46 protein-coding genes and 1 tRNA gene are annotated in these 54,078 nt (G+C 42.1%); 23 read left to right on the top strand and 24 right to left on the bottom strand.

Annotated elements, in window-relative coordinates; genetic code table 11:
• Positions 1–112: 112 nt before the first annotated feature.
• Positions 113–188: transfer RNA gene (locus tag KPL72_RS18895), tRNA-Glu, on the bottom strand.
• Positions 189–319: 131 nt separating this feature from the next.
• On the opposite strand from KPL72_RS18895, the gene KPL72_RS18890 reads away from it, so the two are divergent.
• The 3 genes from KPL72_RS18890 (at position 320) to htpX (ending at position 3,249) form a co-directional block, all read left to right on the top strand.
• Entirely contained in the window at positions 320–889 is a 570-nt protein-coding gene (locus KPL72_RS18890; RefSeq protein ID WP_212915288.1) for a YajG family lipoprotein, read from the top strand.
• 196 nt (positions 890–1,085) lie between these two features.
• Positions 1,086–2,303 (top strand): pyridoxal phosphate-dependent aminotransferase, encoded by a 1,218-nt coding sequence (locus tag KPL72_RS18885; RefSeq protein WP_283248192.1) that lies wholly within the window; start codon positions 1,086–1,088, stop codon positions 2,301–2,303.
• Between the two features lie 67 nt (positions 2,304–2,370).
• Positions 2,371–3,249, top strand: a complete 879-nt coding sequence (gene htpX / locus KPL72_RS18880) for a protease HtpX (protein WP_219704054.1) — start codon at positions 2,371–2,373, stop codon at positions 3,247–3,249.
• 70 nt (positions 3,250–3,319) lie between these two features.
• Here the strand turns inward: htpX and KPL72_RS18875 are convergent, their stop codons facing one another.
• The 4 genes from KPL72_RS18875 to gcvT form a co-directional block, all read right to left on the bottom strand.
• Positions 3,320–4,042, bottom strand: coding sequence for a flagellar brake protein (locus KPL72_RS18875; RefSeq protein ID WP_219704053.1), 723 nt, complete (start codon positions 4,040–4,042; stop codon positions 3,320–3,322).
• Between the two features lie 16 nt (positions 4,043–4,058).
• Positions 4,059–5,201, bottom strand: a complete 1,143-nt coding sequence (locus KPL72_RS18870) for a 4-phosphoerythronate dehydrogenase (protein WP_212915292.1) — start codon at positions 5,199–5,201, stop codon at positions 4,059–4,061.
• On the bottom strand, positions 5,182–5,721 hold the full coding sequence (locus tag KPL72_RS18865; RefSeq protein WP_219704052.1) for an elongation factor P hydroxylase: 540 nt from the start codon (positions 5,719–5,721) through the stop codon (positions 5,182–5,184). Before KPL72_RS18865 ends, KPL72_RS18870 begins: the two co-directional genes overlap by 20 nt.
• A 141-nt stretch (positions 5,722–5,862) precedes the next feature.
• Positions 5,863–6,963: a glycine cleavage system aminomethyltransferase GcvT gene (gcvT, locus tag KPL72_RS18860; RefSeq protein WP_219704051.1), complete on the bottom strand. Its 1,101-nt coding sequence runs from the start codon at positions 6,961–6,963 to the stop codon at positions 5,863–5,865.
• Positions 6,964–7,334: 371 nt separating this feature from the next.
• Here gcvT and glyA point away from each other — a divergent pair, with 371 nt between their 5' ends.
• From glyA to gcvP, 3 genes are all read left to right on the top strand, one after another.
• Positions 7,335–8,612: a serine hydroxymethyltransferase gene (glyA, locus tag KPL72_RS18855; RefSeq protein WP_212915295.1), complete on the top strand. Its 1,278-nt coding sequence runs from the start codon at positions 7,335–7,337 to the stop codon at positions 8,610–8,612.
• Positions 8,613–8,669: 57 nt separating this feature from the next.
• Positions 8,670–9,053: a glycine cleavage system protein GcvH gene (gene gcvH, locus KPL72_RS18850; RefSeq protein WP_072841665.1), complete on the top strand. Its 384-nt coding sequence runs from the start codon at positions 8,670–8,672 to the stop codon at positions 9,051–9,053.
• A gap of 78 nt (positions 9,054–9,131) precedes the next feature.
• On the top strand, positions 9,132–11,996 hold the full coding sequence (gene gcvP / locus KPL72_RS18845; protein WP_219704050.1) for an aminomethyl-transferring glycine dehydrogenase: 2,865 nt from the start codon (positions 9,132–9,134) through the stop codon (positions 11,994–11,996).
• A 205-nt stretch (positions 11,997–12,201) separates the two neighbouring features.
• Here the strand turns inward: gcvP and KPL72_RS18840 are convergent, their stop codons facing one another.
• The 3 genes from KPL72_RS18840 to KPL72_RS18830 all read right to left on the bottom strand — a co-directional run bounded on the left by KPL72_RS18840 (position 12,202) and on the right by KPL72_RS18830 (position 14,280).
• Complete coding sequence (locus tag KPL72_RS18840; RefSeq protein ID WP_219704049.1) at positions 12,202–12,957, bottom strand: CLCA_X family protein; 756 nt, start codon at positions 12,955–12,957, stop codon at positions 12,202–12,204.
• Positions 12,958–13,004: 47 nt separating this feature from the next.
• Entirely contained in the window at positions 13,005–13,472 is a 468-nt protein-coding gene (locus tag KPL72_RS18835; protein ID WP_219704048.1) for a hypothetical protein, read from the bottom strand.
• A 211-nt stretch (positions 13,473–13,683) separates the two neighbouring features.
• Positions 13,684–14,280, bottom strand: a complete 597-nt coding sequence (locus KPL72_RS18830) for a DJ-1/PfpI family protein (RefSeq protein WP_219704047.1) — start codon at positions 14,278–14,280, stop codon at positions 13,684–13,686.
• Between the two features lie 344 nt (positions 14,281–14,624).
• Here KPL72_RS18830 and KPL72_RS18825 point away from each other — a divergent pair, with 344 nt between their 5' ends.
• Positions 14,625–16,520, top strand: a complete 1,896-nt coding sequence (locus tag KPL72_RS18825) for a PhoX family protein (RefSeq protein ID WP_219704046.1) — start codon at positions 14,625–14,627, stop codon at positions 16,518–16,520.
• A gap of 161 nt (positions 16,521–16,681) precedes the next feature.
• Here KPL72_RS18825 and KPL72_RS18820 read toward each other — a convergent pair whose 3' ends face one another.
• On the bottom strand, positions 16,682–17,302 hold the full coding sequence (locus KPL72_RS18820) for a LysE family translocator (protein ID WP_212915302.1): 621 nt from the start codon (positions 17,300–17,302) through the stop codon (positions 16,682–16,684).
• Between the two features lie 73 nt (positions 17,303–17,375).
• On the opposite strand from KPL72_RS18820, the gene KPL72_RS18815 reads away from it, so the two are divergent.
• Complete coding sequence (locus tag KPL72_RS18815) at positions 17,376–18,230, top strand: AraC family transcriptional regulator (protein ID WP_219704045.1); 855 nt, start codon at positions 17,376–17,378, stop codon at positions 18,228–18,230.
• 195 nt (positions 18,231–18,425) lie between these two features.
• On the top strand, positions 18,426–20,324 hold the full coding sequence (locus KPL72_RS18810) for a HAMP domain-containing methyl-accepting chemotaxis protein (protein ID WP_219704044.1): 1,899 nt from the start codon (positions 18,426–18,428) through the stop codon (positions 20,322–20,324).
• A gap of 90 nt (positions 20,325–20,414) precedes the next feature.
• Here the strand turns inward: KPL72_RS18810 and KPL72_RS18805 are convergent, their stop codons facing one another.
• Both KPL72_RS18805 and rluC read right to left on the bottom strand, forming a co-directional pair.
• Positions 20,415–21,881 carry an anion permease gene (locus tag KPL72_RS18805; RefSeq protein ID WP_219704043.1) on the bottom strand — a complete coding sequence of 489 codons (1,467 nt, stop codon included), beginning with the start codon at positions 21,879–21,881 and terminating at the stop codon, positions 20,415–20,417.
• 186 nt (positions 21,882–22,067) lie between these two features.
• Positions 22,068–23,039: a 23S rRNA pseudouridine(955/2504/2580) synthase RluC gene (rluC, locus tag KPL72_RS18800; RefSeq protein WP_219704042.1), complete on the bottom strand. Its 972-nt coding sequence runs from the start codon at positions 23,037–23,039 to the stop codon at positions 22,068–22,070.
• A gap of 472 nt (positions 23,040–23,511) precedes the next feature.
• Between rluC and rne the strand changes: the two genes are divergently transcribed.
• Positions 23,512–26,715, top strand: a complete 3,204-nt coding sequence (rne, locus tag KPL72_RS18795; RefSeq protein ID WP_219704041.1) for a ribonuclease E — start codon at positions 23,512–23,514, stop codon at positions 26,713–26,715.
• Between the two features lie 130 nt (positions 26,716–26,845).
• Positions 26,846–28,498, top strand: coding sequence for a SulP family inorganic anion transporter (locus KPL72_RS18790; RefSeq protein WP_212915308.1), 1,653 nt, complete (start codon positions 26,846–26,848; stop codon positions 28,496–28,498).
• 106 nt (positions 28,499–28,604) lie between these two features.
• Here KPL72_RS18790 and aceF read toward each other — a convergent pair whose 3' ends face one another.
• Together aceF and aceE are read right to left on the bottom strand one after the other, a co-directional pair.
• Entirely contained in the window at positions 28,605–30,521 is a 1,917-nt protein-coding gene (aceF, locus tag KPL72_RS18785; protein WP_219704040.1) for a dihydrolipoyllysine-residue acetyltransferase, read from the bottom strand.
• Between the two features lie 96 nt (positions 30,522–30,617).
• On the bottom strand, positions 30,618–33,284 hold the full coding sequence (gene aceE / locus KPL72_RS18780; protein ID WP_212915310.1) for a pyruvate dehydrogenase (acetyl-transferring), homodimeric type: 2,667 nt from the start codon (positions 33,282–33,284) through the stop codon (positions 30,618–30,620).
• 971 nt (positions 33,285–34,255) lie between these two features.
• Here aceE and nadC point away from each other — a divergent pair.
• From nadC to KPL72_RS18720, 12 genes are all read left to right on the top strand, one after another.
• Positions 34,256–35,104, top strand: coding sequence for a carboxylating nicotinate-nucleotide diphosphorylase (gene nadC / locus KPL72_RS18775; RefSeq protein WP_212915311.1), 849 nt, complete (start codon positions 34,256–34,258; stop codon positions 35,102–35,104).
• Between the two features lie 2 nt (positions 35,105–35,106).
• Complete coding sequence (locus KPL72_RS18770; RefSeq protein WP_219704039.1) at positions 35,107–36,297, top strand: acetate/propionate family kinase; 1,191 nt, start codon at positions 35,107–35,109, stop codon at positions 36,295–36,297.
• A gap of 46 nt (positions 36,298–36,343) precedes the next feature.
• Positions 36,344–38,443, top strand: a complete 2,100-nt coding sequence (gene pta, locus KPL72_RS18765) for a phosphate acetyltransferase (protein WP_219704038.1) — start codon at positions 36,344–36,346, stop codon at positions 38,441–38,443.
• Positions 38,444–38,596: 153 nt separating this feature from the next.
• Positions 38,597–38,971 carry a hypothetical protein gene (locus tag KPL72_RS18760; RefSeq protein ID WP_219704037.1) on the top strand — a complete coding sequence of 125 codons (375 nt, stop codon included), beginning with the start codon at positions 38,597–38,599 and terminating at the stop codon, positions 38,969–38,971.
• Between the two features lie 71 nt (positions 38,972–39,042).
• Positions 39,043–39,495, top strand: a complete 453-nt coding sequence (locus KPL72_RS18755; protein WP_219704036.1) for a pilin — start codon at positions 39,043–39,045, stop codon at positions 39,493–39,495.
• The gene (locus tag KPL72_RS18750) at positions 39,492–40,442 is read left to right on the top strand and encodes a GspE/PulE family protein (RefSeq protein WP_219704035.1); all 951 of its coding nucleotides are present in this window, start codon (positions 39,492–39,494) and stop codon (positions 40,440–40,442) included. The genes KPL72_RS18755 and KPL72_RS18750 overlap by 4 nt, the downstream gene beginning before the upstream one ends.
• Complete coding sequence (locus KPL72_RS18745; RefSeq protein WP_212915317.1) at positions 40,429–41,493, top strand: type II secretion system F family protein; 1,065 nt, start codon at positions 40,429–40,431, stop codon at positions 41,491–41,493. Before KPL72_RS18750 ends, KPL72_RS18745 begins: the two co-directional genes overlap by 14 nt.
• The gene (locus KPL72_RS18740; RefSeq protein ID WP_212915318.1) at positions 41,494–42,285 is read left to right on the top strand and encodes a prepilin peptidase; all 792 of its coding nucleotides are present in this window, start codon (positions 41,494–41,496) and stop codon (positions 42,283–42,285) included.
• Entirely contained in the window at positions 42,282–42,893 is a 612-nt protein-coding gene (gene coaE / locus KPL72_RS18735) for a dephospho-CoA kinase (protein WP_219704034.1), read from the top strand. Before KPL72_RS18740 ends, coaE begins: the two co-directional genes overlap by 4 nt.
• A gap of 27 nt (positions 42,894–42,920) precedes the next feature.
• On the top strand, positions 42,921–43,145 hold the full coding sequence (yacG, locus tag KPL72_RS18730; protein ID WP_212915320.1) for a DNA gyrase inhibitor YacG: 225 nt from the start codon (positions 42,921–42,923) through the stop codon (positions 43,143–43,145).
• A gap of 26 nt (positions 43,146–43,171) precedes the next feature.
• Complete coding sequence (locus KPL72_RS18725) at positions 43,172–44,383, top strand: tetratricopeptide repeat-containing response regulator (RefSeq protein WP_219704033.1); 1,212 nt, start codon at positions 43,172–43,174, stop codon at positions 44,381–44,383.
• Positions 44,384–44,385: 2 nt separating this feature from the next.
• Positions 44,386–45,069, top strand: coding sequence for a sensor histidine kinase (locus KPL72_RS18720; protein WP_219704032.1), 684 nt, complete (start codon positions 44,386–44,388; stop codon positions 45,067–45,069).
• 16 nt (positions 45,070–45,085) lie between these two features.
• Here KPL72_RS18720 and KPL72_RS18715 read toward each other — a convergent pair whose 3' ends face one another.
• The 11 genes from KPL72_RS18715 to KPL72_RS18670 all read right to left on the bottom strand — a co-directional run bounded on the left by KPL72_RS18715 (position 45,086) and on the right by KPL72_RS18670 (position 53,575).
• Positions 45,086–45,709 (bottom strand): GntR family transcriptional regulator, encoded by a 624-nt coding sequence (locus KPL72_RS18715; RefSeq protein WP_219704031.1) that lies wholly within the window; start codon positions 45,707–45,709, stop codon positions 45,086–45,088.
• A 14-nt stretch (positions 45,710–45,723) separates the two neighbouring features.
• Positions 45,724–46,896, bottom strand: coding sequence for a benzoate/H(+) symporter BenE family transporter (locus tag KPL72_RS18710; protein WP_219704030.1), 1,173 nt, complete (start codon positions 46,894–46,896; stop codon positions 45,724–45,726).
• A 71-nt stretch (positions 46,897–46,967) separates the two neighbouring features.
• Positions 46,968–47,681, bottom strand: coding sequence for a ZIP family metal transporter (locus KPL72_RS18705; RefSeq protein WP_219704029.1), 714 nt, complete (start codon positions 47,679–47,681; stop codon positions 46,968–46,970).
• A 123-nt stretch (positions 47,682–47,804) separates the two neighbouring features.
• Complete coding sequence (ehuA, locus tag KPL72_RS18700; RefSeq protein WP_249422345.1) at positions 47,805–48,578, bottom strand: ectoine/hydroxyectoine ABC transporter ATP-binding protein EhuA; 774 nt, start codon at positions 48,576–48,578, stop codon at positions 47,805–47,807.
• Positions 48,575–49,252: an ectoine/hydroxyectoine ABC transporter permease subunit EhuD gene (ehuD, locus tag KPL72_RS18695; protein WP_072841758.1), complete on the bottom strand. Its 678-nt coding sequence runs from the start codon at positions 49,250–49,252 to the stop codon at positions 48,575–48,577. Before ehuD ends, ehuA begins: the two co-directional genes overlap by 4 nt.
• Positions 49,249–49,911, bottom strand: a complete 663-nt coding sequence (gene ehuC / locus KPL72_RS18690; protein ID WP_219704028.1) for an ectoine/hydroxyectoine ABC transporter permease subunit EhuC — start codon at positions 49,909–49,911, stop codon at positions 49,249–49,251. The genes ehuD and ehuC overlap by 4 nt, the downstream gene beginning before the upstream one ends.
• A gap of 18 nt (positions 49,912–49,929) precedes the next feature.
• Entirely contained in the window at positions 49,930–50,778 is an 849-nt protein-coding gene (ehuB, locus tag KPL72_RS18685; protein WP_212915327.1) for an ectoine/hydroxyectoine ABC transporter substrate-binding protein EhuB, read from the bottom strand.
• Between the two features lie 253 nt (positions 50,779–51,031).
• Positions 51,032–51,166 carry a hypothetical protein gene (locus KPL72_RS21405; RefSeq protein ID WP_283248030.1) on the bottom strand — a complete coding sequence of 45 codons (135 nt, stop codon included), beginning with the start codon at positions 51,164–51,166 and terminating at the stop codon, positions 51,032–51,034.
• 114 nt (positions 51,167–51,280) lie between these two features.
• Positions 51,281–52,597 carry an ATP-binding protein gene (locus KPL72_RS18680; protein ID WP_212915328.1) on the bottom strand — a complete coding sequence of 439 codons (1,317 nt, stop codon included), beginning with the start codon at positions 52,595–52,597 and terminating at the stop codon, positions 51,281–51,283.
• Between the two features lie 61 nt (positions 52,598–52,658).
• Complete coding sequence (locus tag KPL72_RS18675; protein ID WP_219704055.1) at positions 52,659–53,324, bottom strand: response regulator; 666 nt, start codon at positions 53,322–53,324, stop codon at positions 52,659–52,661.
• A gap of 14 nt (positions 53,325–53,338) precedes the next feature.
• Positions 53,339–53,575: a hypothetical protein gene (locus KPL72_RS18670; RefSeq protein WP_219704027.1), complete on the bottom strand. Its 237-nt coding sequence runs from the start codon at positions 53,573–53,575 to the stop codon at positions 53,339–53,341.
• Between the last annotated feature and the right edge of the window lie 503 nt (positions 53,576–54,078).

Raw genomic sequence — 54,078 nt, 5'->3', positions numbered from 1 at the left:
CTCGCGACCCCAACCTTGGCAAGGTTGTGCTCTACCACTGAGCTATTCCCGCAAAAAACTTCTCATTCAGCACTAAGTTTATGTAGACTATACAGCCAACCGTGTGAAAGGATGGCGTCCCATAGGGGGTTCGAACCCCTGTTACCGCCGTGAAAGGGCGGTGTCCTAGGCCTCTAGACGAATGGGACAACGTTTTAATCTTGCTGTGTGAGCGGGTGCGTATATTACTGTTACCAATCTTAAAATCAACAGTTTTTTTCATTAATTTAAGCTACTTAGATAAAAAGTCGCTTTAGAAATCAATCTGATCGGAGCTATTATGCTAAACAAACAACTATTTCTAACCTTGTCCCTTTCGACGCTTTTATTAGCTGGCTGCTCTACAACGCACTATATAAGCATCACTCCACAAGAAGACGTTAAGACAGCAGCCCTTTCTAACGAAAGAGTTATTGATGTAACCACCAGTACAAAATTAACCAATGCTGTTGGCTCAATTAAAACCGGCATAAATGAACGAGCTGATATTTTCACAACAAATGATGTAAAGCAGAGTGTTAAAGACAGTGTACTAAGCGGCTTACGCAAAATGGGCTTCACTCCAGATCAAGGTCTAATGCCTGCAGCAGATCTGAAAATCGAAATAACCAAGATGAGCTACACAACAAAAGTAGAAACACTAAAGACTGTTGCCACACTACAATTCGAACTAAGAGCAACATTAGCGACAAAAGGACAAACTTATAAAGCTAACTATGGATCTCAAAAAGTTAGAGAGTACGGCACCATGCCTTATCAACAAGCAGTTCAAGACGATATGAATGCACTTGCAAGCCAAACAGTTAATCGCCTATTAACTGATCCAAACATTATCGCCCTACTCAAATAAAACCATTCAATAAAATAAAAAAGCCTGACTGATTAACTTTCAGTCAGGCTTTTTTATGATAACTAATCACCAGCACCACTTATCTTTATAGATCCAAGCCAATTTTTTACCTATATCTCAAGCCTCCATCTTGAATGCGCTCAAGTAAGGAGTAAAGTTAACATTTCCTCCGCCCAGCTTCAGTAAGGATAAAGTGGTGCAAATTCGCAAATCAAACAAACTCGCTAATATATGTTATGAAATCCGTGGTCCAGTCTTAAAAGAAGCTGTGCGAATGGAAGAAGAAGGTCAACGCATACTCAAACTCAACATAGGCAACCCCGCGCCATTTGGCTTTGAAGCACCTGACGAAATATTAGTTGACGTTATTCGCAACCTACCAACTTCTCAAGGCTACTGTGAATCCAAGGGGCTTTTTTCTGCCCGTAAAGCTGTTATGCAGAAATACCAAGCCATGGGCATTAAATCGGCCGACGTAAATCACGTTTGGATGGGCAACGGCGTTAGTGAACTTATTGTCATGGCCATGCAGGGCCTATTGAATGACGGCGATGAAATATTAATACCAGCGCCCGACTACCCTCTTTGGACAGCGGCAGCGACGCTAGCTGGCGGTTACGTGAGACACTATTTATGTGATGAAGGCTCAGGTTGGCAGCCAGACATCAACGACATCCGCTCTAAGATTTCAAACAAAACAAAAGCCATTGTCATTATTAATCCAAACAACCCAACGGGTGCGGTTTATGAGAAAGGCATTCTTGAAGCCATTATTGAACTGGCAGAAGAACACAATCTGCTAATTTTCTCAGATGAAATTTACGACAAAATTCTATACGACGAAGCTAAGCACATACCGACAGCGACCCTTACAGAAGGACGCGCACCCTGCATTACCTTTGGCGGACTTTCAAAAGTGTATCGAACAGCTGGATTCCGCTCAGGATGGATGGTGATTACTGGCGATCGAAGCGGCATAAGCGACTACATAGAAGGCCTAGACATCCTTAGCTCAATGCGACTATGTGCCAATGTGCCCGCCCAACACGCCGTACAAACCGCATTAGGAGGTTACCAAAGCATAAACGAACTTATCGTGCCTGGTGGTCGTTTCTATGAACAGCGCAAGGTAGCATGGGAAGCTCTCGACTCAATTCCAGGGGTCCACTGCCATAAACCAGAAGGTGCACTGTATTTATTCCCTAGACTTGATCCAAAAATGTACAAAATCAAAAATGATATGGATCTTGTTTTGCAATTCTTACGAGAAGAAAAAGTACTCATAGTTCAAGGTACTGGATTCAACTGGCCGACACCGGACCATGTACGTTTCGTTTTTCTTCCTCATATCGAAGAGCTAACCCCCGCTATGGAAAGATTTGCAGCGTTTTTAGGTAGATTAAGAAAGCGTTAACCTCTCTCTTGAAATAATCCAAGAAAGCCCTACTATGCTCCTTAACAGTTTTTTAAGGAGCATAGTAATGCGTATTATTCTGTTTTTACTGACAAACTTAGCTGTCATGGTGGTAGCAGGTATTGTTTTAAGCCTTTTAGGCGTTAACGGTTACATGACCAGCAATGGCCTAGATTTCACCTCGCTGCTTATTTTCTGTGGTGTGTTTGGCTTTACTGGCAGCTTAATCTCACTACTTCTCTCAAAGTGGATGGCAAAACGCGGATCAGGTGCCGTTGTTATCGAACAACCACGCAACCACAAAGAAGTATGGTTGCTTGATACGGTAAAAGAGCTTTCACAGAAAGCCGGAATCAAAATGCCAGAAGTGGCTATCTTTCCCGCACATGAAGCTAATGCATTTGCAACAGGCTGGAATAAGAACGCCGCTTTAGTCGCCGTTTCCAGCGGCATGCTAGACCGCTTCTCGCCTGATGAAATTAAAGCCGTACTTGGCCATGAAATCGGTCACGTTGCAAATGGCGACATGATTACTTTATCTCTCGTCCAGGGCGTAGTTAACACGTTCGTTATGTTTTTTGCTCGTATCGCCGCTTATGCTGTCGATCAATTCTTGCGTAAAGATGACAATGAAGGCTCTGTTGGCTGGGGCTACTACATTGCAACATTCATATTTGAAATTGTCTTCGGTATTTTGGCATCTATGATTGTTATGTGGTTCTCACGCTTCAGAGAGTTCAGAGCAGACGAAGCTGGCGCACGATTAGCTGGAAAAGGCGCAATGATTGCCGCCCTTGCTCGACTACAACAAGAGCACGAAGAGAGCCGCATGCCAGACTCCATGCTTGCTTTCGGTATTCGCCGCGGTAAAAAACCAACGCTGGGAGAACTTTTCTCAAGTCACCCGCCAATTGAAGACCGCATCAAAGCACTTCAAGCGCTATAACAGTTAAGCAATAGACACAAAAAAAACGCCAGCTAATGCTGGCGTTTTTTTTACCTGAAAGGCCAAAGCTTTATTTTGCTTTATTATGCTGAGTCTCCAGAATAAATGCCATCAATGGAATCCCCGCCTCCTTTGAGACATCTACAAAGCGCACACCATAAACATAGAAGTACTCAACACCCATTCGATTCAAAAAATCGTTATCAACCAAAGTTGCTTGAACTTGCTCAAGCATCTGAATTTCTTGGGAGCGAATTTCACAATCCAACTTAAGAATGTGACTATAAGGACCGATTTTGACATTACAAGCTAAACGCATCGTCTGATTGACTGAACCAAAATCCTCTTTAGAAATCAATTTAGCGCCACCAAGACTCAAATCAATAATAATTGCAGAAGAAGACTCGCCAATTGACGTTGTTAGCCCATTGGGCTCTATATTAGATATCAGGCGGGTCTCAACACGAACCGCCTGACGCACCTCGGATGTTTCAACATAGCTCGGATGAGCAATATGAAGATGGGCTGCGGGCTCCATATAGCTTTTAGCAATTTTACTCGAGAAAGCACAAACATGAGTACTCAGCATCAGACGAACATTGACAACCTGACTTTCTCTAACCAATATATTCTTTCCATTTAACTTAGGGCAAGACACAATCAGCGAACTTCTTGGAATATTACCAAGGACTTTCACCATATAGCGCCCTGGAGGAGAGATAAACTCCACCTGAACATTTGTCCCTATTGGTACATCAAGATCTCCTAGATCAACCTGCATTACTCCAGCCATGCACTTACCTTAGTTATTATTTATTTTCTACTGAAAAACCAGCGGCACTCAAAATATGTCCTGCATCACAACTACTAGCATTAACGATACAAGTATTAAATTCATCTCTTTCAACGTAATGCTTTCTCAACCAATCAAAAACATTTTTTTCTTTATTTTCTCGATATTTATAACGCAATCTCACGTCATCCCTTGACACATCATAAATTGCCTGCACACTTCGAGCTAGCATTTCTTCTTGAGGTGTTTCAGCGCCAACATTAACAGAAGAAAACCACCCAGCACTGATAGCATCACTTTTACTAACAACATCAGCATTTAGCTCTAAATACCGACACAGGGCCTGATATACCATCCATGTGCCTTTTTCACGACCTTGCTTGCTATAACCTGCAATATGAGGAGTTGCAATATCAACAATAGAAACCAGCTCTTGATTGATGATAGGCTCACCATCCCACACGTCTAGCACTAGGTGAATATTACCATTTAACTGTTTATGTCGTTCAAGCAAAGCAATCTCATCAATAACCCCACCTCGACCGGCAGAAACAATAGCAACACCCGCAGACAGCTGAGCAAGCTCTCCACTTCCTATCATCCCTTTTGTTGGATAAAGACCAGAACTGGTTAATGGTGCATGCAAAGAAATCACGTCACAAGCAAGAATATCCTTCAAAGAAGCAAAGTTAGCCGAGCTACCACTCTTTTCTTTAAAAGGATCATAAACGCATACCTGACAACCCATACTGGCAAAACGGTCATAAACGGTTTTACCAACATTACCATAACCAATAATGCCGATTTTTTTACTTAGCCAGCTAAATTTTTTCGTCATATATAGGTGGCTTAAGCCACTAAAAACATAATCGGCAACAGCGTCTGCATTGCACCCTGGCGCACTACTAAAGGTGATATTTGATTTGGCAAGATAATCCAAATCAATATGATCAACGCCTATTGTGGCACTACCGACAAAACGAACAGAACTACCTTCAAGCAACCCCTGAGTCACCTTTGTCACCGAACGCACCAGAAGCACATCAGCGTCTTTTACTTGTTCATGAGTTAGCATTCGACCATTCACTAACTCAACGACACCTAAATGCGAAAACAAGGCTTTAGCATTTGGCATATTCTCATCTGCAATAATTTTCATACTGTCGTTTTAAAAACTCATTAAATATTTGATCAGGAAGACGCTGTGCCAATAAATACTTAGAAAAGACCTCTGCCCTTTCTGGCAAACCAGAAACGATATATTGGCTAACCTTAGACATTACTGCCCGTTCAAAATCTTTCGCGTCATAATCGGGCATAAACAAATTATCCACACTGACACGAAAAGGTAACCCCGCCGCCCAATGTAAAATACACTCGACCGCCTGAGGTTTCACCTCAACTTTTTCAAACTCTTTTTGCGTTTGTAAGTTACGCGAATCCGACTCATACCAATAACCATAATCTTCTAGCAATCGCCTTTCGCGCCCAGCAATACACCAATGACTGACTTCATGCAGCGCGCTTGAAGGATAATCAAAACGGAAATATATAGCAGCCGAGCCATTTGGCTCAGCGGGCAGATAAAGAGGCTCATCTGCACCACCAATAAGGCGGGTATTAAAACTTGAAAGGAAACAGGCGCTGAAGGCTTCCACAAGCTGTATTGCACTTGCCAACTGCAGACTCCAAAAGTAAAGAATTATCACATAAGAAATAAAAATGCGCCACGCAAAGAACCAAGCTTCGCATAGCGCATTTCATTTAAAATTTGAATTGGGCTTGATCAATAGCCCTTAAATTCAACAGTACATTAGTTATTAGCCACGGAAATAGCGAGAAGGCACAAATGGCATCGCAGCTTGATTTAGAGGAATACTTTTCCCTCTGACATTAGCAAACAACGGCTCGTTAGAGTCAAGAGCTTGACTCGATACATAAGCCATGACAATAGGTTGAGCAAGACTTGGGGAGAAGCCACCACTGGTTACTGCACCTTTCACCTCTCCAGAAGCATCCACTATTTCAACACCTTCGCGAACAGGAGCACGCCCATCAACCAAGAAACCAACACGCTTTCTTGTCGGCTTATTGGTAAATTGTGGCAATATAATATCAGCACCAATGAAACCACCAGCACGCTCACCCTCTAAACGACGTACTTTTTGTATCGCCCAATTAAGAGACGCTTCAATTGGTGTTGTGGTGGTATCAATGTCATGACCATACAAACACAAGCCAGCTTCAAGACGCAAAGAGTCACGAGCACCAAGACCAATCCATTCAACTTCATCATAAGCCAACAAAGCATTAGCAAAAACTTCAGCCTGATCATTTGGTACCGAAACCTCATAACCATCCTCACCCGTGTAGCCAGAACAACTAACCCACAGCTCAACTCCCTGCCAATCAAATTTTAGGCTCTGCATGAAAGTCATCGCTTCCACACCAGGCACCATGCGAGCAAAAACCTCACGCGCTTTTGGCCCTTGAATAGCTAGCAAAGATCGATCATCAATAATATCTACCTCACAATTGACCAAAGACGCTTTCAAATAAGCAAAATCCTGTTCTTTGCAGCCAGCATTAACCACCATGAAGATTTCATCCCCCCAATTGGCAAACATCAAATCATCCGTAATACCGCCTTTTTCGGTAGTAAACATTCCATAACGCTGCGAGCCTTCAGCCAATCCAAGCACATCAACAGGCAAAATAGCCTCAAGAGCTGCTTTTACATTTTCACCCCGCAACATGACCTGCCCCATATGCGAAACATCAAATAAGCCCGCATTTTCTCGAGTCCACAAATGCTCTTTCATTACACCCAACGGATATTGAACAGGCATTTCATAACCAGCAAACTCAACCATTCTAGCGCCAGAAGCGATATGTAGATCACATAGAGCAGTACGTTTCATAACAAAAACCTTAATTAAAATTGTGATAGAGTCTGTTTCCAATTGGAAACAGAGTATCTAAAAGCAACTTGTTTTGACAAGCACTAAGCGACATTTATTCAGCAATATCTGAAATCAAAACCAATAGACATCAATAAAAAATCTAAATGATCGGTCAACTTTAATAACAAACAAACTTGAAAATTGACTGACCTTTGCTGTTTCCAATTGGAAACTTTTTGATTATGATAAGCAAAATTGACGTAAACCGAACAATGACTGACGCTCTTAGAAAGATGATCTTTTTTCATCATCTTAGACTTCCTTAGTGTTATTATACGCACGACTCATTGTCTTTTGGGCATACATGTTTATTTAAGAGGAATTACCCCATGGCTAACACCGAAGCCTTTTTCAGCCAAACGCTAGCTGAACGAGATCCAGAGCTTTTTGCAACAATCGTTGAAGAGCAAGAACGTCAAGAAACTGGCATTGAATTGATCGCATCTGAAAACATCACTTCAAAAGCGGTTTTAGAAGCTCAAGGTTCTGTTCTAACTAACAAATACGCAGAAGGTTACCCAAATCGTCGTTACTACGGTGGCTGTGAAGCAGTTGATGTTACTGAGCAACTTGCTATTGATCGCGCTAAGCAATTATTTAGCTGTGAATTCGCCAACGTACAGCCTCACTCTGGCGCCCAAGCCAATGGCGCAGTGATGCTTGCTCTACTTCAACCAGGCGACACAATTCTAGGTATGTCTTTGGATGCTGGCGGTCACTTGACTCACGGCGCGCCACCAGCTCAATCTGGCAAATGGTTTAATGCGGTTCAATACCAAGTTAACCCAGAAACACTATTGATTGATTATGATGCCATTGAAGCACAAGCTTTAGAGTGCAAACCAAAAATGATCATCGCGGGTGGTTCTGCCATTCCTCGTGTTATTGATTTCAAACGCTTTCGTGAAATTGCTGACAAAGTCGGTGCTTACCTATTCGTTGACATGGCACACATTGCAGGTCTTGTTGCGACTGGCGCTCACCCATCTCCACTTCCACATGCACATGTTGTTACCACAACAACGCACAAAACACTTCGTGGCCCACGTGGCGGCATGATTCTTTCCAACGATCTTGATCTTGGTAAGAAAATCAATTCTGCCGTTTTCCCAGGCTACCAAGGCGGCCCACTAATGCACGTTATTGCTGGTAAAGCAGTAGCATTTGGTGAAGCGCTGAAACCTGAGTTTAAAGTCTACATCGATCAAGTTGTTGCTAACGCTAAAGCATTGGCTGCGGTCATGATTGAACGTGGTTGCGATATCGTAACTGGCGGAACAGACAACCACCTAATGCTGGTTGATCTACGCCCTAAAGGCTTGAAAGGTAATGTTGTTGATAAAGCACTAGAGCGTGCTGGTATTACCTGTAACAAAAACGGCATCCCTTTTGATACTGAAAAACCAATGATCACTTCTGGTATCCGTATCGGCACACCAGCAGCAACATCACGTGGCTTTGGTATTGAAGAGTTTCAAAAAGTGGGTCATCTTATCAGTGACGTACTAGACGGTTTAGTTGAAATGCCAGAAGGCAATCCTGAAGTTGAAGCTCGCGTACTTGCAGAAGTAAAAGAGCTGTGTAAACGCTTCCCACTTTACCGCTAAAATCACATACCCAAGGCTTAACCTCCTTGGGTATTTTTTTAAAGAGGCATTAATATTATGAGCACTATTCCAGATAACCTAAAATACGCAGACTCTCATGAGTGGGTTTTAGACAACGGTGACGGTACAGTAACTGTTGGCATTACCGATCATGCACAAGATCTACTAGGCGACGTTGTTTACGTTGAGCTACCAGAAGTAGGCGCAGAAGTAACCGCAACTGAGCAATTCTCTCTAGTAGAATCTGTAAAAGCCGCTTCTGACATTTATGCTCCTGTTAATGGCGAAGTAATTGAAGTGAATGACGCACTAAACGATGCGCCAGAACTAATCAACGAAGCACCATATGAAGGCGCTTGGATTGCAAAAATCAAGCTAAGCAATACAGCTGATCTTGATAAACTACTTGATGCTGCGGGCTATTCAGCCACTATCGAATAGTCTCAAATATAGGCTCTCCCTCTATTCTGTATCGAGAGCCTAATCTCCCAGATTTTTATCTTAATAGGTGATTGAACCATGACCTCGTGCATCCGCGATTTGTTAAATAACGATGAATTTATTGCTCGCCACATTGGCCCTGATGAATCAGAACAAGCCAAAATGCTAGCAACAATCGGCATAAACAGCCTTCCAGAACTAATCGAAAAAACCGTTCCAGAAGCCATTCGTCAAGCAAATCTAGACCTTTCAGCCAGCCCTGTTAGCGAAAGCGAAGCACTTGTGCAATTAAAAGCCATTGCCAATCAAAATAAAGTGGCACGCTCTTTTATCGGCATGGGCTACCACGATACGCATGTGCCATCCCCTATTTTACGCAATTTACTAGAAAATCCAGGTTGGTACACAGCGTACACACCTTACCAACCAGAGATTTCTCAAGGTCGTTTGGAAGCACTATTAAACTTCCAACAAGTCATCATCGACCTAACTGGTATGGAGATATCTAACGCCTCTTTGTTAGATGAAGCAACGGCTGCTGCCGAAGCCATGACACTAATGAAACGCTCAAATCGCAAGAAGAGCGACAAACTTTTTGTTGCGAGCCATTGCTTGCCACAAACAATTGACGTTGTTAAAACTCGTGCTGAGCTATTAGACATAGAAGTCATTGTTGACGACATCGCCAACTTTGCACAGCATGATGTGTTTGGCGCCATCTTCCAATATCCGGGAATTGACGGCACTGTTACTGATTTAAGCCCAGTCATCGCACAAGCTCATGAACAGAACGCTCTTGTGAGCATCGCTGTAGACCTGCTTTCTCTTGTTCTACTTAAATCTCCAGGTGAAATGGGCGCTGACATTGTATTCGGTTCTGCACAACGCTTCGGTGTACCAATGGGCTTTGGTGGGCCTCACGCTGCCTTCCTAGCAACGAAAGACGCATTTAAACGTTCTATGCCAGGTCGCGTTATCGGCGTATCTAAAGATAGCCATGGCAAACCAGCACTTCGCATGGCGATGCAAACTCGTGAGCAACATATTCGCCGCGAAAAAGCGACTTCGAACATTTGTACCGCCCAAGCATTACTTGCCATGATGGCTGGCTTCTATGCGGTTTATCACGGCCCTGTTGGTCTTAAGAAAATCGCCAATCGCATTGCCGCATTAACTAATTGCTTTGCTAGCGCCATTCAAAAGCAAGACTTCTCAACCAATGATAGCTACTTTGATACAGTCATTGTTAACACTGGCGACCAAACAGATAGCATCATGGCAAAAGGCGCTACGAAGTTAATGAACTTCTACAAAGTGTCTGAAAGCCAAGTATCTGTCGCATTAAACGAAACCATCACACCAAACGACCTTATCGATTTGACTGAATGTTTCGGCGCCGAACTATCACTTGAAGACATTACTAACTCTGAGACTGCATTCGGCTTTGATGCTTCGATGCTGCGTCAAGATGCTATCCTGACTCACCCAGTATTTAATAGCCATCACAGCGAAACCGAATTGATGCGCTACATGCACCAATTGGAAGTGAAAGATATCGCACTAAACCAAAGCATGATCCCGCTTGGTTCTTGTACTATGAAGCTAAACGCTGCCTCTGAAATGATCCCAGTTACTTGGGCAGAATTCGGTCGTATCCACCCGTTTGCACCAAGTAATCAAGTTGCTGGCTATCACGCATTACTGCAAGAACTTGTCGATATGCTTTCTAAAGCAACAGGCTACGATACGGTTTCTTTGCAACCAAACTCTGGTGCGCAAGGCGAATATGCTGGCCTTATCGCTATTGATAAATATCACAAATCTCGTGGCGATCATGACCGCGATGTATGTTTGATCCCAAGTTCTGCTCACGGTACAAATCCAGCTTCTGCTGCTCTTGCCGGTATGAAAGTTGTGATTGTTAAATGCGACGAAAACGGCAACATTGATTTGGTCGATCTTGCTGAAAAAGCAGAAAAACATGCCGCGCAACTTAGTTGCATCATGGCGACTTACCCATCTACTCACGGTGTATTTGAAGAGCACATTCGCGAAGTATGTGACATCGTTCACAAATTTGGCGGCCAAGTATATATTGATGGTGCCAACCTAAACGCACTTGTTGGCGTTGCGCCTCCAGGCACATTTGGCGGTGACGTCTCTCACCTTAACCTACACAAAACATTCTGCATTCCACATGGCGGTGGCGGCCCAGGCATGGGTCCGATTGGCGTAAAATCTCACCTTGCGCCTTTCCTACCGGGTCACGCTGTTGCGCCAGTAATGGGCATGCTTGAGCAACACGGCGCAGTATCTGCAGCACCGTACGGTAGCGCAAGTATCCTTGTAATTACTTGGATGTACATCAAAATGATGGGCGACAAAGGCTTGCGTGATGCAACCTTCAATGCCATTTTGAATGCTAACTACATAGCTAAACGCCTAGGCGAGCACTACCCTGTTCTTTATACTGGTAAAAACGGTACGGTTGCACATGAGTGTATTATCGACATTCGCCCATTAAAAGCAGAATCAGGCATCAGTGAAGAAGATATCGCTAAGCGCTTGATGGACTTTGGCTTCCACGCGCCAACCATGTCCTTCCCAGTAGCTGGTACGTTAATGATCGAACCTACGGAATCTGAAAACCTTGAAGAGCTAGATCGCTTCTGCGACTCCATGATTCAGATTCGCAAAGAGATCAGCAAAGTACAGGCAGGCGAATGGCCACTAGAAGACAACCCGCTAGTTAATGCACCACATACTGCAGATAGCCTTTTAGATATGGAATGGAATCACGCCTATTCACGTAAAGAAGGTGCTTATCCTTTAAATTGGATCAAAGCGCGTAAATACTGGCCACCGGTTGGCCGTATCGATAACGTTTACGGTGACCGTAACCTATTCTGCGAATGTCCACCAATAGACAGCTATGAAGACTAATCTTCGAAGCTACTAAAAAGTACTAGAACTCAAAAAGGCGAATCAGCAATGATTCGCCTTTTTTGTTAAGAAGGAAATACAGCTACATGATAAGAAGCTAAAGATAAATTTCATAAAAATTAATCCCTATTTATCATATAGAATATAAAACAACCGACAAGTAACGACAAAAGGGCTAAGAAATAATAAAAAGACAATAGAAATGCTAAATTTGGCTCAATGCCCGACCAAGCAAACTAAAATAATTTTGAAAGGCTTGATTGACCTGATGACGCTGTTCGCCTTGAGGATAAAGACCCATTTTGGCCTCTTCTGAATGACGACTACCTTTGACTAAAAAGCTACTGGTAGGTTTTGTGTCTTCAACGAAGGCTTCAAAAGCTCTTGCTGACATCTCTTCTGGTTTGGCGTAATAGACTATTTTTAGCTTTTGGTCTGCAAGACGGGACGCTTTAAACAGGTCACTGGGCTCATTTCCTTGCTCATTTAGCATGATAGTCTTGAAGCATTCGGCCAATAGCAAGTTTAGAGGATGAGGTTGTTTGTTGCGGGACAATTGCAGTTTGGCGTCATTCAACCAACTTTCAGAAGCAAAACGAGAAGATGATATTTGGTAAAACATTTTTTCGCCCATATAATGGTCGAAAGCATGAAACCACTCATGTGCGAGACTGCCAGCACCTGCGTTCTTCGCTAAAGATAACTGCCGCGTTGCTGGAACATAGTGAGCAGCAACGCCAGGCCTGCCACCTTTTCCGTATTGAAGACCCAGAGTGCCTCGTAAAGATATCAGCAATTCTGGCCCTTGCAGCACAGTCATTAAATCTTCTAGCGCTCGATGGAAGTTAACCGCCGCGCGATCTCTTTCCGCTGGAGTAACCCAACGCCCCATCTCAATGCCACGAAAGTCAAATTGCCGACGTATTAAAACAAAGTTAATTGCAGCTTGATGAAACGACATTAAAACTCGCTATTTGGTATACTTTATTGAGGGCAAACAATTAAACTTTAAGACAAACCGAACTGCCGATTAAACTCAGCAATTTTAGCACGTCTTATCGCTTTTAATTCCTGCAATTGATCCTCAACTAGACTTTTGGCACCCTCTATTCTGTCAACATCGTTACTGGCCACCGCGCCCTCTAACTCTCTCTCATACGTATCCAACAGAGTGTCATAATCATCTTGATACGCTTCTTCCACCAGCGCCAAAGCTACTTGATGCTGATAGCCAGCCGTTTGTTCCGAGTGCTTTTGGATGTAAGCCAATGAATTATCAAAATACAGTTGTTTTAATGAGTCTGTTTGAGAATCAGCACTTTTAAGTGTATTTTTTCTATCATCCGTAAGTACTCTAGCTTGCAGCACTTCCGCTTCATAATTAATCCCACCAGTCTGGGCAAAACTAACAGGTACCGTATTCAACACAAGAATCGCGGTAAGAGACTGCAGTTTTTTCAAGAAAACTTTCTTCATGCGGACCTTCTTGTTCTATGCAAATATAAAGTCTGCCTTGGTTTGCTTTTTAACTCCCATCAAAAAACAAAGTCGTCACAAGACAAATAAAAGTAACAGTTGATTCTATTGAGACAAAACAATAAGAACAACACCCAAAGTACAGATGCACATTTTAACCTTATCTTTACGCCTTTAAGGCCTATTACCTGACACTGCACTCAACAGCACACTACAAATAAGGCGATATATTCTGCATGACGCGACTTACATAGTCTTCATTTTCACCAACTGGGGCAACGTAGTCGATAGCGTTTTTCGCTTCTTCAATGCTGTCTAACCGAGCAATTACCCAAGCAGCAAGATAATGAGAGGCCAAGCAGCCACCAGCAGTAGCTACATTTCCTTTTGCAAAAAAAGCTTGATTAAGTACTTCAATGCCAGCCTCTTTTACCCATGGCAATGTTGTTATATCGGTACAAGCAGGAACATCGTCCAATAATCCCAGTTTAGTTAAAACTAAAGTGCCAGAACATTGAGCCCCAATTACCTGACGACTTGGGTCAAGTTGTAATTGCGCCATAATAGATGCATCAGCTACCACTTCTCTTGTTTTTATCCCACTCCCTACAATGACAGCATCAGCAGAAGATAAGCTTTCAAGGGAAGCCTGCCTTTCAATCACAACACCATTCATTGACTTAACTTGTTTAGTTGGGCTGGCAATAGATACCTTCCAGCCTTTATTTTTTACTCTGTTCAAAATACCAAGCGCTATAAATGAGTCCAACTCATTAAAGCCATCGAAAGTTAAAATGGATATATTCATGATTTAATTTACTCCCACGTTTGATCATGAACATATCCTATTCCATCAATTCATGACAATTAAATTCATGAATTGCATAAAACCAATGCTACGAATGATCAACAGCAAGAAAGCTCGATTTAAAAGCCAAACTGAAAATGTACTCTGAGCTTAACCAATTGAAATAAAAAGCATTCTCATTCATGGGGTATTTTTCTATTTGTAACCAAATAATTTAAATCTGTCACAGAAACTTCATCAAACCCTGATTTAATCCTTTTCAAGAACCCTATCTCAGTGGCTCTCTCACTTTCTTTTTACACACGTAGTTCAGGTTGCGACCTGTAGGAATCAAGGAAAAAATCATGACTAATTCTGTCGACTCAAATCGCCGTCGTATGCTCGGCTTTATGGCTGGTGCACCATTACTACCACTTGCAGGTGGTGTATTTAGCTCTACTGCTTTTGCAGGAATGACTGATGCCCCTCTTTCTTCTGTTAGCTTTGTTCCTATGGCCGCACCATCACTAAGCAATCCTGCTGCCATGTCAACCAACCTTATTAACTCAGCGATGCAATTGAAGTTCGAAGATGGCACAAGCCGCATGGTTAAACTCGATTACCAACCATTCTTCATGACGGGCGACAAAGTTGCAGACGGTAATGGCAATACTGTAATTGCTGGTGGTTATTACGACATCAACAACAAGCCAATTCTTGATCCTAGCGCCGGAAATCGCCAATTTTTCTCAGACTGTCCAGATGGCTCTAGCTTATTAACCGTTAAAGATGCAAAAGTAGCTGGCGTTTACGGTAATCACGTCTTTGCAGTCGTTCAATTTGAATATGCTACTCGCGATGGTGCTGGCGAAGACATGTACGGCAAGCTGCCTTCTCCTATTGCTATCCTGACCTTAGACCAAAATCCAGAAACCGGTGAATTGAAACTGGTTAAATACCACAACGTTGATACGTCAAATGTTGGTGGTTTATGGATCACCTGTGGTGCCAGCCTTTCTCCTTGGGGAACTCACCTTTCCAGTGAAGAATACGAACCAGATGCCTCTAAAGCAGATGACAAACAATTCAAAGCCTATTCTAAAAACCTATTTGGTGATGAAAACAAAGGCAAACCATACAACTATGGTCATTTGCCTGAAGTAACGGTTAACAAAGACGGAACGGGGTCTATCAAGAAACATTACTGTATGGGTCGAATTTCTCACGAGCTTGTACAAGTTATGCCTGATGAGCGCACTGTTATCATGGGTGACGATGCGACAAACAGCGGTTTGTTTATGTTCATTGCAGATAAAGCCCGCGACCTTTCTTCTGGTAAGCTTTACGTGGCTAAATGGACTCAAATTTCTAGTAAAGGCCCAGGTGCAGGCGATATCTCTTGGATCAAATTAGGCGAAGCCAATAGTGATGAGATTCAACGTTTGGTAGATGCGGGGATTAAATCGACCGACATCATGGAAATTCATACTAAAGACCCTAAAGATTCTAGCTTCACCAAAATTGGCTACGGCGGTAAAACCAACTGGGTAAAACTAAAACCTGGCATGGAAAAAGAAGCTGCTTTCCTAGAAACTCACCGTTATGCAGCATTAGTTGGCGGATCATTGGGATTCACAAAAATGGAAGGCACCACTGTCAACATTAAAGACAAAAAAGCCTATTCAGCTATGTCTTATATCTACAAAACCATGACAGATGGCAGCAACGACATTCATGTTGAAGGTCCTAAAGCGGGTGCGGTTTATGAACATAAATTAACCGGCGGTCAAAAAGACAATAACGGCCAAGCAATCGACAGTGAATGGGTATCTGTTCACATGCATGCTCCTGCAAACCTAATTGGCGAAGACTTAGCAACGCCTGATGCACTTGGCAACACAGCTCACGCTGATCGTATTGCGAACCCTGATAACATCAAGTTCTCTGAAAAACTTCGCACTTTGTTCATTGGTGAAGACAGTGGCAACCACGTGAACAACTTCCTTTGGGCTTATAACGTAGACAGCGGTGAGTTATCACGCATCATGTCTTGTCCTGCTGGCGCAGAATCAACTGGCTTACACGCTGTAGATGAAATCAACGGCTGGACTTACATCATGAGTAACATCCAACACGCTGGTGACTGGGATGACAAACTACACGCGAAAGTAAAAGACACATTAGATCCATACATTCGCGCTAACTACAAAGACCGTTACGGTGCTGCTGTTGGTTACATCACGGGCATACCTAAGATATGAGCGCCTAAGATTTAAGAGCTAGCGCTTTAGTTACGTAAAAACGAAAAGGGCAACCATCTGGCTGCCTTTTTTTTATCGATTAATTGCATTCAAACCAGATAATATGTTCCCAAGTTCTACATTGATGAATTCATCTGCTTATGCATCATAGTAAGTACATATTAAGACAACAACAAAACAGCGATTGAAAAACAGACAAACATCGAGCCTGTAATGGCGTCCACCCATATCATATGTCGTACAAAGAAAGCAGACACATAACCACATAACATGCTGTAGGTTAAATGCACAAGAAAAGTACAAAGCAACAAAATCAGTGTAAGGGTAACAGTCTGTGAAATTACGCTGCTCTCTTGGTGGATAAAAGCAGGAAGCAGAGCGGTAAAAAACACTAAGGTTTTCGGATTAAAAATGGACAGAATAACACCGGTTACGAATGTCATTTCTTTCTCGGACTTTTCGGCCTTTATCCCACCTTGTATACTTTTAAAGATAGACCATAAAATGCGCATACCTAAATAGCCAATATATAATCCACCAAAGTATTTGATCACCGAAAAGGCAAACGTAGAGTGCAAAATCAACGCACTTAAACCAGTTACCGTGGCGACAGAAACGACAGCCATACCAAATAAAATCCCAAGCATTACTGGCAATGTCCGTTTGACACCAAAGAACAAAGCAGAATTCAATACAGCAAGCGTACCTGGGCCTGGCGTCCCGGCTGCAACCAAACAAATTGCGATGTAATACAAAACAGTATCGTCACCAAGATTAAACATAATTCCTCCTATATAAAACAAGAAGCTATTATCTATGTAGAGATATTTGCTTATAGGATAAAATTGCGTTTTTATGACAACTCAACAACTCAAAGGGCATTTTATGAAAGAGGAAATCGGTTCACATTTCTTTAATCTGGATTGTTACGATGGGATTGAATGCGTGCGAGCAAACTTCAAAAATCAGCACTTCTCAAAACATATACACGAAGGTTACGCTATTGGCGTCATTGAACATGGGGCACAAAGTTTTTTCAGCCAAGGAGAGAACCACACTTCCGGCGCGGGTAGTTTAGTTATTGTGAATGCCGATACCGCCCATACTGGTAGCCCCGCCTCAGAAAATGGTTGGGGGTATAGAGCCATGTACCCAACCCCAGAGCTCTTTGATGATCTTTTAAGTGACTTAACATTCAAATCAAAAAACGCACCCTATTTCCATCGTCCGATTATTGATGACGAAAAGCTTATAAAACTATTTAACCTCATATTCCGCTCTCTCGCTGATAAGCCATCAAGGCTAACCATAGAAACAACAGTTTATAATTTTTTCGTACAATTAACTCTCAATAGTAAAACCAACAGCTCAGTCATTCCTTCGAAAAAAGCAAATAAGTCATTACTAATTGCGAAAGAGTACATTCATGCTTATGCCAGCCAGGAAATTAGCCTAGAAAACTTATCAAGGTTAGCGGGTATGAGTAAATATCATCTCATTCGCCAATTCCAAGCATCATTTGGCATAACTCCTCACCAATATCAGATTCAATCTCGACTACAAAAAGCAAAATCATTACTCAAAAATGGTGAGCAACCAAGCAACGTAGCCTCAGAATGCGGTTTCTTCGATCAAAGCCATATGAACAGTCATTTTAAAAAAGCACTAGGAACGACACCCTACCACTATCAAAAACGAATTAATGCATAAACGACACATCAAAGTATTGCATTACAAACATAACCAAAACCTTGAAACATCTTATTTTATGCACCTTCTTACTGTTTATTGAAACAGTGAGAAACAGTTATGATAGAGCAAGAAAACGGTTACATGAATAATAAGGATAATATTTAACCGCTCTATCCCCCTCCTCCCCCAAAGAATAGCTAAGGAAGCATTCTCATGAAAAAATTTCTCGAAGACAGGCAAATAGGCACTAAACTTGGTTTAGGTTTTGGGTCTGTATTATTACTTGCCCTTATTGTTGGAATGGTCGGTATTTCTGGTGTAAATACTTTACTTAATAGAGCAGACAAAGTTCGCCTATCTAATGACTTAGACGATACAGTGGTTGATATGCAAATAGCCCGAGAGCACTATGTGGAATCAGGATCTACAGATGATAAAAATGAGCTAATTCGCCGAACGGAAACCCTCGCCAACTTATTAAAAACGGGCGAAACACTATACAACGGTGCAGACGTTAAAGACTTAATAAAGCAAACAGAGCAAAATCTCCTTGAATACCAAAAAGCGCTAACAAACCTTACTAATGCCCGTAACAAGTGGGAAGACATTGATAACAATGCCACCACAATACGCCGCAGTATATTCAACCAATACAATCAAACCATTCTAGAGCTTCGCCAGCAAAATGATGTAGAGAACATGAATACGGCTTTAGATGTCGCAAACAGCTGGTATGCTTTGACATCAGAGATAAATGACTATGTCATCAAAAAAGAAAATATACCTTTAGAGCTTGTTACAACAAGATTCCAAGCGATTATCAACAAGACAAAAAATCTACAGCTATCAAGTGACCTGCAAAGTAAACAGCAAACAATCCTATCTCTTTTAAATCAATACGAAGAGCTTGGAAAAAGTAATCCCGCCGTTAATGCTGAACTTGTAAAAGCACAAGAAAAGCTAATGAATTTGTCATCTAGCATGAATGATAAAATTGATTCAATCACATCCCTTCAAGAGCAAAAAAGCAAAGAAGATGGTGAACGAGTATCAACCTTATTAATTACCGTCACTGTGATTGCTATTTTGATGGGAATATTCTTTGCTCTTCTAATCCGCCATATGATCGTAAAACCAATGAATGATGTTAAGGCCGCCGTTGAGAAAATATCTAATGGCGACTTAACTCAGACATTAAAAACAGATCGCAAAGACGAACTAGGCCAACTTTATAACAATATTGGGGTAATGAGTCGCACTCTAAACAAGCTCATTTCTGAAGTTATTACTGGCGTTCTAAATTTAAGCTCAACCAGTGAGCAATTAGAAACAATATCAAAACAAGGCCAGACAATGATGCAGTCTCAAAAAGATGAAACCGATCAAGTAGCGACGGCAATCAATGAAATGTCTTCCACAGTCTCTGAAGTTGCTCGTAATGCGGAAACAGCAGCAGAAGCAACCACTAAAACTGACAACATAGTAAACCAAGGCAATTTGAAGGTATCAGACACAGCGAAATCAATCGAATCGTTAGCTAGCGACTTGACTGTAACCAGCACAGCAATGGAACAACTAAAAATACGCACTGATAATGTCGGCAATGTATTAGAAGTTATTAAAGCCGTTGCAGAGCAGACCAATTTACTAGCACTAAATGCGGCAATAGAAGCGGCACGAGCTGGTGAAGCAGGACGAGGCTTTGCGGTAGTGGCAGACGAAGTGCGTGGACTAGCTAGCAGAACTCAAAGTTCAGCTAAAGAGATTGAGGACTTAATTGTCGAGTTGCAAAATGGCGCCCAAGAATCCCTGGATAAAATGCTAAGAAGCCGTGATTTATCTTCGAAAAACGCTGAACAAGCAAAAGAAGTATTGGAACTTTTCGCAAACATTAGCGAACAAGTCGGCTATGTCCAAGATATGAACAATCAAATAGCTACCGCAGCGGAAGAGCAATCTCAAGTGTCTGATGAGATCAATCGCAGTGTTGAAAATGTCCGTCAGTTAGCAGATCGAACCGCTGAAGGCTCTATCGAATCTGTTGCTGCCGTTAGCAACTTGAGAGCATTAAGCCATCAACTTAAATCACTAACAGATCGCTTTAAAATCTAATCACCATCTAGTCAATTCTGGAGGAAAAACGATCACCAACAGTCACCTAATTCATTCCGAATAGGTGATTGTTTTTATTTAAAGCTTTCATTACCAGTAACCCAATACCTTCCACCATAAGCCACCGACAACACCCCATACGGCTAAATTCACCACACTCATAATAAAGCCCATGATCCACCAATCTTCCATCGAGACATAACCAGACCCAAAGATAATCGGCGATGTGCCTGTAGCGTAATGAGTCAATGACATCATCAAGGAAGACGCGCCAGCCAGTAACAGACCAAGATACAAAGGTGGTGCACCTAACGCCAAACCTGCGGCATAGAAAGCAGCGAACATGGCCGTAATATGCGCCGTCGTACTGGCAAAGAAATAATGCACATAGAAATAGATTGCGACCAAGATGACGACAGAAATAGCCCAATCAAATCCTAAGTGTTCAATATTACTTTCAACAACAGTCGAAAACCATTGCACCAAACCTAGCTTATTCAAAAAAGTGGCCATCATTACCAAGGCGGAGAACCATACAACCGTATCCCAAGCTGATTTTTCTTTGAGCACGTCATCCCAGCTCAAAACACCTGTCACTAATAAAACAGACAAACCTAAAAATGCTACCGCCGTTGTATTCACCACATAGTCTGCGCCGAACAACATTGCAGGAATACCAGCCCAAAGAATTAGCAACAGAGCAAATACCGCCACCATCACCTTCTCACCATACGACATAGGTCCCATTTCGGCGAGTTTAGACTTTGCGTAAGTCCTTGCATCTGGCGTGCTTTTTATCTCTGGAGGATAAATGACATAAACAACCAAGGGCACAAGTGCAATACACACCAAACCTGGCAAAAGCGCCGCTAGTGCCCATGTCCCCCAAGTAATACTAATGTTAGCGCCAGTGGCATCAGAGATTAATTTAACAATTAAGGGGTTGGGTGCGGTTGCTGTAATGAACATCGCCGAAGTAATGGGATTGATATGGTAATTAACCAAGGCAAGGTAATGACCAATCTTCCGAGAAGTACCCTCTTCAGGTGAAGAACCAAAACTAGTTGCTATGGACTTCATAATAGGATGAATAATACCGCCACCACGCGCAGTATTACTTGGTGTTACCGGAGCAATAACCAACTCTGAAATAGCCAAAGCATAGCCAATACCGATGGTTTTTTTACCAAATAAAGAGATAAAGTAATAGCCGATACGATTTCCAAGCCCAGTTTTTGCTAAACCTCTAGAAATAACAATCGCAATACCAATCAACCAAATCAGAGAATTCGAAAAACCACTTAATGCATCTTTAATCGCACCTGCAGGCGAATCACTTGTTACGCCAGTTAGAGCAACTAGAGTAACGGCCAAAATCGCGAGCGCCCCAATTGGCATCGCCTTACCGATAATAGCAACCACAGTACCAACAAACAAAGCCAACAAATGCCAAGCATTAGCAGATACGCCATCAGGTACTGGCACAACAAACCAGATTAACAGCGTGATAAAAATAGAAATGAGTCCCGGAATCGTCCGGATATCAGAGGCTTTCATGAAAAATCCTTTCATCTTAGAAAAAGTTTCCCTGTTAAAAACAAGGGAATCACCCTGACATGGTAGGGCATTTAGCATTAGAAAAAGGTGATACACATCACAAAAGCAAGATTCACTAAAAATAAGCTAAAAAAAAGACCTGCCTCAGCAAGTCTTTTTATCTAATGATTCAAAAACGACAAATAGTTAAGAGAAAATCCCAGTTAGATTTTCATTCATCAAGGTTTGCCATTCTTTATCAAGTGGCGCCTCAAACAACATACGCTCGCCGTTCAACATAATGTCTAATCGCGTCGCGTGCAGACACAAGCGTTTAAAGCCAAGAGCTTTTGTCTCTTTTAAAGACTCAGCAGGCGAATATTTTTCATCGCCAACAATCGGATAACCTGCATATTGGGTATGAACTCGAATTTGATGCGTACGGCCTGTTACTGGCTCACACTCAACCAAACTATAACCTTCAAACTGTCGAACAAGCTTAAACCGAGTCAAACTCTCTTTTCCATCAGTATGCACTCTAACGACGCGCTCACCAGACTGCAGCTCATTTTTCAATAAAGGCGCGTTAACTTGCAATTTTCTTTTAGGCCAGCTGCCATAAACCAATGCAAGGTAAGTTTTTTGTACTCCTTCTTTTTCACGCAATGCTGTATGCAACTCTTTTAGGACTGCGCGTTTCTTAGCGACCATGATAAGACCAGAAGTATCACGATCAAGTCGATGAACAAGCTCAATAAACTTCTCTAACGGTCGCATTTGGCGAATAACTTCAACCAGACCGAAACTCAAACCACTGCCACCGTGAACAGCTAAGCCAGAAGGTTTATTAATGACGATCAACCCTTTGTCTTCATAAACAATGCGTGATTCTATCTCGCTTTTAAGGCGATCTGACAAGACAGGCTTGTCGGATTCTGGCGCAATAACAATTGGCGCAATACGCACAACATCTTCATTTTGAAGGCGATAGTCCGGCTTGGTCCGCTTTTTATTGACGCGAATTTCCCCCTTTCTAAGTAGGTTGTAAATCTTGCCTTTCGGAACACCTTTTAAAAAGGTAACCAAAAAATTATCGATTCGCTGGCCCGCATTATTGTCGTCAATCGTGACGTAACGAACCGCGGGACGCTCTGTTGAATTTAGTTCTGAGTCCGACATAAGCTAAGATTGGTTTCCTTTATAATTGAAGCACTTAGTTTTTACTGTTATATTCACATTCGCAAAGGGTAAGAGGCAACAAAACACCTCGAAGATAAGATGCAAGAATTGAATGACAATTGCCGAAGCGACACTTTGGCCCCCTATCTTACCTCTGTAACAGTTAATCTTAAATAATAAACCGCATGATTCGGAAAAATCCGCTTCAGTGGAAGGAACTCTCATTAAAATTGCTAGGCCGCGCGTTCGCGTTGTTTCGTAAAAGCAAAGAAACGAGACCGGTTAAAGAGACTATTTAGTATTGATCACGGCAGCGACCGCACAAAAGCGTTTAAGATAAAATAAACGAATCGCGTACTCCTCTCGCCAGAGAACACTGAATGACTTGCTCTAATTCTGAGTCAGATTTATTAATGGTTACCCTATCACTGTTGTGACTCTTTCGTATCAGCCCACAGAGTTCACACATATAATGATTAGAATGCTTATTAATGCAACTCAACAAGAAGAGTTGCGCGTCGCCCTAGTAGACGGACAACGTCTATATGATCTAGATATCGAATCCGGTTCTCGCGAACAGAAGAAGTCAAATATATATAAAGGTCGCATCACTCGCATTGAGCCGAGTCTGGAAGCAGCTTTTGTTGATTTCGGAGCAGATCGCCACGGCTTCCTACCTCTAAAAGAAATCTCCAAAACCTATTTTTCCAAAAAATCGAACCACGAAGGCCGAATTAACATCAAAGATGTGTTAAGCGAAGGTCAAGAAGTGATTGTTCAAGTGGACAAAGAAGAACGTGGTAATAAAGGCGCTGCCTTGACCACCTTCGTTAGTTTAGCGGGTCGTTATTTGGTTTTGATGCCAAACAATCCTCGCGCTGGTGGTATTTCTCGTCGCATCGACGGTGATGACAGATCGCACCTTAAAGAAGCCATGTCAGGCCTGAACACACCAGAAAACGGTGGCCTTATTGTTCGTACCGCTGGCGTTGGTCGTTCAACTGAAGAGTTGCAGTGGGATTTGGATTACCTTGATACTTTATGGTCATCCATCACCAAAGCAGCATCTGAAAAACCTGCCCCTTTCTTAATCTATCAAGAAAGTAACATCGTTATCCGCGCCATTCGCGATTATTTGCGTGAAGACATTGGCGAAGTACTAATTGATGAGAAAAGTGCTTACCAAGACGCTATTAACTTTGTTATGCAAGTAATGCCGCACTTCAAGTCACGCATTAAGATGTATACTGATTCAACTCCACTGTTTAACCGCTTCCAAATCGAAACTCAGATCGAAACGGCTTTCCAGCGTGAAGTTCGCCTACCTTCAGGCGGATCTATTGTTATCGATCCTACAGAAGCCCTAGTTTCTATCGATATCAACTCGGCCCGAGCCACGAAAGGCGGAGACATCGAAGAAACAGCACTGCAAACCAACTTAGAAGCAGCTGACGAAATTGCTCGTCAATTGCGCCTTCGTGATATTGGTGGCTTAGTTGTTATCGACTTCATCGATATGACACCAGTACGCAATCAGAAAGAAGTTGAAACACGAATGAAGAACGCTCTAGAAGCGGATCGCGCTCGCGTTCAACTTGGCCGCATTTCTCGCTTCGGTTTATTAGAAATGTCACGCCAGCGCTTGCGCCCTTCTCTTGGCGAAACCAGCGGCATTGTTTGCCCTCGCTGTAATGGCCAAGGATTTATCCGTGACGTGGAATCTCTAGCACTTTCTGTACTTCGTCTAATCGAAGAAGAATGCTCTAAAGAACGCACAGCTCAAATTCGTGCTGTTTTACCAGTATCTGTTGCGACTTTCTTGTTAAACGAGAAACGTACCAACATTGCTAAAATTGAAAAACGTAACAACGTTCATATTATTCTTGTGCCAAATCCACATATGGAAACACCGCACTTTGAAGTGGAACGTATTCGTGACGACAGCACTGTTGTTATGCAAAACGAAAACAGCTACACATTGGTAGAGACGCCAGAGCAGCCACCATACGAGCCTCGCAAAGCGAATGAAAACGTTCGCCCACAAGCAGCCGTGACTAGCATTGCACCAAAAGCACCAGCTCCTGAGCACACTGCACCAGTAGCAGCAACAACACCAAAAGCAGCGAAAAACACGCAGAATAAACCTAGCTTGCTTAAACGCATAATGACTGCATTGTTTGGCGAAACTAAAAGTACACCAAAACAAAAACCCGTAAGCAAAACACCTCCTGTAGCGCCTTCACAAAATGATCGTGATACCTCAAGCAAGCCTAAAGGGACTCGTGTAAACAGAAACAAACGTAACGTTAAGCATCAAAATGCGGACCGCGACGATAACAATACAGCTGAAAAAAATCGCTCTACTCGTCAATCTCGCCGAGAACAAGCCGAGGCTGGCACGAAAGGCACTAACAACAACCGTCGTAACAATCGCGGCAACAAACAAGAAACTCAAGAACCAAGAGTTGAAAAGCAAGAAGCTGCTGTAAAAGCTGCTCCGCGCCAACCTCAAAAAGAAGTCCCTGAAGTTAAAGAGCGTAAACGCGATCGCAATGACAATCGTCGTCGTAATGGCAAACTAAAAGATGAAGCATTAGAAGCAACTAAACTACAAGAGCAAGAAGATGCCGCTCTAGTGGAAGCCGCTCAAAATGCTGAAGTAGAAAGTAACGAAAACGGTGATGAACCTCAACGTCGTTCACGTCGCTCACGTCGTTCACGTCGCCCACAAAAAGAAGAAAACAACGCACAGCAAGAAAATGTTGAATCTACAACCGATGAAACACAATCTACTGACGTTGCAGCAGCTCAAACGGAAGAAGCAAAATCAACCGCTCCAGAAGTTAAGCATGCAGAAACAGAAGCCCAAGCAAAATCAGAAGACACACCGTCAGAACCTTCTACAAAAGAAGAAACTACAGCTGTTGAAGCTGTTGAAGCTATTGAAGCTGTTGAAGCTGTTGAAGCTGTTGAAGCTGTTGAAGCTGTTGAAGCTGTTGAAGTATCTCCAGCAGATACTCAAGAAACAACAGAAGAAACCGTTAAAGTCGAAACTCCTGAAGTTAAGCCTGCAAAACCTAAGATGTCAGTAAAAGCTCAAATGCGTAAAATCGAGCAAGAGACATCAGAAGTTGCAACTGAAAAAACTGAAGCTGAGCCAGAAACAGCAAACCTTTCAGAAGATAATCAAACAGCAACATCTTCGGAAGCGGTAAATTCAGCAGTCGAGACAAATACCGAAGCACAAGAAATTAATACAGCCACTGTAGAAACAGGGTCCGTAGAAGCTAACTCTGAAGACACAAAATCTGTAGAGCAAGAGGATACTAAGGCTACTGAGCCAGCTACCACTTCAGAAGCAACAACTACAGAAACAGCAATCGAAGAAACGAAAGTTGAGGAATCAAGCAATAACACTGGTCGCTCAACTCGAACTCCTCGTCGTGGACGCGGCAAAGCTGCTACTAAACCAGCAAACGCCGAAGCCAAAGCTCCAGTAGAATTACCAGCTGCTATTTTGGCTCAGCAAGAGAAGCTTCGCTTAGAGCAAGAAGAAAAGCGTAACGCTGCGACGTCACGTCGACGTGCATCAGCAGGCCGTGTGAAAAACGACCCTAGGATTGCACGAGAAGAAGAAAAAGGCGCCGAGCAAAGCTCAGAAGCCAATGCAGAGTAAGTGCTAAGCACTGCCGCTTCTTTCTAAGAAATACAAAGAGCCCGCACTATGCGGGCTCTTTTGCAAACAGAGCACTATGGATTATTTCAACGGATTGATCTGAATATAAATAACGGATAGGTACAAAACAATGATCATTGATTTCTCTCGCTTTAAAGATTGGACTCTTGCCGGCGATTTATTTGGCGGGGCAACCACCGCTATTGTCTCGCTCCCTTTGGCTCTAGCCTTCGGTGTTGCTTCAGGAGCTGGAGCAGAAGCAGGGCTTTGGGGGGCCATACTCGTAGGCCTATTTGCTGCGATATTTGGCGGATCAACCAGCCTAATCTCAGAACCAACTGGACCAATGACAGTCATCATGACAGCGGTACTAACCAGCATGATGGCCAGCAGCCCAGAAGGCGGTGTGGCTATGGCCTTTACCGTGGTGATGATCGCAGGCCTATTTCAAATTACACTAGGTTATCTCAAACTAGGCAAATACATCACACTAATGCCGTACAGCGTTATATCAGGCTTTATGTCTGGCATTGGTATTATATTGATTATCTTGCAAATCGCCCCTTTTCTAGGGCACTCATCTCCACCTGGTGGAGTGATGGGCACATTAAATGCCCTCCCCAATCTTATTGTTAACTTGAAATTCTCAGAATTATTTCTAGGACTACTAACACTGGCGGTGCTTTTTTATCTTCCAAAACACTGGCGCCGATACGTTCCCCCTCAACTGGTTGCATTGGTAACAATTACGCTTATTTCCATTCTATTATTTAACGACTCCGATGTGCGCCGCATAGGTGTTATTCCATCTGGCCTACCATCAATTCACTGGCCCACCTTTGAGCAGTCTGTATTTATAGAAATGATCATAAATGGATTAGTACTTGGTACTTTAGGTTGCATTGACACCTTACTTACAGCGGTTATTGCGGACAGCCTTACGCGTAAAGAGCATGATTCGAATCGAGAGCTTATCGGCCAAGGCACAGCCAATTTCTTCTCTGGGCTACTCGGCGGCCTTCCTGGCGCCGGTGCAACCATGGGAACTGTGGTTAATATACAGTCTGGTGGCAAATCACCACTTGCAGGTATTACCAGAGCCTTAATTCTACTATTGGTTGTACTTGGAGCATCCGAACTAATCAGCCCAATTCCAATGGCTGTGCTTGCTGGTATCGCTCTGTATGTAGGGATCAACATTCTCGACTGGAGTTTTTTGAAACGCGCTCACAAAATCGCCCTATCGCCAACTATCATTATGTATGGCGTTATGGCGTTAACTGTATTTGTTGATCTTATGGTTGCGGTAGGAATCGGCGTTTTTATTGCCAACATCATGACAATAGAAAAACTAAGTCGACTACAATCTGGAAACGTGAAAGCAATCAGTGATGCTGATGATGACATCCTGTTATCAGAAGCAGAGAAAGAACTGTTAGATCAAGCAGACGGAAAAGTATTACTTTTCTATCTATCCGGCCCAATGATTTTTGGCGCAAGTAAAGCCATTGCAAAACACCACAACCGGATCCATAACTATAAAGCCGTAGTACTAGATCTGAGCGCCGTTCCCATGATGGATCTAACCATAGGTCTTGCACTAGAAAACGCCATCAAAGACGCAATAGAAGCAGGCTGTGCCGTTTATATATTTAGCCCCAACGGACAAACCACTGAGCGACTTGAAAAGCTGGGCGTATTAAGCCGATTACCGCACAATGCATTCTGCGACTCTCGCAAATCCGCCTTAATTCAGGCCGTTGCCAGCCTAACAAACACATAACCTAGTCGCTCAACTAGATTTACATTAAACCAAAAGCAATAGACCAAAAAAAGCCGCTTATATAAGCGGCTTTTTTATTTACTTAGCTATTTAACAAAGCTACTCATTAAAGAGATAAGCGACGAACATCACTTAGCAATGAGTTCAAGAAGGTCATGAAACGACCAGCATCACCACCATTGACAGCTCTGTGATCATAAGACAGACACAATGGCAACATTGTACGAGGCTCAAACTCTTTACCATTCCAACGTGGCTCAATGTCTGCTTTAGAAACACCAAGGATACCCACTTCAGGACAGTTAACGATAGGAGTAAATCCTGTACCGCCAATTGCACCCAAACTAGAAATAGTAAAACAACCACCTTGCATATCAGCAGGTTTAAGCTGCTTATCAAGCGCCTTCTTAATCAACTCGCTCGCTTCTTTTGCGATTTGAATAACTGACTTTTTATCAGCATCACGCAAAACAGGAACAACCAAGCCAGCAGGAGAGTCAACAGCAATACCAATGTGTACATAATGCTTCTGAACGTAGCTTTCACCATCGGCCATTAGCGACACATTGAAGCTAGGATTTGCAACCATAGCTTGTGCAACCGCTTTAATCAGGAATGGAAGTGGCGTCAATTTAACACCTTGTTTCTCCATTTCGCCTTTCAAGCCTTTACGGAACTCTTCAAGATCAGAGATATCTGCCTTGTCGAACTGAGTAACTTGAGGCACAACAAGCGCGTTGCGAACCATGTTCTGAGCCGTCAGACGCTGAATCTTACTCATCTTAACAACTTCGACATCGCCGAACTTGCTAAAGTCTTGATCAGGCACAGTCGGTAGACCAGAACCTGTTGCAACACCCGCTGGAGCTGATGAAGCTTTTTGTACAGCCGCTTTCACGTAGGCATGTAAATCTTCTTTCGTAATACGACCACGAGGGCCTGTAGGACGAACAAGGGACAGTTCAACACCTAACTCGCGAGCAAGCATACGCACTGCTGGGCCAGCGTGAACTTTCTTCGAAGGTTCAGACAAGACAGCAGATTGATCCGCTGCAGGAGCCGCTTTTGCAGTATTAGTTTTAGGCGCTTCAGCAGGCGCAGGGGCCGATTTTTCAGCAACTGCCGCAGGCGCCGCAGCTTCAGAACCACCCTCTACTTCAAGCTCAAGGACAAGATGTCCTTCAGAAACCTTGTCACCAACCTTAATAGAAACAGATTTCACTGTTCCTGATTTCGGCGCAGGGATTTCCATGGAAGCTTTATCAGTCTCAAGAACGATAATAGAATCGCCCTCTTTAACCTGATCACCAGCCGCTACAGCAACTTCGATCACCTCTACACCTTCCGCCCCACCAATATCAGGAACCTTAACAGCCTCAACACCAGATACTGGCGCAGCAGCCGCAGGCGCTGACGATTTTGGTGTTTCAGCTTTTTCTTCTGAAGCAGCAGGTGCAGATGATTCGGTTGTTAGCACAAGTATGTCAGCACCCTCAGAAACCGTATCACCTACTTTGATCGAAATTTTACCGATCTTGCCTGTAAACGGCGAAGGTATATCCATAGATGCTTTATCAGTTTCCAAAACGATCAAAGAGTCACCCTCTTCAACCATGTCACCTTCAGCAACACAGACTTCAATAACTTCTACGTCAGTCGCACCACCAATGTCAGGCACAGAAACTTTTTCTTCACTAGAAGAGGATGAAGCTGGAGCAGTCTTCTCGGCAGGTTTTGCTGGCGCAGAAGCTTCTACTGGCGTTTCAGGAGCAGATTTTTCTGCACCTTCAACCTCAATAACAAGAAGCTCATCACCTTCAGAAACTTTATCGCCTTCTTTCACAGAAATGCTTTTTACTTTACCAGCCATGGAAGATGGAACATCCATGGAAGCCTTATCTGTTTCTAAAACAATAATAGATTGGTCCACTTCAATAGTGTCACCAACCGCAATACTGATCTCGATAATTTCGACATCAGTCGCACCACCAATATCTGGTACTCGAATGATTTCAGTACTCACAGAAATCTCCTTTGTCTTATAGACGCATCAAACTTAAAAACTTATCTGACTTAGGTATAAATATACACTAAGCCAGATACCTAGCTTGTTAGGTAATTAGCAAGTTACAGGGTTTGGCTTCTCAGGATCTAAACCAAACTTAGCAATCGCCCCACTAACTACAGATGCATCAATCACACCGTCTTTTGCCAGTGCATTCAAGGCAGAAACCACTACCCAATAGCGGTTAACTTCAAAGAAGTGACGCAATTGAGCACGAGTATCACTGCGGCCAAAACCATCTGTACCAAGCACGTTGTATGTACCTTTTACGAATGGACGAATTTGATCTGCGAACAATTTAATATGATCAGTAGATGCAATAACAGGACCGTTTCCATTCAAGCAAGATTCAACATAAGATATGCGAGCTTCTGACTCAGGGTGAAGCATATTCCAACGACTTACATCAAGACCTTCGCGACGTAGCTCATTAAAAGACGTTACACTCCAAATATCAGAGTTAACACCGAAATCATTAAATAGAATCTCTGCAGCCGCTTCAACTTCACGAAGAATAACGCCAGAACCAAGCAATTGAACTTGTTTCTTATTGGCTTTCTTAGCATGAGATTTAAGCTTATACATACCCTTAATAATGCCTTCTTCAACACCTTCAGGCATATCTTCGTGCGTGTAGTTTTCATTCATTACTGTTAGGTAATAGAAAACACTTTCTTTTTCTTTATACATACGACGCAAGCCATCTTGCATAATAACAGCAACTTCGTATGAATATGTTGGATCGTAAGACACACAGTTTGGAATTAGGCCAGCTTGAATATGGGAATGACCATCTTCATGCTGCAAACCTTCACCATTTAGCGTAGTACGACCTGCTGTAGCACCAATCAAGAAACCGCGTGCCTGCGAATCACCTGCCGCCCAAGCCAAGTCACCAATACGCTGGAAACCAAACATTGAGTAGTAGATATAAACAGGAATCATTGGAAGAGCGCTGTTTGCATAAGATGTAGCCAATGCCAACCATGCAGAGAATGCACCTGGCTCATTGATACCTTCTTGCAGAATTTGACCGTCAGCAGATTCTTTGTAATACATAATCTGAGTATGGTCATGAGGCGTATAACGCTGACCTTCAGATGAGTAAATACCTAGCTGACGGAACATGCCTTCCATACCAAAAGTACGAGCTTCATCAGCAACAATCGGTACAACACGTTTGCCAATTTCTTTATCTTTAACCATAACGTTTAGTGCACGCACAAACGCCATAGTAGTAGAAATTTCACGCCCATTTGTTCCCGCGATCTGAGACTTAAACGCTTCCAAAGAAGGAACTTCAAGCGCTTCACAATCATGGTTACGAATAGGGAAAGCACCATGCAACTCTTTACGACGAGAGCGCATATATTGCATTTCAGGACTGTCTTCAGCCGGCTTGTAATACGGCAAGTCTTTTAGCTCTTCATCGCTAATAGGGATACCGAATTTATCGCGGAACTGAGCAAGGGATTCTTCATCCAACTTCTTCGTTTGGTGCGCAGTGTTTTGCGCTTCAGCCGCTTTAAACATGCCGTAACCTTTAACGGTTTGCGCCAAGATAACGGTCGGCTGACCTTTATGAGAAGTTGCTTCAGAATACGCTGCGTAAACTTTGTAAGGATCATGGCCGCCACGATTAAGATTCATAATCTCATCGTCAGTCATGTCTTTAACCATTTCTAGCAATTCTGGATATTTGCCGAAGAAATGTTCACGAGTATAAGCACCACCATTTGCTTTGTAGTTCTGAAGTTCACCATCGCAAACTTCGTTCATACGCTTAACAAGCAAACCGTTGTGATCTTTCGCGAAAAGAGGATCCCAATGACGACCCCATAGACACTTAATGACATTCCAGCCAGCGCCACGGAATACACCTTCAAGTTCCTGAACAATTTTGCTGTTACCGCGTACAGGGCCATCAAGACGCTGTAGGTTACAGTTGATCACGAAAATAAGGTTGTCTAGATTTTCACGCCCAGCAAGAGCGATTGCACCTAAAGATTCTGGCTCATCACACTCTCCATCACCTAGAAACGCCCATACTTTACGGTCGCCTTGGTCGATAAGGCCACGACTATGCTGGTACTTCATAACATGTGCTTGGTAAATCGCCTGTAAAGGCCCTAATCCCATAGACACTGTTGGGAACTGCCAGTAATCCGGCATCAACCAAGGATGTGGGTAAGAAGAGATACCTTTGCCATCCACTTCGCGACGGAAGTTATCAAGCTGCTCGTCTGTCAGGCGTCCTTCAATATATGAACGCGCGTAAATACCAGGAGAAATATGACCTTGGAAAAAGACCATATCCGCTTGTTGTTTACCGTCATTACCACGGAAAAAGTGGTTAAAGCCGATATCATAAAGCGTTGCTGCAGAAGAGAAACTTGTAATGTGGCCGCCAAGTGTTGAATCAACACGGTTTGCCTTCATTACCATAGCCAATGCATTCCAACGAATTATAGAACGTATACGACGCTCCATAAATACATCACCCGGCAATGGCTTCTCATTTTCAGGAGCGATTGTGTTTCGGTATGCAGTCGTGATAGACGACGGTAAAGACGAACCAGCTTTTGAAGCTTCATTCGTCAAACGATTTAAAATGTATTGCGCGCGATCAGGACCTTCTTCGCGAAGGACAGACTCAAGCGCATCGACCCACTCTTTTGTTTCAATTGGATCGATGTCTTCGAGAATATGCTGCTCAGTCATCGTGTTAATAACTCCCGCTATTAGAACAGATACTAACCTACCAAGGACATTATGTGTGTTTAAGCCTTGGAGGCTACTTAAACGAACCGTCGGAACTTATATGAATAGCCACTAAGTTCCAGCCGACCTAGGATAAAACGACGCACTGTTTGTTACGTTTTAAAACGCGTCGTTTTTATCCGTTCCAATGGCAATTATTATTGTTTTAATTTTATTTCCATTGCATCGACTACTATAAATCTAGTCAGTTCGCTTCCAATTTGGGTTTGGTTCATCAAACCCAACATTAAATTTCCACATGCAAGTAGCCTTACTAAATACATGTAAAAAATCAAAGTCTTTTACTTAGAAAGTGCATAGATAAAGCGTTTCTAAGATTTTTGCACTCTAGATATTTTACTAAAACCTTACACTAAATAAGGCTTTTTTACATATCAGAAGCACCTAATTCGGGCGTTAGATTAACACCTAATCAAGAGATCGCCTAGCCACCCACATAAAGATTGAAGTCCTCAACGCACTTTTGAAGCTTTTAAATCCTCTAGAATTTATCTAGAAAAAGGCTAAAAGCCCATAATAAACGGTTTAAAGCTTGTAACGACCACACCAAAATTCACCAGAAATATAAGATATATAAACCACATGAATTCTCCATCTAGCTTCAGCAGGCAAAGAATACACAGCACTCACGCCAAAGTACCATTCAAAAAATGATTATCTGTATCACATTATTAGCGCCATCAAGACCCACTTACCTCCGATCGCCACTCTTGTAGAGACAGAAATTCGGCAACTTAACAAACACGAAAATTTCATTTAAAAAATCATCCTATGCAAAAAAGTTGCGGATCCATGCCTTTTTCTGTACAGAAAGACCATGCAAATCAATGAATATAAAAAATCAACACTGACGCATTAACAATATAAAGCTACAATGCTTATTTATTTACTTGGCATAATTAGGATAGTACATGACCCTTTTGAACGCTCTATTAACCGAGCACATTCAATCGCAAGTTACTTTTGCATTAGAAGAAGATATGGGCTTAGGAGATATAACAGCTCAGCTAATCCCTGATGATCAAGAAATCTCCGCCACTGTAATCAGCCGAGAGCTTGCTGTTTTATGCGGCCAAGCGTGGGTAAACGAAGTATTCTCTCAACTAGGTGATCGAGTCTCTCTCACTTGGCACAATAATGATGGTGACTTATTAGAACCCAATAAAGCATTTTTGACGATTAAAGGTCACGCAAGAACCATCCTAACGGGTGAACGCACTGCTTTAAATTTTCTACAAACACTGTCTTATACAGCCACAGTGACTCGTCAATACAGCGAAATTGTATCTAATACCCAACTAACCATCCTAGATACTCGAAAAACACTACCCGGAATGCGCCAAGCACAAAAATATGCAGTCACAGTTGGTGGTGGAAGGAATCACCGAATGGGTTTATATGACGCGTTTCTCATAAAAGAAAATCACATTATGGCTGCTGGCTCCATTGCCAATGCCGTCAGCATGGCACAGAAAATTGCACCAGGTAAAACCATTGAGGTAGAAACTGAAAATCTTGATGAAGTTGCCATGGCCGTTGCAGCTGGTGCAGACATCATTATGCTGGACAATTTCTCCTATGAAGATATGAGCAAAGCGGTTGCCGACTTCAAAGGCCAAGTGAAATTTGAAGCATCGGGAAACATGGACAAAGATCGTCTGTTAAAAGTCGCTGCTACAGGCGTTGACTTTGTTTCCATTGGCGCATTAACAAAACACATCCAAGCAATAGATCTGTCTTTGCGCGTATCTCAGGAATAACTATGAAAGATAGTATTTTAGTCATCAACTGTGGAAGCTCTTCTTTGAAGTTTGCCATTCTTGCCAATGCCGGACAAGATACTTTAGTTGAAGGTATCGCTGACCGATTAGGTTCAGATGAAAGCAGCATATCCTTCAAGTTTGAAGGGCAAAAAAATGTTATTCAACTTGAGGATAGCAGCCACAAAAATGCTGTTGCGCAAATAAAAGCCTGGCTTAAAAACCATACAATTATAGAAAAGTCATTAGCTGGCATCGGACACAGAGTTGTACATGGCGGAGAAACTTTTAGTAAGTCTGTTTTAATCAATCAAGACGTTATTAAAGGTATTAAAGAGTGCGCACAATTTGCTCCGCTACATAACCCTGCACATGCAAAAGGAATGGAAGTTGCCTTTGAGCTTTTTCCGGGCTTACCTCAAGTCGCAGTTTTTGATACAGCGTTCCATCAAACTTTGGCTCCAGAACAATATCTGTACCCCATTCCAATGCATTTCTATCGTGAACATCATTTCCGCAAGTACGGTTTTCATGGAACAAGCTATCGTTATATCAGCCAACGTTTAGCAGAAATCGCGCAAGGGAGTGATCTTCAAGGTGTACTCGTCGCCCATCTAGGTAATGGCGCCAGCACTTGTGCAATTAACAAAGGCCAATCCTCTGATACCAGTATGGGGATCACGCCATTAGAAGGCCTAATGATGGGCACTCGATCTGGAAGTTTGGACCCAAGCTTACTTTCTTTTATTAGCCAAGCTGAAAACATATCGGCTGACGCCGCTCTTGATATTCTCAATAAAAAAAGCGGCCTGCTTGGCGTGTCAGAAATTTCAAACGACTGCCGTACACTAGAAGAAGCTATGGAATCTGGAGACCAAAGAGCGAAACTGGCTTTAGACATGTTTGCAGCGCGTACGGCCAAACACTTAGCAAGTGTAGCAACTACTTTAGAAAGTATTGATCACTTGGTCTTTACTGGCGGAATCGGTGAGAATTCTAGCTATTTACGTCAAGTCATTTGTAATCATTTGAAAGCGTTAAATATCTGTATAGACTCAGCATTAAATGAAAACGCCCCTCGTGGTGAAACGCTAAATATTAGCTCAGAAAACAGCAACACGCATGTATGGATTATACCAACTAACGAAGAGCTAATGATTGCACTTGATACTATAAGTTTAATTCAGCAATGATCAAAACCATGCTAACCATAATGGACTAATTTAGGATTCATCAGATATGTCAATAAATGTACTCATGACCGTTCCTACAGGCCCAGGCGTCGGCTTAACATCAGTCTCTGTAGGTCTTGTCCGCGCGCTCGAGCAACAAGGCCTAAAAGCCAGTTTTTTCAAGCCAATCGCCCAACCTCAACCTGGAGATAAAGGTCCTGACAAATCAACAGCTATGGTTGCTCAGGGTTCAACACTGACCCCCGCTGAACCTATTCCACTGCATGAAGCGGAACGCTACTTGTACAACGACAATATCGACGAACTCATGGAAGAAATCGTTGGCCGCTTTCAAGCCAGCGTAGAACCTGACTCAACAGTAATTGTGGAAGGTCTTGCTCAAATTGCAGGACATCCCTATGCGACTCGATTAAATAAAGCCATTGCAAGAACACTAGATGCTGGATTGGTTTTAGTCACTGCACCGAACAACATGCGAGTTAACGAACTTGAACATCATGTTGAAATTGCCGCTGGTTCTTATGGTGGCATTAAAGCCAACGATGTGATTGGCTGTATTTTGAACAAAACTACACCTGGATCTCTAGGCGTCAAATCATACGGCGATCTTTTTGCTCAAAGGGGAATTTTCAAACGTAACTTTAGTCTGCTAGGGCAAATACCAAAAGCAGACGAGCTAACCTATCCTCGCGTTAAAGATGTGGCGGACTTTCTTGGCGCTCGTATTATCAATGCAGGTGAGATCGAATCTCGCCGAGTACAATCTTATACGCTTTGTGCTCGCGGTGTTGAAAATATGCTTGAAGCTTTGCGCCCCGGCGTGTTGGTCTTCACACCAGGTGATCGGACTGACATTATAATGGCAACAGCCATTGCAGCACTTAATGATATTAAAATCGCTGCATTAGTTGTGACTGGCGGCTACCAGCCAAGTGAAGCACTGATGGCGCTTTGTGGCAAAGCGATGGCGAAAGGATTACCTGTTCTCTCTGTTGAATCGAACAGCTGGGAAACGGTTATTAACATGCAATCATTCAACCAAGAAATTCCGCTTGACGATAAAGAGCGAGTCCTGATGGTGAAAGAGCATATTGCTCGTTGTATCGATCACGACTGGATCAACTCATTTGCCCTAAACCAAGAAGAAAGAAAACTTTCTCCTCCTGCTTTCCGATTCCGTTTGATTGAGCTCGCTCGTTCGTTGAACAAACGCATTATTCTTCCAGAAGGCGAAGAGATTCGCACCATTCAAGCGGCGTCTATCTGTGCTGAACGCGGTATTGCTCGCTGCACATTACTAGGTAACGAAACCGAGATCCTTCGAATTGCTCAAAACAATGGTATTGAGCTAAGCCATGGCGTTGAAATACTTGACCCAAGCAGCATTCGTGAACGTTACGTAGCGCCAATGGTTGAATTAAGAAAGAGCCGCGGACTAACTGATATCGTTGCTCGTGAGCAACTTGAAGACAACGTAGTATTAGGCACCATGATGCTGCAAGTTGGCGATGTGGATGGTTTGGTTTCTGGTGCTGTACACACTACGGCAAACACCATCCGCCCTGCTCTGCAATTAATAAAGACATCACCTAACTCAAATCTTGTCTCATCAATTTTCTTTATGTGCTTGCCGGATCAAGTATTGGTCTATGGTGATTGCGCTATCAACCCAGATCCAACGGCTGAGCAACTTGCAGAAATTGCCATTCAAAGTGCTGATTCTGCTGCTGCTTTTGGCATCACACCCAAAGTCGCCATGATTAGTTACAGTACTGGCGGTTCTGGTACAGGTAATGATGTCGACAAAGTCCGAGAAGCTACTTCGATTGCACAAAAACTTCGTCCTGATTTATTAATAGACGGCCCTCTGCAATACGACGCAGCCATTATGGAAAAGGTTGCAAAACAAAAAGCACCAAACAGCAAGGTAGCTGGTAAAGCGACTGTATTTATTTTCCCTGATTTAAATACCGGCAACACGACTTACAAAGCCGTTCAACGCAGTGCCGACGTCGTCAGCATCGGACCTATGCTGCAAGGTATTCGCAAACCGGTTAATGACTTATCACGTGGTGCATTAGTCGACGATATTGTCTACACCATTGCCATCACAGCCATTCAGGCGGGCAAGCTTAAAGGCGAATAACCCATCCCTTTAAACTCGTCTTTGCTTTCTAATAAGTAAAGACGAGTTGATTTATCCACAGTATAAAATTTTCTAACTAGATTAGGCTAAAAAGTAGACATATTTCATATTGCCAATTAGTATTTATGAATAAACATTACGTGGGTAATCAACATGTCTGGTAGCCTCCCTCATTCTATAGCGCTTTCAAATCATACTTTTACCAGTACGACCACACCTGGCTACACAGCGTTTGACTTACGCTCTGATGAAGACACGAACATGGCCGCTCTTAATGCTCGAAATGCAAAGGCGTCGAGTGATCTTGTTGTCACTATTTCAGAACAAGGCCAAGCGCTGTCCCAGCGAAATAGAACAAAGTCAGAAGAAATCGAAGCTAAAAAAAATACAGATATACTACAGGAACAAGAGGAAGAGTTCGTCGAGGACAGTCTTGAACCTACTATTCAGCCACCAACTAAGGAGAGCAAAACCAATAGCTACCATGAAAAAACACCAACGGGAGACTTTCTCGATCAAATTATTTAATCTATAAAAACTCAATGAATTGAGTTTTTTGGCAGGATGCCAATTATTAAGAAATCTTCAAGGAGTGAAGAATGTTATTTTCTCGTCTAACCATACGTGGTTTTACGCTATTAGAGTTAATGGTTGTTATTGCCATTATTTCTATAATAGCTAGTCTTTCAGCCCCCACATTTACTCGTCAAATTGCTAAAGCAAAACTGATAGAAGCACAAAATCTCGCCACTCAACACCAATCATTGGTTGAGGAGTTTATTCTTCTACATGGATCCTTCCCAACTGAAACAGAATTCGATCTTATCAAACAAACCCTAGCAGACGATTCAATTGCTAAATCTATTTCTGTCGAGAGCCAAAACAGAAACATGGGCAATATCCTAATCACTCTAAATGACAATACAGGCATTACGGAAAACCAATATTTAAGATACTCACGTGATGCCAATAGAAATTGGCAGTGCAGCTCAGATTTAGATAACAATATTCTCCCGTTGCAATGTGAGAGCGTGACAGGAGTAGAAGAATGACTTTAGAAGAGATCATCTCAAATGCCGTCAGCAATCATGCAACCGATGTTCATATAGAGCATACCAATCTTGGTATTCAAATCTATCAACGTAGTTACGGATTATTAAGTAAAGTCGCTGAATTACCGCAAGGAACTAGCTTAATCAACCGCATTAAAATGCGGGCTAATTTAGACTTATCAGAGACCAGGAGAACACAAGAAGGCCAATTTCTCTTTGAAGAAAGGAACAGAAGCACCTTCATTAGAGTTAGTATTATCACCACAGTCAAAGGCGAAAAAGTTGCTTTGCGTCTACTACCCGAAAAGAATCGCTTAGCATTAAACGAAATTGGTATACAACCACCTTTACTTGCAACACTAAGCGCGACACTTAACAAACCTAGTGGGTTGATTTTGGTTTGCGGCGCAACTGGTGCTGGAAAAAGCACCACGCTTTATTCATGCCTTGATGTATTAAACACGGGCAAAAAAACCATTTTTACTATCGAAGACCCTGTTGAATATGAGATATCAGGCTTATTTCAATGTGAACCAAATTCAGCCATTGGATTAGATTCTGCTGCGCTTTTAAAGTCCTTTTTAAGGCAAGACCCTGATGTCATTATGGTAGGTGAAGTCCGAGATGCTGTTACCGCAAATCTTGCAGTTAATGCCGCTCTGACTGGGCATCTTGTACTGGCAACATTGCATACCAATTCTGCGCTCGACGCCATGCATCGCTGTCATGGTTGGCAAGTAGACTTTTTCTCTCTGGTAAGCTCATTAAAGCTCATCATTCACCAAGCCATGCTTTATAAAGCCTCTTCGCAACAACCCGCTTTTAATGGCTTACGACCATTGTGGAACAAAGAACTGCCTAGCAACTATGACACACTTATTTCGTCCCCAGCTCTATGGGAAGCCTTTCCGTTTCAGGAAAAGGAGGTTCAATATGCCGTGGTATAAAATCAAGCATCACAATGGCGAGGTCGATTACCGATACGAATTGTCTGAAAGAAAAGTTATCTTTGATTTCATCAACCGCGGATACTGGCAAATATCAATATCTAAGTGGAAGCCCAGGAAGCTCGATTACAGATCACTGCAAACTTTTTATAAAGAAATTCAAAGCGCGCTACAATCTGGACTACAACTAAACCAAGGGCTTTCTCATTTCGCACTATCTTCCGCCCATCCGACAATCGCAACCACTAGCAAGGCGATACTAAGCGAATTAGAAAATGGCACCGCATTTAACAAAGCATTAGGCAGACTAACAAACACAACGGCTAAGCCATACTGTAAACTTATTAATTCACAAGGTTCGAGAGAAGATTGCGAAAAAAGCCTCAGCATTTCCATCATCCAGCTCAGCTCTTTATTAGATTGGTCTCAGCGCTTACTGAAAGCAATCATCTATCCCTTTAGTGTTATTCAAATTGCCTTAATCATTCTTATTGTAAATCGCGCCTTACAGCAAAAAGCAGAAGAAAGTTATTTTTTTGACTTGATCAATGACTTAAGCCTTTATTTCGTCTGTAGCGCCATTCAACTCATCATAGTAAGAAGCCTGCATCAAGGTCAGGCTTGTTACTGGCTGGAAAAATACAGTGAAAATTTTCGATTAACCAAACTTTTTTCCCTACTAAGTACAACAAGGAAAACAGGTATTACCTTGCAACATGCCCTGAGGAGCATGCCCGAATACTTCCAATACACACCTATCAAAGAAGAAATTTACCAAGTCTATTACACACTTCGTCTTGGTAAAAACTACGCAGCAAGCTTTCCTGCCTCTTGGTTTCCACATGAATCGGCCATTGCGCTTCACTCGGCAGAACAAGATGGCGATATAGAGAGAGCGCTAACACTTGCGGCAAAGGAGCATGAGAAACGTTGGCAAAAAAATATAACACTACTTGAAAAACTTATTCCCGCGGTGTGTCTTTTGGTTGCTGGAGGTTTTGTCGCTTCAGCACTGGTCGCTTTATACGCTCCACTTATTGAGATGTCATAAATGAATATGATAACAATAAACTGGATTTTATATGCATTGGCCGTCTTGAGCGTTGGCAGTTATGCAGCAGCATTCACCGCTCGCTGGCCGATAAAAAATATCTACTTATGGAACAAAGAAGCACATGACTTCCTTTCGTTACCCTTCGACAAGCGACCACCAGACAACATAAGAAAAAATCGCTCTCACTGTTTCCAATGCAATCATCCACTAACATGGCAAGATCTTATTCCTCTGGTCAGCTATTTAGTACTCAAAGGAAAATGCCGATATTGCCAAGCCAAAATATCATATCGCTACCCAGCTATAGAGCTACTTCATATTGTCTGCTGCTTGCCCTTGTTTTGGATGTTTACTGACATTTATCAACTTGTGCTACACACTCTTTTAGTTAGTACTTTAATAACAGCTGCTGCAATTGATTTCGAACATCAATTAATACCAGACGAGTGTAGTACAATAGCATTAGCTTGTGCCCTGTTGCTTAATCTGTCTACCAACACACTAGAGAGTAGTGTTTTAGGTATGATAATCGGCTATGGGTTTGTTTATACACTGCGGTGGTTTTATTTAAGATTCAGAGGCCAAGAAGGTATTGGTATGGGTGACGCTAAAATCATCGCTGCACTTGGGGCATGGCTAGGACTTTCAAACTTAGCCCCCTTGTTACTTTGTGCAAGTTTAAGTGGAATCCTATACACTGTAATAGTTAATGGAAATGAGTCTAAATACATGGCGTTTGGCCCATTTTTAATATTTTCAGCCATGCTGGTGTTTATATTTAATCTATGACAACCCACACTTCTCCTATAATCGGTCTTGCTGGTGGCATTGGCTCTGGCAAAAGTACAATAACGAAATATTTCAACGATATAGGCATTCAGAGTGTTGACGCCGATGATGTCGCTAGGCTTGTTGTTCTGCCAGGCTCAGTCTGCTTAAAGCAAATCCAGCAGCGTTATGGTGAGAAGATATTATTAAGCGACGGTGCACTGAACCGCAGCGCTCTTCGTACCATCATTTTCAATCAACCAGAAGAAAGAACTTGGATAGAAGAACTAACACACCCTGCGATTCGTAAAGAGATTACTAAGCAGTTAAATTCAGTAACATCGCCATACGCCCTACTTGTTCACCCTCTATTGTTCGAAACAAAACAAAACGCGATATGCCAATTAATAGTGGCCATTGATGTTCCTAAAGATATCCAGCTTCAACGAGTCATGAGCAGAGATCGAATAAGCCAAGAAAGCGCAGAAAAAATCATGGCGACACAGTTAAGCAACAGCGAGCGAATAGAGAGAGCCGATCTCGTCTTGGAAAACTCTGGTAATATTGCTGAAATGAATGCTAAAGTCTTCAAATTGCACAAAAAAATTTTAGAATCACTATACACATAGCGTCATAATAATTTTAGAGTCACAATCATGTTAAATAGTAATACTGCAACCTTAGTTGCCTGCCCTACCTGCCAAAAGAAATCGCCTTGGTCTAAAGAAAATCCTGACAGGCCTTTTTGCAGTCCAAGATGCAAGCTAATTGACTTGGGAGCATGGGCAAGCGAATCTTACGCTATTCCACAGCAAACCTCTGAAGAGGATGAGATTTTTTCTGAAGATCTTGTAATCGACCCTAATAAATCCTTTTTATAATTGCTAAGCACGGAATGTAATTATTTATGGCACAACAAGACTTTTCAAAGAAAAAAGCGCTTCTTATAGAGGATATGGCCGAAGCTAGAATCATGCAGCGAAAAATGCTGACTGATTTTGGCTTCACATCCATAGATATTGCTATGAAAGCTGAAACTGCCATTGAACTTCTAAGAAGCAAATCCTTTGATGTTATTTTGTCTGATTACAACCTTGGCAATGGTAAAGATGGCCAGCAACTGTTAGAAGAAGTAAGACATTCTAAACTCATCCCAAATACCGCCACTTACTTAATGGTAACAGCAGAAACATCCATTGAAATGGTTATGGGGGCGATTGAATATCAACCTGACGGTTACATTACCAAACCTTTTTCTCAAGCTGTTTTACAAAGACGCCTCAGCAAGCTATTAGAAACAAAAGAAAGGCTATATAAGGTAAACGTCGCGCTTGATGCAAATAACTTTGAAGAAGCCATCGCGGCAGCCAAACTAGTAATGAAAAAATATCCATCCCTAATAGGCAAGTGCGAGCGAATAATTGGTGAAAGCCTATTAGAGATAAAAGAATACAAAAAAGCATTGTCCCTATTCAATAAAACGCTTAAGAGTAGAAAAATGCCTTGGGCTTTATTTGGTAAAGCGAAGTCTTATTTCTTAATGGGTGAATTAGAAAAAGCCGAACAAAACTTTCGACAATTGATGCTTGATAATCGTTTTTTTGTCAGCGCCTATGATTGGCTTGCTAAAATCCAAGTTGTTCAAGGAAAATCCGAAGAAGCGCAAGCAACACTAATAGAAGCCATAGGTCGCTCACCTAAAAACATTTTACGACAAATGGAATTAGGCAACATAAGCATGTCACTCAGTGACAGCATGACCGCAGAAATGTCATTCCGCAGAGCTGTATTTTTAGCAAAATATTCCTGCTACAACACAGCAGATGTATATTTAAAACACTTGGAATCTCTTGCTAGAATATCGGACAACGGTCCTTTATTACCGCGACAAAAAGATAATTTTGACAGTACCCTTAAAAAAGTACACGAATCTTTCTTTGATGACCCAGATAACAAAGCAAAAGCTTATAGCTACGAGATAGATATTTACATAGCAGATAATGATAAATCAACAGCCAAGCAAATTTTTGAGGCTTGGATTAGTGAAGTAAAGTCTGGCAGCGCAACAGCCCCAAGCAAACAACAAAGCTCCGCCTACGCAAAATCTTTTGGAAGCTAAAGATGAAAAAAATCGATATTAGCACTATCTTGGCCAGTGCGATCCATGAAAGCAAAAACCAGGTAGGGACTTTACTGTACCAATTGCAAAGTCTTAAAGATGCGATGGGAAGTAAAGACTCGAATCAAAAAAAAATCATTTTGATTGAAGAGTCCCTCAAAAAACTCAATGATGAATGGGTTGAATACTTATATTTGTACAGACTCGCATCCGATGGCTATGATTTGCATGTAGATACTTTTTTACTTGATGAATTTTTAGACGATCAGGTGTTTGCTCTACAACCATCCGCCATTGCAAAGAGTTTAGAGCTAGAATACAGCTGCGACTCAAATCTGACAGGCACCTTTGACGAACGACTAATGACCGCCGTAGTTAGCACGGCTGTTTACAATGCTCTGCGGTTTGCAAAATCGAAAATTTTGATCAGCGCAAAAAAAGAAAATGCTTTTATCATCATAACGATCGAAGACGATGGTGAAGGCTTTAAACAGGCTAATGATGATGATCTTCCGGAGGAGTTTCTTGAAGGCAATACAGGTTTAGGTTTGTATTTTGCCGAATTATCAGCTACCGCCCATGTTGTAAATGACGTACGAGGCTTCATCAAAAAAGAATCGTCTCAAAACTTAGGTGGTGCTAGCTTAACGGTGTATTTACCCCAACCAACAGATGAAGAGTTTTAACACCCTACTCACACAATCATGTGTTAAGTGTTTTTAAATACTCCGTTAATAAAATTCCTGCTTTTTCTATGTGCTGTCTCAAAAAAATGAGCGCAGCCTTTTTGTCTTTTAACTCAATCAATGACAACAGCTCTTCATGCTGATCCTGACTTCTTACCTTATATCCCAATGGCCCATACTGGAAACCAAGATAACGCACCGCTTGCTTGTTAAGCCCTTCAACCACCCGTTGCAATGTTGGCCGTTCAGCCGCTCGATATAGGGCATGATGAAATCGCCAATTAAGCTCGCCACGATTCACCAAGGATAAACTTTCTTTATCTAGCTCTGATAAAAAACATCTTGCTTCAAATAAGTCTTCTTCATGAATATGGTCAAACGCCATGTCAAATAACAAACACTCTAATTCAGCACGCATCAAACAAAGATCTTCTGCTTCCTTCCAATTTAAATCAGGGATCATCACCCCCGCTTTCCCGTTTGGAACAAGCCAACCTTCAGCCTTAAGAGATAACAATGCATCTCTAATAGGAATTCTACTCACCCCATATCGGGTCGAGAGATTTGTTTGCCGTAAAGGAACCCCTCTAGGTAGCTGGTTTTTTAAGATATCTTCTTTGATACTTTGGCTAATATCCATACAAAAAACCTTTTTTATTTAAGCTTAGTATTGGATATTAAAAGACATATCACACCAAATAAAATACCCCAAAATGCTGATGCTATACCAGCAAACGACACACCGGAGACGGTCACTAAAAAAGTCACTAGCGCGGCTTCTCGATTTGAATCATCTGCCATCGCATTTTTTAGATTCATTCCTATGGTTCCCAACAACGCAATGCCCGCTAGCGCAGCAATCATAGTGGCTGGAAAAATCGAAAACAGAGCAACAACAGAGGCACCAGCTAAACCAGCAAGCCAATAAAACACACCAGCTGAAAGTCCTGCAATGTAGCGACGTTTAGGATCTTTATGACATTCATCACCTGAACAAATCGCCGCAGTAATTGCCGCCAAATTAAAGGCAAAACCACCTAAAGGCGCTAAAACAATGGATGTTAAGCCAGTCCAGCTAATAAGAGGTGAAACCGGTGTTTGGTAACCACTACTGCGCATCACAGCAACACCAGGGATATTCTGAGACGTCATAGTGACAATATATAAAGGAATGCCAATACCAATTAATGCACTAATATTCCACTCAGGCCATACCCATACAAGAGAGCCAAGAGCAAAAGGAATACTAGACATAAACTGTTCATCAGATCTTACAAGCACAAGCGCGACACCTGCAACCAAAACAAAAAGCACAGCGTAACGAGGAACAAGTCGCTTACTCACCAAATAAGTAATCAGCATAACCCCAACTAGGAATACGTCACTCATCATAGAATCAAAAATAGACAAGCCAAACTTGAAAAGCACACCCGCTAACATGGCACAAGCTAGCGGCAAAGGAACCAAACGCATGACTTTATCAAATAAGCCGGAAACACCCGTGAGCAGAGTTAACACACCTGCAAAAACGAATACACCAATTGCTTCAGAATAGCTTATCGTCCCTAAGCTCGTCGCTAATAAGGCCGCACCGGGTGTCGACCAAGCCGTAATCACAGGAGAACGATACCATAAAGAAAGGAAAAAACAGGTAGCCCCCATCCCAAAACCTAACGCCATAATCCAAGAGACTATGGTATTAGAATCTGCGCCAGCCGCCTGAGCCGCCTGAAAGACAATAGCAACAGAACTTGCAAAACCTATAAGCACTGCCACAAAACCCGCGACAATCGCACTCAAGCTAAGATCATTTAATATTCTGAACACAACACAGTCACTCTTGTCAGCTTTAAAGAGCGCTACTATATTTCAAAAAACGATAATTTTGTATACATTTTTTATCGCGTTAACATATATCCCACTAACCCCAAAGCAAATCCCATCACCGCCCCCATTGGGGGGGCCCAATGCTTTTCCAAAGCGACTTGAGGCGCAATATCTTGAAACACAGCATACAAAATACCGCCAGAGGCAAACAACATAATTCCAGACACAACGACTGGCCACGCAGCAAGCCAAATATGCGCAACGACACCCGCTATTGGCCCACATAATGCCAACAACACAAACCAAAAAATAATAGTAAATGAACGATAAGTTGATGAGGCCTTTAACTCTCGAAAAGCATTAAATCCTTCTGGAAGGTTTTGCATGGCAATAAGGGCAGCAAGCAATAGACCATTAATTGTTCCCAAAGCAAACGCAGCCCCCAAAGCCAAGGATTCTGGAATAAAGTCAGCGAGCATGGCAACCAATTGACTCATAGAAGTTTGGCCTTTAGACAATTGAATATCCAACCACATAAAAGCCACACCACCTGATAAAAACAATAAAGCAGCACTCAGAGGCGCAAAATTTCGAACACCTTCTGGTACCAAAACCAAAGCAATAGCAGACAATAAAGCGCCGCCACCAAACGCCGTAATGCCATGCATTAACTCGGTTTCTAACCATGCTGGTTTGATGCGTTCAAAATTTGCAATCAGCGCGCCAAGTGGCATAGCTAAGCCAGCAAATAAAGTGAGAAAAATAATGCTATACAAGGGGGTCATTTAATCAATACTCCATAAGGTGTACCATCATTATCAGTGCTGACAACGTTACTTGTCACGGCAAAAAATAAGGCGCCATTCAGGCGCCCTATAAACACTTATTAAATAATATTTTTCAGAAAGCTACTGACCAATATAAGCATTTAGAAAAGCCTTTGTTCGCTCTTCTTTTGGTTGGGTAAAGATAGCTTCTGGCTCACCCTCTTCCACAATGGCACCTTTATCAAAGAAGCACACTCGATCACTAATTTCTCTTGCGAAGTACATTTCATGAGTTACCAGCAACATAGTAAAACTTTCTTCTTTGACAAGATTACGAATAACATCCAGTACTTCATCAACTAATTCTGGGTCTAATGCCGAAGTAATCTCATCCAACAACAAGATAGAAGGTTTCATCGCAAGCGCTCGTGCAATACCTACTCGCTGTTTTTGGCCACCAGATAAATCATTTGGATAACTGTCCGCTTTATCTGCTAGACCAACCAACTGCAGTAATTTCTCTGCGAATTCCTCAGCTTCAGCTCTTGAAACACCTTTGACTCGCATTGGTGCTTCAGTTATGTTGCGTTTCACCGTCATATGGGGAAACAAATTAAAATGCTGAAAGACCATTCCAAGATGATTACGCATTTTATGCAGGTGCTTATTGTTCGCAGGAACATGTTGTCCCTGCCAGGGCATATGCCAAAGTGACTCGCCTGCTACATTTATATAACCGCCGTCAATACCTTCTAACGTCATCAAGATTCGTAGCAAGGTACTCTTACCTGAGCCACTTGGCCCGATGATTGAAACTATCTCGTTTTCTTCTACTTTAAAGTTAAAATCACTAAAAATGACGGTTTCACCAAAGCACTTTTTCACATTTTTGAATTCAATAATGGGTGCACTCATTTCAAACTAAATCCTTCTTTTGGAAAGCGTCTTTCAACCTGATGAATACCGTAGGCTGCTAAAAGACTAAACACGAGATACAAAATCCCAACTAAGGTAAAGGGTTCTAGATAGCGGAAGTTCTCAGAGCCAATAATCTTCGCCATTTGCAGCATTTCCAATAAAGTAATGGCAGAAAGCTGAGGCGTTTCCTTAAACATGGCAATGATGTAATTACCTGTCGCAGGGATCATTGGACGAATTGCTTGAGGGAGCACGATATCTTTGTAGGTATCAACAATCGTTAAATTCAGCGCTCTAGCAGCTTCCCATTGGCCTTTTTCAATACCATCGATACCACTACGAAACACTTCCGATAAATACGCGCCATAATGAAGACCTAAAGCAAACACACCCGTTGCTAGCGGTGACATACTGATACCAAATTCCGGCATCACGTAATACAAGAAGAAGATCTGTACGAGCAAAGGCGTACTCCGAATAAACTCAACCACCCAGTAAATCGAGATACGTAGTGTGCGACTATTGCTACGACGCAACAAAGCAAAAACTAGCCCCATCACAATCGCAAAAATGCTGCCGAGCAAAGTTGCCAATAAAGTCACTTTTGCCGCGGTTAGAATCATAGGAAACACTTCCCATGTAAACGCCCAGTCCCAATGAAATCCATTCATGAATGAAGCCCTCCACGACCTAAACCTTTGCTAAGGTGCGTTTCTAAACGCCTAATAAAAAAGACTAAGAATTGAGCCATAACAAAATAGAACAACAACACCACACCAAAGATCTCACCAACCTGTAAGGTTGTATCAGCTAGCATTTTTGCTTTAAAAGTCAAATCACCAATAGTAATCAGAGATACCAATGAGGTTGCTTTCACTAACTCAATAGCTAAATTACCAAACGGTGGGATCATATTAACTAAGGCTTGCGGCATAATAATTCGCCACAATCGTTGGGAAGAAGTAAAGTTTAATGCAATAGAGGCTTCATATTGCCCCTTCGGTACAGATTGAATAGCACCACGTACTACTTCCGTACCATACGCACCAATATTTAGTCCCAAGGCAACAACTGCTGCCGTCATCGCATCTATGGTTATCCCAAAGAATGGCAACACAAAATAAATCCAGTACAGCTGTATAAGAGCCGATGTTCCGCGGAAGAATTCAATGTAAACAATTGCGATTTGTTTGAATGGGGTTGGAGCGTAAAGGCGAATCAATCCAAAGCTGAAGGCCATTAACACAGCGAGAGGCAATGCCATTGCCACAATTTGTATTGTAACAACGGCCCCCTGGAGTAATACGGAGACAATTTCTCCAAATTCCATGAGTCTAATTCCCCAGTGTTATTTACACAATTTCGCAGCAGTCATGCCACCAGGAGAAGTATGCTTACCAAAACCGTAAGGCTCTACCATTGCAATATGCTCTTTTGTATCGATAAAGCCTTTCAATTCTGTATTGAATGCATCACGCAAAGCTGTATCAGCTGGGCGGAAACCAAAACCACCATAGCCTTTAACTGATTCACCCTTAATCATAAGAGGAGTAAAAGGCTGCGCTAATTCAACACGATCATCTTTTTGAGCCAAAGACGCCATGGTCAAGCTCGTACCAGCTAGCGCATCAATACGACCTGATTTAAGGGCAGCAACACCAGATGGATAATCTGGAAGAGTTACGATTTTGCTTAAATCAATACCGTAGTCACGCGCATAACCGTATTCAACAGAACCAGACATAACGCCCAACTTCACAGATTTAGCATCAATATTGTCGTAACCATTTAACTCTTTCGGGTTGCCATTTTGAACCAAAAAGCCTTCGCCAATGCTGTATGTAGGATTAGAGAACAAAATTTGCTTGCAGCGTTTTGGCGTAATGTACATACCTGCTGCAATCACATCAAAACGCCCAGCACGCAATCCCGGAATCAAAGAACCAAATTCCGTAACAACAACTTTTACGTTATCTACACCAAGATCATTCAGGACTTTAACCGCAATACTAGGAGCTTCGCCAGCCGGCTCACCATCTGGGGTGGTGTAACCATAAGGTACTTCATTGGCCACACCTATTGTCACAGTGCCCTCATCTTTTATCTTATCTAACGTCGTCGCCACAGCAGACACGGAGAAAAGCGCAACGGCAAAACTCATTAGAGATATAAGATATTTTCTGCATAGCTTTTTCATAATAAACCTCATGTTCCTTAGAAAAATGGTTAAAAAATAGCGTTAAGTCTCTTTACACTAAATAAAATGAATCAAATGATCAAGAACTATTTAGATCTGTAATCATTAGATCACTTATTATAGATGCTAAATTTAACCAACCACTTTAAAAATATAGAAGGTGAATTCAATGTAAAAAGGAATGAAAAACGAATACTGAAAGGCAAAAAAATACCAGACAATGTCTGGTATGGTATTTACTGTAAACTAAACTTTAACGCGTGGATCTAGAGTCTATATTGACCCAAGCATCCCACCCTTGCCATTCTTCCTGAAGGTCCATTTCAGCTTTAGAACGACCACTTTTCGTTAGAACCACATTGTAGATAGTAGCGATAAACCTTTTCATGATATTTTCCCCTGCTTCAAGTTGATGTAAAAAGCATAAGCACTTGAAAGACATTTATAAAATCGCCATTAGCTAACAACTTAATATCTAAAAACTATTCTTAGGAAGATTACTTTATTTCACTGCTAAAACAGGCAATTTAACCTGAACGGTTAACCCTTGAGGAAGTACACTCTCGAAAGAAAGCGAACCTTGATACTTGTCAACGATATTTTTAACAATAGACAGCCCAAGCCCCGCACCTTCTGCCTCTCCAGAACGAAAAAAACGCTCACTGAGCCTTTGCTTTTCTTCTTTACTAACACCTTTTCCTGCATCCATTACCTTTAGTTCAACTTGATTTTCAAACTGTTCCCATACTACTTTAATCACCGAGTTACTAGGCGAGAATTTAATGGCATTACTAATTAAGTTTTGTAGCAATATCTCAATATGATTAGTCTCGACATAACAACACCAAGGCAAGTTATCATCAACTTCTAGGCTAATCTCAACGCCTCTCTTCCAAGCCAAGGGTAGAATATCAGCAATCATCGAACGGCTAATTGCCAGTACATCCACTCTTTCTTTAATAACTTTTTTCTGATGCTCAAGACGAGCTAGCGCTAGCAATTGAGATACTATTCTAGTAGAACGATCAACGCCCGATGTAAGCTGAGTTAACGATTTATTTCTCTCTAAATCATTCTCTGCCGACGCTGCATTTTCAGCATGGACCCTGAGAATACTCAAGGGGGTTCTTAATTCATGAGCCGCATCTGCTATCCAACGTTTTTCCCTTTCCATCAACACGTCAATTTCCACAAGCAACCCATTCAAAGCAGTTTTGACAGGAATTAACTCTTCAGGCACATGAGACATTTCGATTGGTTCTAACTTAGTTGGAGTAATTTTCTGAATACGCCGAGCAAGCTGCTGAAGAGGCTCGAGTCCAAGGCCAACCGCAGCCCACACAAGAACAGCCAAAATAGGCCAAGCTAATATCTCAGGAAAAAGAGTTTGGAAGACAATTTGATCTGAAATTTCTCCTCTTACATCAGAACGCTCAGCAACGATGACTTTTATATCACCTGCGGTTTGATTTAAGGTAAAAGTTCTCCACTTATAGTGATCGGCAATTGCATCACCATAACCAAATGAGTCTTCCTTCTGTTGTGAGAAATTCATGGAGTCAGAGGCAATTTTTAATTTACCCCCACTCCAAATTTGATAAAATATTTTACTTTCGTATTTATGACCTACAGATGAATCTGTATTAGCCTCGTCAATCAAGAGAGGTGATATAGTGCTTACATTAGAACTGAGTTTTTCGATATTCTCAGATAACGTAAGTAGTAAGCGCGCTTGCTGAGCTAATCTGGCATCAAATAACTCTTCAACTTCATGATTTGCAAACAGCAAACCAATCACCATAATAAGAATGCTTGTCATGGTAAAAAGGCACATGACAAAAAAAAGTGTCCTGCGTCGAATTGAGCTTAATAATTTTTTTCTAGCCCACTTCTTGATCGACCACATAGCCAATGCCTCGTATGGTGCGAATTAATTCAGGAAAGAGTTTTTTACGCAGATGATGAATGTGCACCTCAAGCGCATTACTTTCGACATCATCCCCCCAACCGTACATTAGCTGCTGAAGGACATCGCGGGTAAATACATGGCCAGGCTGGCTCACAAGCTCATGCAGCAAAGAATACTCTCTACGAGTTAGACTTATCTCTTTGTCTTGGTACGTTACTTTGTGACTTGCTGGGAACAGCACAAGTCCTTTGTAATGAATCTCACTAATTGCTCGCCCATAACTGCGACGTAATAAAGCTCGTGCTCGAGCCTTCAATTCAGTTACATCAAAAGGCTTGACTAAATAATCGTCGGCACCTAAATCCAAACCAGCCACTCTATCCTCCAAACCATCTCTAGCTGTAAGAATAAGAACAGGCACCCTATTTTCATTGGCGCGTAATTGCTTCAGTACAGCCAAACCGTCTAACCTTGGCAAGCCTAAATCCAAAACAACCAAATCAAACACTTCATTCACTAATGCTTCCAAAGCATGAATGCCATCATGAAGTAAATCAACTGTATAACCTTCGCGCTTTAAGGCGGTAACAAGACCATCTGCTAACGAAAGATCATCCTCTACAACTAGTATTCGCAAACCTATTCCTTCTTTCATAAGTTTGCCAAAGCTGATTTTTGCATGCTGTTAAATTGCACTAAATCCATTTCACCTTGGCGAACATTGAGTAAATCACCATGAGATGAAAAGAATAACAGAGTTAGAGGATCAAATACGCCACATTTTGATAAAAAAACTTGTAGGGAGTTCGTCTTTTTAATTAGGTCACACTGAGTAAAAGCAAGCACAGAAACTACAAGCCATTTTATTTGACAAAAAGAAGTATTCACTTGATGTTCCTAAATCTACAGATGATCAAATACTATAGATAAGAAACCTTAAGTAAAACTTACGCTTCTCATTTTCAATGCTTAATTCTTTTTAACAAGACGTTACTAGCTTCGACTTGCGATATCGTGATTTTTACCATTGGTTACGATGGTCTTTTAAGTTAGGTAGTATTCTAAACTAAGGCAATTCCACACCTACCCCATTGTTATTCGATGACTTTTTTGTGAAACGGAAAAAGCTCTGACAGTATTAACTATCAGGGCCTTCTTAATCAAATCTTGATAACGACCTCCGCTCACATGCTTGTCTTTCATAAAAAACCCCACACCGCAAAGTCCTATGAAATCCCAAGATATAAAAAAGCCCTGACCGTACTACCTATCAGGGCCTTCTTAATCAAATCTTGATAACGACCTACGCTCACATGCTTGTCTTTCATAAAAAACCCCACACAGCAAAGTCCTATGAAATCCCAAGATATAAAAAAGCCCTGACAGTACTA

The organism is Marinomonas lutimaris (assembly GCF_019426345.1).
GTDB lineage: Bacteria > Pseudomonadota > Gammaproteobacteria > Pseudomonadales > Marinomonadaceae > Marinomonas > Marinomonas lutimaris.
The sequence above is the reverse complement of the archived record's forward strand: the minus strand, read 5'-3'. Positions and strand labels throughout refer to the sequence as shown.

Coding starts and splice junctions, on each gene's coding strand:
- KPL72_RS18890 (WP_212915288.1), top strand. CDS start 320: ATGCTAAACAAACAACTATTTCTAACCTTGTCCCTTTCGACGCTTTTA.
- htpX (WP_219704054.1), top strand. CDS start 2,371: ATGCGTATTATTCTGTTTTTACTGACAAACTTAGCTGTCATGGTGGTA.
- KPL72_RS18875 (WP_219704053.1), bottom strand. CDS start 4,042: ATGGCTGGAGTAATGCAGGTTGATCTAGGAGATCTTGATGTACCAATA.
- KPL72_RS18870 (WP_212915292.1), bottom strand. CDS start 5,201: ATGAAAATTATTGCAGATGAGAATATGCCAAATGCTAAAGCCTTGTTT.
- gcvT (WP_219704051.1), bottom strand. CDS start 6,963: ATGAAACGTACTGCTCTATGTGATCTACATATCGCTTCTGGCGCTAGA.
- glyA (WP_212915295.1), top strand. CDS start 7,335: ATGGCTAACACCGAAGCCTTTTTCAGCCAAACGCTAGCTGAACGAGAT.
- gcvH (WP_072841665.1), top strand. CDS start 8,670: ATGAGCACTATTCCAGATAACCTAAAATACGCAGACTCTCATGAGTGG.
- gcvP (WP_219704050.1), top strand. CDS start 9,132: ATGACCTCGTGCATCCGCGATTTGTTAAATAACGATGAATTTATTGCT.
- KPL72_RS18840 (WP_219704049.1), bottom strand. CDS start 12,957: ATGTCGTTTCATCAAGCTGCAATTAACTTTGTTTTAATACGTCGGCAA.
- KPL72_RS18835 (WP_219704048.1), bottom strand. CDS start 13,472: ATGAAGAAAGTTTTCTTGAAAAAACTGCAGTCTCTTACCGCGATTCTT.
- KPL72_RS18830 (WP_219704047.1), bottom strand. CDS start 14,280: ATGAATATATCCATTTTAACTTTCGATGGCTTTAATGAGTTGGACTCA.
- KPL72_RS18825 (WP_219704046.1), top strand. CDS start 14,625: ATGACTAATTCTGTCGACTCAAATCGCCGTCGTATGCTCGGCTTTATG.
- KPL72_RS18820 (WP_212915302.1), bottom strand. CDS start 17,302: ATGTTTAATCTTGGTGACGATACTGTTTTGTATTACATCGCAATTTGT.
- KPL72_RS18815 (WP_219704045.1), top strand. CDS start 17,376: ATGACAACTCAACAACTCAAAGGGCATTTTATGAAAGAGGAAATCGGT.
- KPL72_RS18810 (WP_219704044.1), top strand. CDS start 18,426: ATGAAAAAATTTCTCGAAGACAGGCAAATAGGCACTAAACTTGGTTTA.
- KPL72_RS18805 (WP_219704043.1), bottom strand. CDS start 21,881: ATGAAAGCCTCTGATATCCGGACGATTCCGGGACTCATTTCTATTTTT.
- rluC (WP_219704042.1), bottom strand. CDS start 23,039: ATGTCGGACTCAGAACTAAATTCAACAGAGCGTCCCGCGGTTCGTTAC.
- rne (WP_219704041.1), top strand. CDS start 23,512: ATGATTAGAATGCTTATTAATGCAACTCAACAAGAAGAGTTGCGCGTC.
- KPL72_RS18790 (WP_212915308.1), top strand. CDS start 26,846: ATGATCATTGATTTCTCTCGCTTTAAAGATTGGACTCTTGCCGGCGAT.
- aceE (WP_212915310.1), bottom strand. CDS start 33,284: ATGACTGAGCAGCATATTCTCGAAGACATCGATCCAATTGAAACAAAA.
- nadC (WP_212915311.1), top strand. CDS start 34,256: ATGACCCTTTTGAACGCTCTATTAACCGAGCACATTCAATCGCAAGTT.
- KPL72_RS18770 (WP_219704039.1), top strand. CDS start 35,107: ATGAAAGATAGTATTTTAGTCATCAACTGTGGAAGCTCTTCTTTGAAG.
- pta (WP_219704038.1), top strand. CDS start 36,344: ATGTCAATAAATGTACTCATGACCGTTCCTACAGGCCCAGGCGTCGGC.
- KPL72_RS18760 (WP_219704037.1), top strand. CDS start 38,597: ATGTCTGGTAGCCTCCCTCATTCTATAGCGCTTTCAAATCATACTTTT.
- KPL72_RS18755 (WP_219704036.1), top strand. CDS start 39,043: ATGTTATTTTCTCGTCTAACCATACGTGGTTTTACGCTATTAGAGTTA.
- KPL72_RS18750 (WP_219704035.1), top strand. CDS start 39,492: ATGACTTTAGAAGAGATCATCTCAAATGCCGTCAGCAATCATGCAACC.
- KPL72_RS18745 (WP_212915317.1), top strand. CDS start 40,429: ATGCCGTGGTATAAAATCAAGCATCACAATGGCGAGGTCGATTACCGA.
- KPL72_RS18740 (WP_212915318.1), top strand. CDS start 41,494: ATGAATATGATAACAATAAACTGGATTTTATATGCATTGGCCGTCTTG.
- coaE (WP_219704034.1), top strand. CDS start 42,282: ATGACAACCCACACTTCTCCTATAATCGGTCTTGCTGGTGGCATTGGC.
- yacG (WP_212915320.1), top strand. CDS start 42,921: ATGTTAAATAGTAATACTGCAACCTTAGTTGCCTGCCCTACCTGCCAA.
- KPL72_RS18725 (WP_219704033.1), top strand. CDS start 43,172: ATGGCACAACAAGACTTTTCAAAGAAAAAAGCGCTTCTTATAGAGGAT.
- KPL72_RS18720 (WP_219704032.1), top strand. CDS start 44,386: ATGAAAAAAATCGATATTAGCACTATCTTGGCCAGTGCGATCCATGAA.
- KPL72_RS18715 (WP_219704031.1), bottom strand. CDS start 45,709: ATGGATATTAGCCAAAGTATCAAAGAAGATATCTTAAAAAACCAGCTA.
- KPL72_RS18705 (WP_219704029.1), bottom strand. CDS start 47,681: ATGACCCCCTTGTATAGCATTATTTTTCTCACTTTATTTGCTGGCTTA.
- ehuA (WP_249422345.1), bottom strand. CDS start 48,578: ATGAGTGCACCCATTATTGAATTCAAAAATGTGAAAAAGTGCTTTGGT.
- ehuD (WP_072841758.1), bottom strand. CDS start 49,252: ATGAATGGATTTCATTGGGACTGGGCGTTTACATGGGAAGTGTTTCCT.
- ehuC (WP_219704028.1), bottom strand. CDS start 49,911: ATGGAATTTGGAGAAATTGTCTCCGTATTACTCCAGGGGGCCGTTGTT.
- ehuB (WP_212915327.1), bottom strand. CDS start 50,778: ATGAAAAAGCTATGCAGAAAATATCTTATATCTCTAATGAGTTTTGCC.
- KPL72_RS21405 (WP_283248030.1), bottom strand. CDS start 51,166: ATGAAAAGGTTTATCGCTACTATCTACAATGTGGTTCTAACGAAAAGT.
- KPL72_RS18680 (WP_212915328.1), bottom strand. CDS start 52,597: ATGACAAGCATTCTTATTATGGTGATTGGTTTGCTGTTTGCAAATCAT.